Source organism: Shewanella sp. 10N.286.51.B8, from assembly GCF_041469325.1.
In the GTDB taxonomy this organism is placed as follows: Bacteria; Pseudomonadota; Gammaproteobacteria; order Enterobacterales; family Shewanellaceae; genus Shewanella.
Genome location: NZ_JBFRKG010000040.1, coordinates 1 through 46,601, shown reverse-complemented (window position 1 = coordinate 46,601; position 46,601 = coordinate 1). Strand labels below are relative to the sequence as shown.

Sequence of the window (46,601 nt, the reverse complement as noted above, 5' to 3'; positions counted from 1 at the left end):
CAAAATAAGTTACAGTCTCGAATCAATCAGCAAATTATAGATATAAAAAAACCGTCAATTGACGGTTTTTTTAGTTTTACATACTGTAATGAGGGCTAATTATAGACCGGCATCAGCACGTAAGATTTCAGCTTTATCAGTCGCTTCCCATGGGAATTCGTTACGGCCGAAGTGACCATAAGCAGCAGTTTGTTGGTAAATTGGGCGAGCCAAATCCAACATCGCTGTTAGGCCGTAAGGGCGCAGTTCGAAGTGTTGACGAACTAACTTAATTAATACGTCTTCTGATACTTTACCGGTACCAAATGTTTCGATGCTAATTGAGGTAGGCTCTGCTACACCGATTGCATAAGAAACTTGGATTTCACAACGATCTGCAAGCCCTGCAGCGACGATGTTCTTCGCTACATAACGTGCAGCGTATGCAGCACTACGGTCAACTTTTGATGGGTCTTTACCTGAGAAAGCACCACCACCATGACGCGCCATGCCGCCATAGGTATCAACGATGATTTTACGACCGGTTAAACCACAGTCACCTACAGGGCCACCAATAACAAAACGGCCAGTTGGGTTGATGAAGTACTTAGTATCTTTGTTTAACCACTGTGATGGTAAAACTGGCTTAATGATGGTTTCCATTACGCCTTCGATTAAGTCTTCCTGACTAACATCTTCACGATGTTGAGTTGATAGAACGATTGCATCGATACCAACAATTTTACCTTCATCATAAGCAAAGGTAACTTGGCTTTTTGCATCTGGGCGAAGCCAAGGTAAGGTGCCATCTTTACGTACTTCAGATTGACGTTTCACAAGTTTGTGAGCGTAAGTAATAGGAGCAGGCATTAATACGTCAGTTTCGTTGCTGGCATAACCAAACATTAAACCTTGGTCACCAGCGCCTTGTTCTGCAGGATCACTGCGGTCAACACCTTGGTTGATATCAGGAGACTGCTTACCAATGGCATTTAAAATGGCGCAAGAATCAGCATCAAAACCCATATCAGAATGGGTGTAACCAATTTCACGCACTGTTTTACGCGTGATTTCTTCGATATCAACCCATGCAGAAGTTGTGACTTCACCACCGACTAATACCATGCCTGTTTTTACGTAAGTTTCACAAGCAACACGCGCTTTAGGGTCTTGCTCTAAAATTGCGTCTAATACTGCATCAGAAATCTGATCAGCGATTTTATCTGGATGACCTTCTGAGACCGACTCAGAGGTGAACAAGTGGTTTGCCATAATGGGAAATCTCGTCTTTTTGAATTTGAACGTGTAGAGGTATCTACATCTAGACGTCTATTTTAGTCGAATTTAAAAATGATAACACCCCCCAATACGATAATAAGTCAAAAATTGTGCAATGCCGCAAATAATTAAATTCAACCTAAAAGCTTGTTTAGGAATTAGTTGTGCTTATCTTTATGATTGTATTAGTTTAATGTGTTTTTTGTGGTGATATTTTTTAAGGCTGTATGCTAAATTAAACAATTTATTTAGCCAGTGGATTTGGGCTTATCAATAGAGGCTCCCTTATTGACTTACTAGAAATATGGTCATTAAGCCTTATGTAAACCAGCAAGATTCCACTTTATTGTACCTATACAGAGTTTGATAAGCCTTAAGAGAGGCTAAGCTCTGAAAAAATACTGTGGTTAACCTCGTGTCTTTATTGAATAAAATCAGACAAGTAAGTTGTATTTTAAATAATGCTGCTGTGCCTTTAGCATTTATCACTAAAAAAAGCGCTAATATCAACACAAATCGCTTGTTAAATAAATGTAAACGTAATTGTTAGCTGGTACGCTATTTTGTATACTACCAAGCTATAACTCATAATATTTATTTATATAAAGTGACTGTTTATATTTCGATACAAGTTGTAACACTGGTCAATTCCTTTATTAACAGTGGCTTAATTAATTTTGTATCAAACAACTTGTGCGTAGAATGGTTTTTATTTGATTTATATTTATGATGACTAGTGAAAATAATAATAATAACAAATTACTAGGTGAGACTTGATGGCATTACTTCAGTATCAAATAGGGCCGTGTACGTTAGATTGCAGCATAATGACCTTAAGCTGTGGTGATAAGACAATTAAGTTGTCGGCTAAAGTGTTTGAGTTGCTGAAACTGTTTATTGATAGTCCAGATCATATTGTTTCTCGCCAAACAGCAATTGATACCATCTGGGATGGTAACCAAGCTGTTGGTGAAAAAGGTTTCACTAATTCAGTATGGCTAATACGAAAATCCTTTAAAGATTTACATATTGAAGCTGATTTACTGCTGACATTACCAAAACTTGGTTACCAATTAGTGTTACCGATTTCATTAATTTCTTCAGCTAATGAGGAGACGAGTCTTTCAGATATCACTCACAAAAAGGCAGGCCGTAAACATACCGTGTTGGCAGTTTTTGTGCTCGCATTTGTGATACTACTCAGTTATTCCGCTTATCAATTTATCAAATCTTTTACAGAGCCTGAAGCCGCAGCCGCTTTGGCGTCACCAATAAAAAATAAAGTGACCAATTTTGAAGGGGTTGAAGAGCATATTGCCGTGTCCAATGATGGCAAATACCTTGCGATGCAATGGCGTAATGGTCAGCAACCGGGCAAAATTTATATTAAAGAGCTTAATAACAATGACTCGCCACTGAAATTAATTTCGTTTGTCGATAGTGAAGAAGCTTCTCCCGCTTGGTCGCCGTCCGATCAAAAACTGGCTTACGTGCGAGTTTTAGCTAGTGGTGTTTGCCAAGTAAGAGTAAGGCATTTACAGCAAAATACCGATGATCTTGTGACTGAGGGCTGCTTTTATTTGCCATTTAAACGAGTACTGAGCTGGTCAAAAAATGATGAAGATACACTTATTTTTGCGAAGCAATTAACTGATAGAGTGGCTTTGTTTTCATATTCGATGTCGACAAAGCAAAGTACACAATTAACCAAGCCCGGTAAAAACGAGGTAGACTTTTCGCCTCATCAATTGACCAATAATGATGAAATTGCGTTTATCAGAGAAAAAAGTTCATCACTTCAAATGAGCCTGCTATTAAAACGTGGTGAAAGTGATGTTGTTGATTTAATAGCGAATAGTGTCAGTATTATTGACTATGACTTTAGTTATCAAAATGACAGCTTTTATGTGAATCATATTGAAGGATCAAATTTAGTGATTTCTAAAATTGATCTGTTAGGTAATGTTCAGCATACCATTCCATTTACTGGCTTAATCAGTAGCGTCACTTATTCCGATGTGACCGAGACGCTATTTATTAGCGAGCACATTTCAAAAGAGTATATTGCACAACTGAGCTATCAAAACCAAAAAGTACTGCGAAAAATCTCCTCATCTTCACGAGACATGTATGCCCGTTATTCAAAAAAGACTGGTGATATTTTATTTTTGTCAAATCGTTCAAAATTGTGGTCCACCTGGAAAAATAACCAAGTCACTAGTAAAAACCTGACTAAAAGCATGGGGAATGCAGGGGTCGTGGGGGTATCGCCTACCAGTGAGATGTTTGCCGTCACCATCAACCGTAATGATAAACAAACCTTATATTTAGGTAATATTCAGTCGGAACTATTTGAAAGAGTTGATATTGGCGATCTTGCAGCCGAAAACATCAGTTGGTCTAAAGATGGCAAGGCTATCTATTTTAAAGGCACTGAAAATGAGAGTAGTGGCATTTATCGTTATTCACTTGATGATAAATTACAGCCAATTAAGTTTGGCCAAGGGAATTATGCTGTTGAAGGTGAGTCCCCAGATATACTGTATATGTCGAAGTTTAATTTAAATGGTATTTGGCGTTTTGATGCCAATACTAATGAAGTTAGCCAGATTACCGATCGTTTAGCTAAATATGATTTTGGCTCATTTTACTATGAAGATGGCTTTGTATATTTCGTCGAACGCACAGTAAAACAAGACCTGATCCAACGAATCAACGCTGCTGGCGAGATACAAACTGTGATGTCATTTCCAGCGAATACAGTGCGCAAGTTTTTTGGTTTATCAAGCGCTGATGAACAGTCTTTATTGTTAACATTAAAGGTTGCTAACGAGGCCGATGTTGTTGGTTATCGCCTCTAACTAGTGTTGTTAGTGTTATGTTTGCGTAGTTAACTGTCTGTATTTAAACAAAAAAGATAATTAAAAGATATAAGCTAGACAAGCGCAGATATAAATATGAGTATTAAATGAATCTGAGGTTGTTGTGACAATGTTCCTTGCACGTTATTAATTGGTTAGAGCCTGAAAAAGGCCGAATAACAAAAAATAACGTGAAGGAATGGAAATGAAATTTAATAAATGCACGCTCGCATTATGCGTCTCAACCGCCATTCTGTCGGGTGCTCTACATGCGAATGCTCAGACCGAATCAGTATCAGCATATGGTAGCGCTCAGCAGCAAGAACGCGCGACCTATACTCTATATTTAACAAATGCCGCAGCTATCGAGCGCCAAGGTGATAAACGCGATTACACGCAACGCCTTGCTGAAGTTAGCAAATTACAAGATCAAGTATTCAACCAAATTAAAGCCATTGATCCGCAGGCAATATTAACAGCGCGTTCAGGGTTAGTTGCGAATATAATCAATGTTGAACTGCAAAGCGGCTCAGTTGCTCAAGTTAAGGCGCTTGATGCAGTGCAACGTATTTTCAGTGCCAGCAATACTAGCAGCGTTAAGCAAACTGAAGCGATTCAGTCTGTTCAGCAAAATGCTACGGTAATGGCCGATGAAGAAGTCGCCTTACTGACTCCATATACTGGCAATGAATCGGCTGGTGCTGGTGTTAGCGTTGCAATCATTTCTACCGGTATTGATTACACTTTACCAATATTTGGTGGTTCAGGTGTTTATGGCGAAAATAATGACCCTGAAACGCCTCCACCGGCTGGCAGTTATTTAGAAGCCTTAGAAAATGGCGCTATTGAATATAGCGGCTTCCCTACAGCGGTAGTTGCAGGTGGTTGGGATTTTTCAAGCGAAAACTACGGTAATGACGCTAACCCAATCGATCAAAACCTAAGCTATGAGTCTTGGGATGGCTGGGTATACCCTACAGGCATGGGGACTGAGCTTGCGAGTATCGTGCATCAACTTGCACCTGGTGCATCACTTCATGCTTATAAAGTCTATAACGTATCGGGCGCAAGTTGGGACCCTACTTATATTACGGCGTCAGGACCTTCATTAGATAAACTTGTTCAAGCCTTTGAGCATGCTCTTGACCCTAACCAAGATGGTGATATTAGTGACCGTATCGATATTGCATTACTAGAGGCTTCTGGCGCGGGTGCATTTTTTGATATCGATGGTAATGCCTCGGTAAGTTTAGTGCAATTGATGATTGAACGTGTATCAGCTCAAGGTATGACTGTCGTCACTCATGCTGGAGATTTAGCTGAGTACTCACTTTATGGTGACGCTGAAGCTAAACACCGTAACTGGATTTCAGCTGAAGGTAGTGCGACTTCGGCAATTACTGTTGGTGCAGTAAACTATGCTGACGATGGTGAAACACTTGTTGTACCTGAATGGGCTGCAATGGGCCCAGTGCGTGGCTCACAAACGTTAAAGCCTGAAATTGTCACTTTCACTGACAATCAGCCAGTGGTGCATATTTCCAATGCAGATGAAACTGCAGCTAAGTACGGTATGCGCTCTGGCTCTATGGCAGGTGCTGCAAGAATTGCTGCCGCTGCTGCGGTGATTAAAAGTCAGTTCCCAGGTTTTGGTCCTGCTGAAATTAAAGCTGTTTTAGCTAACACTGCTAATATCGATAGTATTTTAGAAAGTGATGAAATTACCCCTGCTGAAATCTATTCTATTGGTCATGGTGTTGAAGATTTAGATGCTGCAATCAGCTCGCCTTTAGTGGCTTGGGAAAGCGCTTCAAATCAACCTTACGTTCAATTTGGTATGCATGAAATTGCAGATACTAAAACAGTTCATAAGAATATCACTGTTCGCAATGTCTCAGATACCGCTCAGACCTACAGCTTATCGTTTAAAATGGTCGGTGATAAAGCTGCCCATGAAGCATTAACACTTAACTTGCCTGAATCAGTGAATATCCCTGCTAATTCAAGTGTGGTTATACCTGTCTCTATGATAGTTGATGCTAATAAACTGCCACAATGGCCGTTGATGAGCACTGCGGATCATACTGACGCTAACTTAAAAGCAACTGAGCTAAATGGTTACATTAGCTTAATGTCTGAAGGTAAGCCTGAGCTTAATCTTGGTTGGATGGTAAAAGCGCGTCACAGCACCTCGATTACTAAACGCCCAAACGCGATTGAGTTTCCGACTTATCTAGGTTGGAACCCAGACACTTTCCAAACAGAATGGAATCACTTAGCTTGGGGTCGTGAATTATACCCTGATGATGAGTTTGGTAATGGCAGTTATCAAGGTTATGTGGCTTCATTCATTAATGATTCTAAGACTGAAACAACCTTTCAAGCTTATCCGTTAATTTTACAAAACCGTACCGTTAGACCTGATTTAGAAAATGTTAAAGGTCATAAAATCAAAGCTGTTGGTGGCGCTATTTTTGATGATGCCATGTGTACGGTTTCAGGTAAGAAGCTAAATATTGCCGTAAGCTTATTCGACCGCGCAGATGTGGCACTGGCTAACTTTCAAGAGCGTGGCCCACAGCTATTTGCTTATGACCTATTTTTTGAATCGGTTGTTTTAGAAAATGGTTGGAATGAGAGTTTTTCAGATGGCTACATTTGGGATGAAGCGCAGCAAGTAAACCAGCCACGTATTGCGTTAAATGCCAAAGGTCAACCAGCGACATATGTAATTGATTACAGCGTTGCTTATGACTACACCAACCCAAATGGTCGTATGAAAGAATCTACCCTACCAACGTATTTTACCAATAATGGCAAAAATATCGTTTCTCAGGTTTGTCTTGAAGACCTATATCACCACGAGCTTGATAGCGTAGAAGATTTTGACCAAAACTTTGGTTTCCATATTCAAACCGACCGCCACACAGGTAAAGAACAATACGAACCAATTGCACAATTTAACCCGATTAAAGGTGGTAATTATGCAGTTGAAGAGTCTTGTTACTTTGATTGGTTTACCGGCATGGATGTGTGTACCGATGTAGCAAATGACCGCTCTGTTCATGTTGGTTTTGCGGCAATGGGTCAAGATGCTGAAGTTGGCGAGCTAGCGTTTTCACCAACCTATACTGCTCAACCAGGTGAAGAGGTTTATATCGCTTCAGTGGGCGCATCTGATTTAGGTGGTATCGGCCAGATCCCTGCACCGAAAGATTTCATGGTTGTTAGTGTAAACGATGACTTTATGCAAATTGGCTATAACGCAATGGTAGATGATGATGGTTCTATTGTTGCAAAAGCACAGGCTAACCAAGTCTTTAGCGTTGCAGAAGGCGCTGAAATGAATACTGTTTTAGGAAAGATTGAGCTGGATACTCAGGGCTTCTTTACTTACGGTTCAACAGACTTTGAGCCGCTTGAATTGCATATCGTTAATTCAGTTACAGGTACGCCTTTTGCGATTGACCAAGAAACTCATGAGTTATACGTGGTTAATCCATCAGCGCTTGATTTTGAGAATAACCAAGAATTTGAACTTAAAATCCTTGCTCAAAAAGGCAACACAGTTGGTGAAACCGAAAGCATTAAGGTGATGGTCACGGACGTGAATGATATTGCGCCAGTAGTTGATGAAGACGTTGCCGCTGCTATGCCGACTCCTCAATTGACCTTCAAAAAAGGCGATTCAGCAAGCTTTACCATGGATATCGATGGACTGTTTATGGATGTCGAAGGTAACAGCTTAAGCTACACAGTTGAAGGTTCAGGCTTTACTGCACTGGCTATCGCTGGCACTCAAATCACGGGTGAACTTGATAGTGAAGGTAGTCATCAACTAACTGTTACGGCTTCTGACGGTGTGAATGAAGTGAGCCACACGTTAACTGTAGAGTCAACGTATGAAAAAGACAGTGGTGGTAGCTTAGGTATGTTATCTCTGCTGTTCGCAGGTCTTATCGCACTGCGTCGTCGTTTCTAACTGGCTAAACACTTGCTTGTTTAACCCTGGTAGGGAAAGCCGAATTCGGCTTTCCCTTTATAAAAAGAATAATAGGTTATCAAATGAAATTAAGTAGTAGATATTTGGTTCTTAGTGCTGTGAGTTCAGTATTGGCATTTTCTAGCCATGCTGATTCAGGCAAACCGCTTAACAGCATCAATCCTGGCCAAGAAAAAATAAAACTAGAACGTGCCGGAAAAATGCGTACTGACGGACTGTACTTTGTCCGTTTAAAAGATAGCGCGCTAGCAAGTTACGATGGCTCGGTTACAGGCTATGCCGCAACCAGCATCAAAAGTAATCAAAGTAACAAAACTACAGCGGGCGTATTAAATCTTAAATCTCAAGCCAGTGTGAGCTATAAACGCTACCTTGAGTCAAAGCAGACACAAATTACCCAAAGGTTAAGCGGTAAACTTAACCGTACTTTAAAGCCAACACAACAGTATCAAGTAGTTGCTAATGCATTTGCACTGCAGCTTGATGCCAGTGAAGTTAAAACCATCCAAAAAGATCAAGATGTATACAGTGTTGAACCTGTCGGTATGCATTATATTCAGACTTCTACAGGACCTGAATTTATCGGAGCCAAAAAAGTTTGGCAAGGTGTCAATGATATCCCTGGTACCAAAGGTGAAGGGATTATTGTCGGTATTATGGATACCGGCATTAACGCTACGCATCCCTCATTCAAAGAAGTGGGCGATGATGGCCATGTATTTGTTAATCCAAATGGCGAAAATCAATACTTTGGCGATTGTCAGCAATACCCTAAATTTTGTAACAACAAACTGATTGGTATTGTGAGCTACCCTGAACTTATCGACTATCGTGCCTCAACGGCCGATAATCTGGAAGACCCATCATATGATGACTTAGCTGATAAAGCTAAAGTGGGTTATGACTTCCACGGGCATGGCTCACATGTGGCATCTACGGCAGCAGGTAACGTCGTTAAAAACGTTAATTATTACCTTCAAGTGGAAGAAGAAGATGGCAATATCATTGCCGAAAAAAGTGCCTTTGAGTTTCCTGCGATTAGTGGCGTGGCCCCCCATGCCAATATCGTCTCTTACCAAGTGTGTGACGATGTAGGCTCTTGTTACCCTGAATTTACGATTCAAGCTCTTGAGCATGCCATTGAAAATGGCGTGCAAGTACTTAACTATTCAGTTGGCGGTTCTGCAACTGACCCTTGGGATTCTGTAAGCGCTGAGGCATTCTTAAATGCTCGTGAAGCTGGTATTCATGTGGCAACAGCAGCTGGTAACGCAGGACCTACAGCGAGCACAATTGGCTCTCCTGGTAATGCGCCTTGGGTAACAACCGTAGCAGCTTATAGCCATAACCTTAGTTTTGACGAGAAAGGTTTGACTGATTTCACCTCTGTTGGTGGCACTTCTCTGGCTGATTTATCGGGCCGTGGTGTTACCAAAGGCTTTACCGGTAAGGTGGTTCAGGCTAAAGATTATGATGAAGCCAATGCTATGTGTACTGAGCCTTTTGAAGCAGACACATTTACTAGCGATCAAATTGTTGTCTGTGAACGTGGCCTTAACGCGCGTGTACGTAAAGGTATTATTGTCAGAGACGCCGGTGCGGGTGGCATGATTTTGATTAACCTGGAAGGTGGTGCAGATACGGTAAATGATGATAACCACGTACTTCCAGCTATTCATTTAAATGATGTTGACGGTCAATTATTGACTGACTGGTTAGCAACTGGGACTGATCACCAAGCAACAATAGCTGCCAGTGTAACCAGCACTGATGATAGTTTGGGTGATATTGCCGGCGCATTTACATCTCGTGGACCAAACTTGCCATATCCGAATATTTTTGCTCCTGATATTGCTGGACCGGGTGTGGATATCTATGCTGCAAATGCAGAGGACAGAGTATTTGAAGGTGAGATTGGCCATATTCCTTATGTGTCATTCTCTGGGACATCCATGGCAAGCCCACATGTTGCTGGCGCACTTGCCTTGATCAAATCAGCTTATCCTCTATGGACGCCTGCGCAAGCGCAAATGGCTATTATGTCTACAGCTTATCAGGTGACTTACCAAGATGATGACTATGACGGTGTTAAACAGCGCTCTGATTTCTTCACTCAAGGTGCCGGTAGTATCCGTATTAATGATGCCCTAAAAGCGGGTTTATTAATGGATATCACTAAAGAAGAATATCTTGCAGCTAACCCATCGATTGACGGTAACCCAGGTGATTTGAATACAAGCTCGATGGTTAACAATGAGTGTATTTCAAATTGTACTTGGACACGTAAAGTCACAGCGACGAAAAGCAGTAACTGGACAGTGGGTTATGAGTACTTAAATGATGGGTTTACTTTTGAAGTGTCACCTTCATCATTTGCACTTAACGCTGGTGAGTCTCAAGTATTGACGATCAAGGCTATCGCTAATGCAGAGTTAGTTGATGAATGGGTGCATGGCTACATTAATCTAAAGAATTCAGCTGATGACATGAGTGATACTCACTTACAGGCCACTATTGGCTTTAAAGCGGGGCAAATCGTAGATAGCGTTTCAGCTAAGTTAAACAACCTAGATAATACAATCGAGATCAATGACATCGTTACATCTGGTAGTAATGATCTGCAAGTTAACGGCTTTGGTTTATTTAAATCACAAAGCTTTAGCGGCACAGCGATCGGTGCATCTAATGATGTTGAGCGTAACAGCCCTGCATACAATCAAGAGGTGTTATTTACCACAACGACTGTTGTTAAACCCTATACCAAACGTTTAGTGGTTGAAATCACAGATACAACTTCACCTGACATGGACTTATATGTGGGTATTGATGAGAACAATGATGGTAAAGCGGATGCAAGCGAACTGTATTACTCATTAGTGTGTATCAGTGGTGAAATTGACTCTAACGAGCAGTGTATTATTCCAACACCTACCACAGGTAATTACTGGATACTTGCGCATAACTATGAAGGCACAGTCGCTGATGAGGCTGATGACGTTACAGTGCGAGTGACTCATGTTAATTATTCTTCTCAAGCCAGTTTCGACATTGATGCGCCAAGTACTGTTGCCCAAGACGAAGAGTTTGATGTCAGCATGACAGTTAATGGCTATCTTGATGACAGTCAAACTTTAACTCCGCTAGAAGAAGGTGAGGTTTACTACGGCTTACTAGAACTGGGGACAACGTCAAATTTAGTGCGTAACATTGGTGGCACACTGATTAAAGTTGAAGGTTTGGCTCCAGTTGAAGTACCTGTTAATACCGCTCCAACAGTGGCTAATCCACTTAGCGATGTTGAAACTGAGCTTACTGACTCAGGCAGTGTTGCATTCAGTGTTGATTTAACAGATGTATTTGCTGATGCCGAAAATGACACTCTGACTTATAGCGTGTCAGGCTTAGATACATTAAGCATTGATGGCATGAGCTTATCTGGCAGCTTGACTGAAGCGGGAACATTTGAAATTAAAGTGACAGCAACGGATGGTGAGTTATCAGCATTTAGCATGTTCACACTCACGGTTGCCGCAGCGCCAGAGGTTATACCTCCGGTAATCGAAGAACCAACTAAAAGCAGTGGTGGTGCTTTGGGTTTGGGTTGGATGATGTTGCTGATGATGGCATGTATTCGCCAACGTAAACGTGTTCAGAAATAGCTTAAAAACTAACTGTAAACTCGCTGTTAATATCAGCCCGATGAATTATCAAGTCATATAATTAATCGGGTTTGTGGCAGTACTTCTTATTGTTTAATTACCTTTATAAGGCCAACAAGGATGTTGGCCTTTTTTTCCTTCCCGTTATCATTTCAGCTATTGCCTCCCCAACGCATCCAAAGTTCAACTTTTACAAAATGTTAATTATTGGTGTAAATGTGATTTAAATGTTACCGATAACATGGTATAAATCGAGCCATTAATAATATCGTCAGGTGTAAGCAGTATTGCTCGGGATAAAAAATTGCTACTTATATTTAATTATAATTTGCGTCCCATCGCTGAGTAGGGGAAAATATGTCCCCACAATTGCCCGCTAGACCTCATCATCAACAAGCAGGAGAGAGCATGTCATCTCGTAAAGAACTCGCCAACGCAATCCGTGCGTTAAGTATGGATGCCGTTCAAAAAGCAAATTCTGGACACCCAGGCGCACCAATGGGTATGGCAGATATTGCTGAAGTGTTATGGAATGATTTTTTAAAGCATAACCCAACCAATCCTAACTGGGCCGATCGCGACCGTTTCATCTTATCAAATGGTCATGGTTCAATGCTTATCTACTCTTTACTGCATTTATCGGGTTACGAACTTCCGATTGAAGAACTAAAACAGTTCCGTCAGCTGCATTCTAAAACACCGGGTCATCCAGAGTTTGGTTACACACCGGGTGTTGAAACCACAACCGGTCCTTTAGGCGCTGGTATCAGTAACGCTGTCGGTATGGCGATTGCTGAAAAAACCTTAGCAGCACAATTTAACCGTCCTGGACACGATATTGTTGATCACAACACTTACTGTTTCTTAGGTGATGGCTGTTTAATGGAAGGTATCTCCCATGAAGCTTGTTCATTAGCGGGTACTTTAGGTCTAGGTAAACTTATCGCATTCTGGGATGACAACGGTATTTCTATCGATGGTCACGTTGAAGGTTGGTTTACTGACGATACGCCTAAGCGTTTTGAATCATACGGCTGGCATGTTATTGCTGATGTTGATGGTCACGACAGTGATGCTATTCGCGCTGCAATCGAAGAAGCTAAGTCAGTAACAGACAAACCAACAATGATTTGTTGTAAAACGGTCATTGGTTTTGGTTCGCCAAACAAGTCTGGTAGCCATGACTGTCACGGCGCGCCACTTGGCGATGCTGAAATTGCAGCAGCTCGTGAGTTCCTTGGTTGGCCACATGCCCCATTTGAAATTCCTACTGATGTTTACCAAGGTTGGGATGCTAAAGAAGTTGGTATTGCTAACGAAAAAGCATGGGATGAAAAATTTGCAGCTTATAAAGCGGCAGAGCCAGCACTTGCTGCTGAATTTGAGCGCCGTGTATTAAACGGTGACTTACCAGCTGATTTTGAAGCTAAAGCTCAAGCATTTATCCAAGAGTGTCAAGATAAAGCAGAAGGCATTGCCAGTCGTAAAGCATCGCAAAATTCAATTGGTTTCTTCGGTGAAATGCTCCCTGAGTTATTAGGTGGTAGTGCTGACTTAGCGGGTTCAAACTTAACCCTTTGGTCTGGTTCAAAAGGTATTCAAGACGATCCTGCTGGTAACTACATTTACTACGGTGTACGTGAATTTGGTATGAGTGGCATCATGAATGGTGCATCATTACATGGCGGCTTTATCAATTATGGTGCAACTTTCATGATGTTCATGGAATATGCACGTAATGCGGTACGTATGTCAGCACTGATGGGCATTCAAAATATCTTTGTTTACACCCATGATTCAATTGGCCAAGGTGAAGATGGTCCTACTCACCAACCTGTTGAGCAATTAGCTAACTTACGCATGACGCCAAACATGACGGTATGGCGTCCATGTGATGCTGCTGAAACAGCAGTATCTTGGAAATCTGCAATTGAAACGCGCAAGTCGCCAACCTCATTAATCTTTAGCCGCCAAGGCCTAAAAGCACAAGCGCGAACAGCTGAGCAGTTAGCCAATGTTGCTAAAGGTGGTTACGTACTTGCTGATTGTGAAGGCACAGCAGACGTTATCTTGATTGCCACAGGTAGTGAAGTACAACTTGCATTAGACTCGGCAGCAGCATTGACTGAAAAAGGTCAAAAGGTTCGCGTAGTGTCTATGCCATCTACGAATGTATTTGATAAGCAAGATGCTGCGTATAAAGAGTCTGTATTACCTTCATCAGTACTTAAGCGTGTTGCGATTGAAGCAGCTCACGTTGATTTCTGGCATAAGTATGTTGGTTTCAATGGCGCAGTGGTTGGTATGTCGACCTTTGGTGAATCAGCGCCAGGTGGCGACTTACTTAAACACTTCGGCTTTACTGTTGAGAATGTCGTTAATACGGTTAACTCATTAGGTTAATCCCTAAGCGACTCAATTAAAGGGTAAACTTTTAGCCTTTTAATCTGTATAATGGCGGCCTGCAATCACTTGCAGGCCGTTTTTTTATCTGAATTCTGCTGAGTACTGTTAAGAGGAAGCTTAACCCTCAATGATCCGAGTTGCTATCAATGGTTATGGCCGAATAGGCCGTTCAATCTTACGTGCCTTATACGAATCGGGTAAACGTCAACAGATCCAAATTGTTGCCATTAACGAACTTGCTAAACCTGCCGCTATTAGTCATTTAACCCAATATGACACCACCCATGGCCGCTTTCAAAACAGCGTTAAATTGCATGAAGACCAATTACATATTGGTGATGATGTCATCCAACTATTTCATCAACCAGATGCCAATAAATTACCTTGGGCCGAATTAGACATCGATATAGTGTATGAGTGCAGTGGCAGCTTAATTGAAAGGCAAGCCTGTGAAGCCCACATCTATGCAGGGGCCAAACAAGTGTTAATAAGTCACCCATCTTCTGCAGATGTTGATGGCACTATCGTATTTGGGGTTAATGACCACTTACTTCAGCCGCATCATACTGTGGTGTCAAATGCATCTTGCACCACCAATTGCATCGTGCCAATCATCGATGTACTGGATAAGCACTTTGAAGTAAAAAGCGGCGCAATTACAACAATTCATTCAGCGATGAACGATCAGCAAGTGATTGATGCCTACCATGATGATTTACGTAGAACCCGCGCAGCAGGTCAGTCAATTATACCGGTTGATACTAAACTTGCCCGTGGCATCGAGCGGATTTTACCGCACATGAAAGACAAGTTTGAAGCGATCTCAGTGCGTGTTCCAACCATCAATGTGACCGCAATCGACTTATCAGTCACCGTTGATAAACTGGTTGATATTGCCAGTGTAAATCATGTGCTAGAGCATGCCGCCAGCGGTCGTTTTAATGCTATTTTGGGTTATACTGATGAACCATTAGTATCGTGTGATTTTAACCACGATCCCCGTTCCAGTATCGTCGATGGTACCCAAACACGCGTCAGCGCAGGGCATTTAGTGAAGCTATTACTGTGGTGTGACAATGAATGGGGCTTTGCTAATCGAATGCTTGATACCAGTTTAGCGATGATTTGCGCTAAAAATAACGGTAATTAATTTATATTAATTGAGCGCTTTATCTTATGAGGTAAAGCGCTCAATTGTAACAGCAGCTTTGTTTTTAAATTAAAAGGAAATATCTCCATGGCTATTATCAATATGAGTGAGTTGGATTTGACCAATAAGCGTGTGCTTATTCGTGAAGATCTTAACGTGCCAGTCAGTGACGGTGTTGTGACCAGTGATGCACGTTTACGCGCTGCTTTACCGACAATTAAGCTGGCCCTTGAAAAAGGCGCCGCAGTGATGGTGATGTCTCACCTTGGGCGCCCAACAGAAGGCGAATTCAACGCTGAATTTTCTATGCAACCAGTGGTTAACTACTTACAAGCGGCATTAGACTGCCCAGTGACTTTAGCTGCTGATTACCTTGATGGTGTTGCTGCGAACATTGGCGAAGTGGTTGTGTTTGAGAACGTGCGCTTTAATATCGGCGAAAAGAAAAACGATGAAGCATTAGCTAAAAAATTGGCTGCATTATGTGATGTATACGTAATGGACGCCTTCGGCACCGCTCATCGCGCACAAGCATCAACCCATGGCGTTGGTCTACATGCGCCTATTGCTTGTGCTGGCCCGCTACTTGCAGGTGAACTAGCTGCATTAGGTAAAGCACTTGATAATCCAGCTCGTCCAATGGTGGCCATTGTGGGTGGCTCAAAAGTATCAACTAAGCTAACGGTACTTGAAAGCTTATCAACTAAAGTTGATCAGTTAGTTGTAGGCGGTGGTATTGCTAATACTTTCGTTGCGGCAGCAGGCCATCAAGTGGGTAAATCACTCTTTGAAGCTGACTTAGTTGATGAGGCTAAGCGTTTAGTGGCCAATGCACAAAGCCGTGGCGGCGATATCCCTGTCCCTACAGATGTTGTTGTTGCCAGTGAGTTTAGCCCGACTGCAGCGGCAACCTTAAAGTCAGTGGCGGATGTTGCTGACACAGATATGATTTTTGATATCGGCCCCGATAGCGCTGAAGCATTAGCAAAAATCATTGAAGCTGCAGGCACTGTAGTATGGAATGGCCCAGTGGGCGTATTTGAATTTGATCAGTTTGGCGCAGGGACTAAGCGTATCGCTCAAGCGATTGCCGATTCAAGTGCATTTTCAATTGCGGGTGGTGGTGATACTTTAGCGGCAGTGGATAAATACGATATAGCAGACAAAGTCTCTTATATCTCAACAGGTGGCGGCGCGTTCTTGGAATTCCTTGAAGGTAAAGAGTTACCAGCCGTTGCTATGCTCGAACAACGCGGCAAATAATAAGCACTAATAGCTTAAGCGGCGAATTTAATCGCGATTATCAGAGTTATCTCGGCACAACTGAGTCAAGATGAGTCGTGGTTTATCGCGAATAACGAGTAAAAATTGTAGTACGAAACCGATAATAATTAGAAAAAAACCGCTCTTATACTTGCTAGTTTACTGTTTGAGTGCTTGCTGACATAAGTTAACAAGCACTTTTACATCGGATATTAGCAAGATGTAAGGGTATAAAAATCAATCCAAGCGATAGCGACCTAGGTGAGTAATCACCCTATTTTTGGAGTAAAAAATGGCCTTAATATCTCTACGACAAATGCTAGATCATGCTGCAGAACACGGTTACGGTGTTCCAGCATTTAACGTAAATAACTTAGAACAAATGCGTGCAATTATGCAAGCAGCTGAAGCGACTGACAGCCCTGTTATCGTGCAAGCATCTGCTGGTGCGCGTAAATATGCTCGTCCACAGTTCCTTAAGTATTTGATGGCTGCCGCACTTGAGCAGTATCCAGATATTCCAGTATGTATTCACCAAGACCATGGTACTGATCCTGATATTTGTCAGCGTTCAATCCAATTAGGTATGTCATCTGTGATGATGGACGGTTCTTTGATGGCTGACGGTAAAACGCCAGCGTCATACGAATACAATGTTGATGTAACTCGTCGCACTGTTGCTTTCGCACATGCTTGTGGTGTATCTGTTGAAGGTGAAATCGGTTGCTTAGGCAGTTTAGAAACTGGCGAAGCAGGCGAAGAAGATGGTATCGGTGCTGCTGGTATCTTAACGATGGAGCAAATGCTAACAACCCCTGAAGAAGCGGCGCGTTTTGTATCTGACACTCATGTAGATGCTTTAGCTATTGCGATTGGTACTAGCCATGGTGCTTATAAGTTCAGCCAACGTCCAACGGGTGATGTGCTGCGTATTGACCGTATTAAAGAGATCCACGCCCGTATTCCTAACACGCACTTAGTCATGCATGGTTCGTCTTCAGTACCACAAGAGTGGCTGCAGATCATTAACCAGTACGGCGGTGAAATCCCAGAAACTTACGGCGTGCCTTTAGAGGAAATCGTTGAAGGGATTAAGCATGGTGTGCGTAAAGTGAATATCGATACCGATTTACGTTTAGCATCAACAGGTGCAGTACGTAAATTCTTAGCTGAAAACCCAGCTGAATTTGATCCACGTAAATTCTTAAAAGCGTCAATGGAAGCAATGGCTGACATTTGTACCACACGTTATGAAGCGTTTGGCTGTGCTGGCATGGGTTCTAAAATTAAGCCTAAGTCACTACAAGCAATGTACAAAGCGTATCAATCTGGTGAGTTAGATCCGCAAATTAACTAACTTACTCAATAGTGCATACAAGATGTTCAATGGTTTTTTACTGCTGCTTTTTGTGTAACTAATTGATTAATAATAGTACTAAAAACCCAACCTTTCGCGTTGGGTTTTTTTATGGCTTTTTTTTCTAAAACCACTTGTATCCCTTAGGTAAATAGCGCAATATCGCCGCCCTTAAAAACGGACTTAATTTCATATTGACAATAAGCTGGGCGAAATCTCATAAATTATTGTTAAGCTTTAGAAGGAACTGACTAACCTTTTACCTATATTGAATATGACGTATGCACGCTAAACCCAATGCCCAGTTATCGCTTTTCTCCCTCACTTGGCCATTATTTTTTGACTTTGCGTTGCACTTTTTGACCGCAGCTTTAAATACATTAATGATTAGCCGAGTTTCTTATCAAGGGGTTGCCGCACTGTCAGTGGGCAACATGGTATTTGAGCTATCGATTACGCTTTTTAGCTTCGTCAGTATTGGCGCCAGTGTGGTGATCACTCAATATCTCGGTGCCAATAATAAGGCAACGGCTAGCGACGTTGTTTACTCGTCGATAGGGTTTAATTTATTAGTGGGTGTGGTTGCGGCATTAGGGGTATTTAGTGGTGCAGGATTAATTCTACATCTAATGAATTTACCTGCTGAGCTGATCCCAGATGGTAAACTTTACCTGCAAATTGTCGGTATTTGTTTAATACCTGAGGCGATGGCAATGTGTCTTGCTGCAGGGATGCGAGCCCATGGCTTTACCCAACAAGCCATGTGGGTCACTTTACTGATGAATGTGATTACCTTTTGCGGCAACTTGCTGTTACTTTACGGCTGGTTTGGTTTGCCGCAAATGGGCGTTGCAGGTGTGGCTATTAGCACGGTTGTAGGGCGCTTAGTTGGCATGACATTAATGGCTTACTTATTTGTTAAGTACACCAAAATCCAACTTAAACTGCTTGAAATTATCAAACCTAAAAAGCAGCTTCTTAATAAAGTTTTTCATATCGGACTGCCTGCAGCGGGAGAAAATATTTCTTGGATGCTGCAATTTATGGTGGTGACCGCCTTTGTGGGATTAATGGGCGATAAAGCCCTCGCCGCACAAGCTTTGTACTTCCAAATTTGTATGTTTATCTTGTTATTCGGCTTATCTATTGGCATTGGTAATGAGATTATTATTGGTCATATGATAGGCGCCAAACAATATCAAGCTGCTGAAGCACAAATGTATAAAGCACTCAAGATAGGGCTAATCGTCACCACTATAGTGGCGGCATTAGCTGCTGCTTTTGGCGAGCATTTAGTGGCCTTTTTTACCAAGGACCAAGATATCCTTACTATGGTTGGTCAGCTATTTATTCTAACTCTATTAATGGAACCTGGTCGGACATTTAATCTGGTCGTCATTAATGCCTTAAGAGCCAGTGGCGACGCTCGTTTCCCATTTTTTATCGGCCTTTTATCTATGTGGTGTATTGCTGTGCCTGGGGCATACTTTTTAGGAGTACATTTAGATTTAGGCTTAGTAGGCATTTGGTGCGCTTTGGCTGTGGACGAGTGGGTTAGGGGCTTATTGATGTTATGGCGCTGGCGCAGTGGGCGTTGGCAGCAAAAGTGCCTAGTGATGGCTTAGTGATAATTTGGCAGCGCTAAGCTGATGCAGCACAAGAGATTATAGAAAATGGTTTTTAGGGTTTTGTATTAATCGCTTTAATAGGTGAGTAGTTTTTTCATTTTCGCTATCAAAGTGTTAGAATTCGGTTCGATTTTTGGGGTGAGTTTGAAACTATTGTAATTAAAGGACTTGATGACATGAAAAAATTGCTACTTGCTGCAGCTGTAACTTTAGCTATGCCGTTTGCTGCCCATGCTGGTGCAGACTTTGTTGAAGGTGATAAAACCTTCGCTGGTGAGGCTGAATTAGGCGCAACACTAACAACGGGTAATACCGATACTTCTTCAGTTAAAGCGCGTTTAGGTTTGAAACAAGAATTAGGCAATTGGGAGAATGCATACCTGCTAGAAGGTTTGTATAAAGAAGATTCTGGTGAAAATACTGCTAAACGTTACTATGCCGGTGTTCAAGGCAACTATCAGTTCGACGAAAAAAGCTATATGTATATCACCGCAAACTATGAAGCCGATCCTTTTACTGGTTTTGATTACAAAATGATTGCTTCAGCGGGTTATGGTTACAAGTTTATTGATAATGAAAGAGCTTTTTTGAGTGCAGAAATCGGTCCAGGTTATATCTATAAGCAATTAGATGATGAGCAATCATTGGCATTAGGTTATGACACTGAGGACAGTGTTGTTGCTCATGGTATGATGAACTTTACCTATAAAATTACCGATAGCTCAACTTTTAGCCAACTGTTTGTTGCCGATTACGGTGACAACTTAGAAGGCCGCTCTGAAACTGCGCTAACGGCTAATATCATTGGTGCATTGGCAATGAAGTTTGCTGTTATTGTGCGTTATAACGATGCACCACTTGAAGATAAAAAGAGTACTGATACTGAAACCAATATGACTTTGTTGTATGCATTCTAATTAGTTTTTGGGGCAAGCGCCCTTAAAAAAATCGTCATATCAGAAACCGAGCTATGCTCGGTTTTTTTTTGCTTAATAATACAGCTTTATTGATACAAAATTAGCGCAAAAAAAAGCTCGCCAACTATTGAAAATGATTTTTATGTTCGCTAGGGGTGGTGGGTGGTGTTACTAAGTATCGGTTGATGTTGATCTGTGTTGGTTTCGGTGTGACTTTGGTGCAACTTGGTTAACAGTTGTATGCTTTTGCGGGCCGTTGGAGTTGATTTATGTCGAAATTTCGCGGCGTAGTTCACGAATTTTAATCTTGTCTGACTATCAGTTGTGTGGATCACAAATAACTATTTACTGCTCCGCTATAATCTAATGATATATAGAGCAATATGAGATGGACTAGGCATGCAAATTGGGTGTTGTTGGTTTGATGATAAGCAAAAAGTGCTTAGCAACCAATCCAAAGCTACCACATGGCAGCTCAATAATAACGAATTCTGGGTGTTGAGCTTATTAGCAAAACATCGCGGACAAGTTGTGCCTATCGAAAGCCTCTCTTTCCCCACTGATGGCCAGCATCAGCAGCAAATTTCAGAAGAAGATTTACAACAAATAATTGTGTTGTTTCAGGATTATTTAGGCGCTTCTCATAGCAGGCTAATAGAGTTAATCCCCAATCAGGGTGTCATTCTTTATACTAAAGTCGTTTCTGGTAAGAATAGCCTATTTGATTCACCTAATAAGGTGATTTCTTATGGTCAGTATATTGTGATTATTTTGCTAACGTTAATCGCACTATTTTTTGTTCATTCACACCTTAATAATCAAGAATCGGTGAAGCCGGATGCTAGCCGAGAGTTTTTAACTCAACAAGGCAATGTTTCTAACCTGTATTTATATGCCTCTAAAGCCAGTGAAATCGATTTAGATTTAAGCAGTATTGCAGACCGTATCTCTAATCAGTTAAGAAATTGCCCCATCATGCCTTGGGATGCTATTTCCGCCACTTTGGCTGAAGATAATAAAGCCGTCAGCATCGTAATGAAAAAACGCCTACCCGATCGCTGGCGTTTTTATAATATCAAGGTTTTGAGGGATCAAGCCCAGCATAGCTTTGTAACGCCTGCGTGGCTAAAAAAGGTAAATATTTGTGGTTAAAGCAGTAACAGATTTTTTGTTAACTAGAATTGGTCGTGTTGTTTTTACTGTCGGTTTCATCGTAGTCTCTTGTATTTCGGTGTTAATGTTAGAGCAGTTTGCTGATACAAGAGATATATGGGCCTTTGATTGCCAGAGTGATTTATATGAATTTAGCGCTGACAAAGAGCATACAATCGAGCTTGATCATGGACCACTATTTTTAGCATTAACAGTTAAAAATAAGCAAATTCAGTTGAATTATTACAATGCCAAAGGTTCAAAAAACCATGAATATGCAACATTCGATGGCGATTTGACTGAACTAGAGGTTGGTGACATGACCTATAAATTAGATTTAGTGTTAACCGATGCTCAGTTTAACCAAAATAATTCCTATTTGAGAAAGTACCTCGCCAAAGAGCTTAAAACCACAGCGGCTCAGTTGCAAACTCAAACACAGCTGCATATAGCTGTTCAAGTCTTAGAAATGGATATTGATAATAAATATATCTTAATGAAATTTAAGCCCTACAATATGCTTTGGGCATGCCGTTTACATGAATAATGGTATAGTTTTAGTTATTTACGCCTCCTTTATCTGCTGAAATTCGTTATAGTTAAGGCAAGGCAAACTCTGAGATAAAATACTTCCATAGTGGCTAAAGTCAAAGTAAAGAAAGAAGAATCATTATCGATTAAATTCAGCCATCAAATGGAGGCTGGGCAGCAGCGCAGCTTTGATTTATATTTTTACTTACCCACAGAAATGGGGGTTGGCGAAAAAACCCTAGACGAAGAAGAGTATTACCACAGCGCAATGCTTGGGCGGCGGTCTTATTACTCTCAAGGGTTACACCTACCATTAGTACAAAACCGTTTTGCCAGTATTAATAAACGCACTAAAGAAGAGTTCCGTTTATACCTCAACTTATTTGCCTATCAATTTGCCGTAGCCATTGAGACTGATGCAAAAGAATTGCGTCTTATCACTGACCCTGACGACTTTTATCCCGCATTAACTGAATTAGGTGAGTCGGTCACTCAGTTACTTAAAAAGTTTCGCCGTAACGAGCCCAGCGATGAAAAGCTCAAATCCTACTTCAATAATGCTGACAATTACCTGTCCTGGTTTTGTGAACAACAACTGTTAAAAACCTTAGCTTATCGGCCGCGTAGTGCTGAATATAGTGATGTTAAAGATCAACTGGTGGCGTTATGCCGCGCTGAGCATCATTACCGTGAAGAGGAAAGAAAGTATAACTCATCCGGCACCAAGCAAGATGCTAATCGTATTTCAAATAAGATGCTGTTATTAAGGCGCTTAATACAACAAGGTGTGGTATTAAAGGAGGAGCTAAAACCTTTAGGCATAGGCTTGAAAAAGTTCGTGACGGGATTAGCTACGGGGTTAGTGATGATGGTGGTATCAGCACTGATCATTAAGGCCCAAGGGGTGTTTAGCGGCTTAACCATGAGTTTGGTGGTTACCTTAGCGGTGATATACGGTTTTCGTGAAATTTTTAAAGAAGATGTACGGGTTGCGATGTGGCGTTATATTCAGCGAGGACGTCCACGCTGGAGTCAGATTTTAAGGGATACCACCACCCAAGCCGTGATTGCTAAGCAGTTCGTATGGTTGGATTTTATCCGCACCCAGGATATTCCCGCTGCAGTCGCTGAGATAATGAAACAGCGGCATAGGCAAAATAAAGTCGATGCCGTGGTGCTGCATTACCGTATTGCTTCAAAGGTGACCAACAAAGAATTTGAAGCTGGCTACTCCAAAATCCAAGAGCAAGTAAACTTTAGCTTGGTGCCATTTGCCCGTCACTTAGAGCGTGGTAAGGCAAAAATCTATAGTGAACAAGATGGCAAAGTCAGTAACGAATCAGTAGAAAGGCGCTATCAAGTCAACCTTGTTGCAGTGCTAAAAGATGGCAAAGGCCCACTTGAATATGCCCGTTACAAAGTTATTATGAGCCGCTCTAGTATCATTGAAATTACTCAAAGCAAACTGCCAGGTGGGCTGTTAGAAATTGGCGAATAAGTTGCTTATTCGCCAATTAGACTTTAGCTGTAGTGATGATATAAGGCTGGCTATGATTAGCGAGCCTTACGGGTAAAGGCTTGGCAAATATTTTGGTTACCGGTTTGCTTTGCACGCCTTAATGCTACCTCTGCATTACTGAGATAATGTTCAAAAGACTGCTGCTCTAGATACCCAGAAATACCGATATTAATCCCTTCATTTAATTCATTTTGCTCCAATCTATCCATAATGCTCATGGCGTATTTGTGTGCTTGAACGGAATCACTTAGTGGCAGCAATATCACCAAAGAGCCTAGACGCCAATGGGCGATTTGAAAGCCTGTGGGTAAATCGATGAGTAACTGCATTTCAATGTCTTTTTGGCGTTGCTCTAAATGGTCTATATCACTGATGTGACTTATGAGCCCCTCAGGGTTAATGTCCATGATCAATAAGCAGGTTTGTTCACGGCTAGACTCTGTTAGGGTATTAAAATGTAGTTCTAATTCTGAAAGCTGCAATACCATTGAACTCAGTGGCGTTTGTTGATTAGGTAATTGTTTTAGCGCTGTTTGCGGCAATAGATTTTCAAAAGTACAGATAAAATACTCGTGTTCACCGTCGACAGAATGCTCCGAGCGAATATTGGCTTTTAAGCTAGTTGCAAAAGGGGTTTCACTGCTGGCGATTACTTGGCCCTTCCATTTCCCTTGCAAGCTGATGCGGCTATTGATATCGGCCCATTGTTTGGTGATGTCTTTACCTAACAGGCTTAAGATATTGACATTGCTGTCAGCAGCGAGGGCCATTAAGTTTTTAAATTTAAGGTTATATTTGAGTAATTGACCGCTGGAATCCGTTAATGCCGTGGCTACAGCGCTCTCAGATAATAACTGGTAACGGTATGCTTGATGCTTTGCTTGGGTAAGTTCGGTGATGTTTTCAAAGGTCACCAGCCAGTATTGCTCACTGTGTTTATTTTTATAGCTGGGCTGACAACATAGTGAAATAGTGCAGTTGTCATTATTTAAATTGACCACCTGCTTCCAAGTGACATTGTCACGCATGGCTTCAGTGAGCTGTTTATATTGCTCATCTTCTAATGACAATACGCGCTGTAAACTGCGCTCAAACAGTGATTTAATACTGGTTGATAGGGTATTAGCTGCTTGTAAATTGGCTTTGATGATGCGACCGCTAGTATTCACTATTAAGCAATTTTGATTACTGTTAAATAATACGCTGGCTAAATTAATACTATTGCTATTGGCGGTGCTTTCTAAATAGAAGCGATGCTTTAACACCAATAAACTGGAGGCTAACGCGGTAATGATCAAAGAGAAGCAAATTAACATATAGCGCCAGTGATCAAACTTTGCAGCGATATCCTCATGGCGAATATAAGACAGTAGATAGTATTCTCTTACCTCTGCATCTTGAGGTGCTACTTCAACCTTTAAAAACACAAAAGTGCCACTGTCAGTATGAAATTGACCAAAATGGGTGTTGGCCATGTGTTGCCATAATTCTGGGTATGACTGAATAATACTGCTGCCCAATGTATTAGGTAGTCTTTTCATGGGAAACTGCTGATTACCGCCCGCATAGAGCACGCCTTTAGAGCCAATAAGCAGTAATGGCGAGTTATGGTTAAAAAATGCCGGTTTGATGGATTCGAGTATTTCAGAAACCGAGTTGTAGGTCACTAAGTAACCGCGAATACTTTGGTCGTTATTTTCAATCCATGCCAACTGGTAAACATAAGGGGTTAACTTGCCATTTATTGGCACAAATTGAATATTGGAGTAGTAAGTGTCATTGCCTCCCATTGTATTGGAAGCTTCTAGAATAAATTCAGGGATAGTGACGTTACTAAAAGCATCTGTTGAGCTTATGCGTGGATTACCTTGGGGATCAAACAGGGTTAAACCTAATAACTCAGGAATATTGTTAAGCAATATGTCCCAGTTTTCTTCTAGCTTATGACGTTGCGCCTCAGATGGATTGGCTAAATATTGTTTCACAAGCTCTGCTTTCGCGAAAGCTTGGGTGCGAAATTGAAGGAAGTTAATTTTATCCGATGCGAGGGTGCCTACTGTTTGTATTTCACTATAACGCTTATCTGCCCAATCTTCTTGTAGGCGCCTTTCGCCTAACTTAAGCAGTAGCACAGTCAAAATGACAATACTTAACAGCATAACCAATAATTGACTAGACAGCGCTAATACATGTTGTCGCGCCCATTGAATATCTTGGGTGGAGATTAAAACAGACTTTGAGACGTTTTTATTAGTATATCTCTTAAACATTCACTTACTTATTTTTAACAGTCCCGGTAAGTGAATGTTAGCACGAATGCCCCATAAGGTTGACCTTAGAGACTGAGTTTTTCAGTAATTTTTTGTTCAAAGGTAAAAGTTACCATAAGGGCAAGTGGAGCCAATAATAAAGCTTAATCCAGAAGCCTCTTGGTTTAGTTAGCCAACAATATCCAGTTGACGACATTTAAAGGTTGCGCCTCGTTGCTCAACTAATATTTTACAACGGGCAATATCAACCCCTTCAAGGCCATTGATTGCCGACACCTGTACATCACTTATAAAAGTGGGCGCCATTTCGATAAAGCTGAGTACAGCAGCAAATGCGTGTTTCAATTTGGGCTGACAATGCTGAATATACAGGGCTTCAGTATCGGCATTGAGCGATATTGACAAGCTATCAATACAAGATGCTAACTCAGGTAATATATTGCGCCGATGGAAAAGGTTAGCTAAGCCATCGGTATTTAAACGCACTTTCGCACCTGATTTTTTAAGCTGCGTAGCGACCACTAATAAGGTCTCAAGGTTTAAGGTTGGCTCGCCATAACCGCAAAAAACATACTCATCAAAGTCAGCAGCATTGCCTAATAAAGGAATAATATCGTCAGGCTTCACTTGCCTATCAAGAGATAATTCATATTGATGAACTTGTTTTGAGCCATTATGTTTGGGGCAAAACTGGCATCTTAAGGTGCAGCGACCAGTAATATTAAGGTAGCGACTGCCGCGAATATCATAGACTAAGGTGTTGGCTGCGGTATCATTTGTCGCCGTTGCTGTGGTATTCGTTTTTGACATTGTGGTTTCAGGCTTCATCTGAATATCATTATTGCAGTGTGATTAAATGATATTAACCTAAGCCAATATTGATATCTGTTTGTGAGTTCGCATTATTGGCTAAAGCGCCAATTTCATGAGCTTTAGGCATAAAAAAGGGAGCTAAGCTCCCTTGTTAATGTACTTGGACTAGGCGCTAATAATAAGCTTCATCGTCTTCTTTTTTCGGCTGCCACCACCAGTTAAATATCCGCCGCGTTAACTGCTTCACATCATCTAAAATGATGTACAGCACAGGCACTAAAATCAGCGTTACTACAGTGGAAAACAAAATACCAAAGGCTAATGATGTTGCCATCGGAATGACGATTTTAGCTTGCAGGCTTTTTTCTAACAAAATAGGTACTAAGCCAACAAAGGTCGTCATTGAGGTTAAGATTATTGCTCTGAAGCGATAACAGCCCGAGTCGATGGCTGACTCCATTAACGAGAAGCCTTTGCGGCGGGCGCGGTTAACAAAGTCCACCAAAATCAGTGAGTCATTGACCACAACCCCAGCCAAGGCAACAATGCCACAAAGGCTTAATACACTCATGGATATCCCAAGAATGAAGTGACCCACCAAAGCGCCAATCATGCCAAATGGGATCACCGACATAATGATTAATGGCTGGCTATATGACTTTAATGGAATCGCCATCAAAGCATATATGGTAAACATGGCAAAAAAGAACCCTTGCAAAAGGCCCAGCATGGCATCTTGTTCATCTTGACTGCCACCATCTAATGCGGCGTTGACCTCTTTGTAGCGCTCAGTCAATTGCGGTATAAATTCTTCTTGGATTTCACCAACCACTTTTGATGGCTCAACGGTGTTTTTGTTCACATTAGCGCTAATGGTAATCGCTCGGCGACCATCAACACGAGTAATTGATGCAAAGGATTCACCTAGCTCAATATCTGCCACCGTTGAAAAAGGCACAGCAACACCTTGTGGGGTACGAATTAACATGTTTTCAAGGTGACCAATGGTGCGGCGCTGCTCTAATGGGTAGCGCACCATCACTTTGATCTCTTCTTTGTTACGAAGAATTCGCTGGGCTTCATAACCATAAAAGCCATAACGCACCTGACGGGCTAGATCTGACAGGGTTAACCCTAGTGCTTCGGCTTCTGGGCGAATGTTGAGTCTGATCTCTTGGCTACCAGATGAAAAGTTATCCGAGATATCGAACACACCTTCATAGGTGGCAAGTTTAGCTTTTAACTCTTTTGAGGCTTGGGCTAGTTGCTCTAAGTTACTTGAGGTTAATCTAAACGAAATATCGCCGCCGGCATCATTGGTACTGGCAGAAATATTAAGCTTTTTCACTGATAATAATTCAGGTAGCTGTTTACGCCACTCTTCAGCTATTGTGACACCGTCAATTTCACGATCTTCACCTTTTGACAGCTCAGCAAAGATAAACCCAGAGCTACTGGAATTTATCGCGATAAAGCTGTGCTTTAACACGTCAGAGCCAGTATCTTCGACAAACTTTTCATTCATGGCGTACAGCGCTTCTTCAACTTGCTGTACCACATATAAGGTATTGAGCTCGGAGCTGCCTTCTTCCATCTCAAGGTTGACTTGAATAAAGTCCGACGGAATATCAGGGAAAAATACCCAACGAACTTTGCCACTGGCAACCAGTGCGATAGATAAAATCAGTACCCCGACAAACACCGCCACAACGTTGTAGCGATTTTTAATACAAGTACCTAAAAAGTTGCGATAATTGTTGTGAATAAAGTATTGCAGCTTCTCATTAATCCACAGTTTAAATTTTGAGAATATGTTAGTTGGCGGGCGCTTTTTCTTCACTTTCATATGAGCTAAATGCGCCGGTAAAATCAATTTTGATTCGATAAGTGAAAACGCTAACGCTAGGATCACCACCATACCGATGGACTTCCAAATTATCCCCATAGGTCCTGACACCATGATCATCGGTATAAAGGCGGCAATTGTGGTGAGTACGCCGAAGGTTGCGGGCATGGCGACCTTTTGCACCCCTTTAATGACATTCTCTAAGGAGTGACCGTTGTTTTCTACTTCTGTGTAGGCACTTTCGCCGATGACAATGGCGTCATCCACCACGATCCCCAACACCAGAATAAAGGCGAATAGGGTTAACATGTTGATTGACATGTTAAAGGGCTCTAATGGCATCAATAATAAAGTGCCAAGAAAACACACGGGTAAGCCGACCATAACCCAAAATGCCAGTTTCAAGTCGAGAAACAAGGCTAAGATCATAAACACCAATAATGCACCATAAAACATGTTTGATAACATCATGTTTAAGCGGCCTTCAAGGTAATGGGTTAAATCTCCCCAGGTATCTAGCTCGACATTGGCGGGTAGGGTGGTTTTCTTATCGGCGATATAGCTTTTAACTTGCTCTGAAATCGTCAGCGCGTTTTGATCGTCAATGCTGGTGATTTCAATAATCGCGGCAGGTTTACCATTAAAGCGGGTGTATTCAATGCGCTCTTCGAAACCATCTTTAATGGTGGCAACATCGGGTAGCATGATACGGCTGCCATCTGGGCGGGTGGAAACCACAATGTTGGCAAAGTCGGCTCCAGTATAGGCCTGGCCTTTAGTGCGCAGCAAGATATCACCATCTTGGGCTCTAATTGAGCCACCGGGTAAATCTATCGAAGAGTTTTGTACCGCTTGTGCGACTTGAGTGAAGGTTATTTCATATTCACGCAGCTTATCTTCTGATAACTCAATGCCTATTTCATAATCTAGCACGCCATTAACTTGGGCACGTGTGACAGCAGGTAAATCGGTAATATCATCACGGATGCTTTTAGCCATTTCTTTCATCTCATGGAGACTTAAGTCGCCATAGACAGAGACCCAGATGACATTGTTTTCAGGTTTTATTTGGAAAATATTCGGCTTTTCTATGTTGTCAGGAAAGGTTGAAATCGCATCGATACGCAGCTTAGCCTCATCTAAAACTTGCTGAACATCATAACCGTCTTCAACCTCAATGGTGACTGTTCCTACGCTATCACTGGCAACTGAGGTGACCTTGGTAATACCATTAATATCTTGAATGGCCTCTTCGATTTTAATATTAATCCCTTCCTCAATCTCTTGAGGTGCAGCGCCAGGGTAGGCTACTGAGATCGTCAGCAAATTAAGTTCAAAGCTAGGGAAAACTTCCTTATTAATTAATTTGGCGCTGAATAAACCACCAATGAGCAGGGCTGCCATAAGTAAGTTAGCGGCAACACTATTGCGAGCAAACCAAGCAATAATGCCTTTGTTGTAATCGATATCGTTATCGGAGGCTGAGTTTGAATTAGTGTTATCCATTACAGATCACCTGCTATGGTTATTTCATCACTGTTTTCTGCTGGCGCTTCTAGTTCCTCATCTGGCGCGTCAGCTTCTTCACCTAACAATTTCACTTTCTGGCCTGAGGTCATATTATTGATATCGGTGATCGATACGCGCTCACCACTTTTCAGGCTACCCTTAATATAGACATGTTCAATATCGGTGCGCACGATATTAACTGGGCGTATTTCAATGGTATTGTCGTCTTTAACAATGGCAACTTGATTGTCTCTTACCACATAGCGGGGTAGCTTCACTATGCCATCGACAGTGCGACCAGTGATAACGGCAGTCACAAAGCTGCCATATTTAAGTGGGAGTTCATTTTCGCCGCGCTGCTGTCTTAGGTAAGGATCTTTAACTTCTGCGACTAAGTAAACCATACGGTTTTGCTCATCAATGACGTTTTCACTGCGGACAATATTACCTTGCCAAGTAAATGAATTACCCGCCAAAGAAGCGCTTAAAGTGACTGAGGTATCAGGGTTATCCACCGACTCTAAGTAAGCTAAATCATTGTTGCTCAGTGGTAAGCGAACTTCAGCAATGCTGATATCGTATAGCTCACCTAAATTTGTCCCTAAAGAGACATATTGGCCTAAATCGACGTTACGCGCTTTAATGAGGCCATCAAATGGGGCTCTTATCACTGTGCGCTCTAAATTTCGCTGAGCACGGGCAAGTGCGGCTTTAGCGTATTTGACATTGGCTTGTTCTTTTTTCAGTTGCGGTATACGCAGGCCTAATTCTGGCGGTAGGCCATCATCAAAATCTTTAAATTCAATTTTAGCGACTTCACCACGGGCGACTTCTTCATTAAGCGCTGCATAGGCTTGGGCAAGGCTAGCTTCTGCTTGGATAAAATCAGCTTCATAATCTGAAGGTTCAATTTGTGCTAAAGCTTGACCTTGTTTGACTATACCGCCGGCGACAAAACTTGGATCTAGGCTAACTAAACGGCCTTGTACTTCGGTGACTAACTGGGTTTTGTATTTAGGGCTGACAACACCATACGAAGGCAGATTTAACGAGACTGTTTGTAGCTCGACGTCAATGACATCAACAATAGCAATTTTAGCTTGTTCTTGTTTTTGCTCAGGAGCTTCTTTGGTACTTATCAGCACAAAAGCTAAGCCTGCGAAAATGATCAGGATAAATAAAGGCGATAGGATTCTTAAGATTCGTTTCATTGGTAACTGTATCCATACAAAATATTACATCAGAGAGTAACTCTATTTTTTTCATGACTTTTAGAGTCTTATACCCGCTAAATTAGCAGAGTTCGTCAGCGAGCTAAAGCGATAGATGTAAATTAAATGTTTCATAAGATTTTTTCATCTTTATTTAGGGTTTTACACTATAAAACTGATTTTTAGATAAAAAAAAGCCCTGAAGCATTATATTGATTCAGGGCTTAAACAGTTTTTTAATCGCGAGAGAAAGGCTTACTTTTTCTTTTTCGCTTTTGCTTTTTTAGATTTTTTCTTCGCAGCGATTTTCACTTTGTCTTTTTTCTTGCCAGGCACTTTCGCTTCTTTGTGCGTTGGTCGTAAACCGTCGATGTAACGACGTTTTAGTGGCTGCTCAATATAGCGCTCAATTTTATTAACGATGCGCATATCATGGGCTTCAATTAATGAAATTGCCGTGCCTTTCGCGCCTGCGCGTGCAGTACGTCCAATACGGTGAACATAGGCGTCGGCTGAGCGAGGCATATCAAAGTTAATCACGTGGGTGATACCTTCAATATCAATACCACGGGCTGCAACATCGGTTGCCAGCAAGATATTGACTTCGCCTTTACTGAATTTACTTAAGGCTTGGAAGCGCTTTTTCTGCTCCATATCACCACGTAAGAAAGCGCAAGGAATTCCGGCTTTAAGCAGCTGGCCTTCAAGGCTTGCTACAATTTCACGGGTTTTTACGAATACGATAGTGCGCTTAACTGACTCTTGCTGAAGAATGTTGCATAGCAAGGCAAATTTATGGGCTTGATTATCGGCAAGGTGAGCCCATTGGTGAATTTTGGCTTTTTCACTGCGAGGTGAGTCAACGTCAATCGTGACCGGGTCATTCAATAGCACTTGCGCGAAGCGCGATACACCGCTGCCTTCAAGGGTGGCAGAAAATAACATATTCTGCTTACGGCCTTGGGCCTCAATGGCGATAGTTTCTACCACTGACGAGAATCCCATATCTAACATACGGTCAGCTTCATCAATGATCAGGATTTCAACTTCTGTTGCTTCAAACTGGCCTTTATCAAGATATTCAACTAGGCGACCGGGAGTGGCAATCAATAAATCGACATTGTCTTCAAGTTGTTCTTCTTGGGGGCCGTATGGCACACCACCGGTGATAATACCAATATCGAGATCTAAATCGGTGGCAAGGTGGCAAGCGTAACGATGAATTTGGCTAGCAAGCTCACGTGTTGGGGTTAGGACTAACACACGGGCTTGACCATTGAATCGTCTTGGGAAATCAATCAAGTGTTGTAATGCCGGCAGCAAAAAGCTGGCCGTTTTACCGGTACCTGTTGGCGCTTTAGCTAAAATATCCCGTTGTTCCATCGCCATTGGCAATGTTTGTTGTTGAACTGTGGTCGGGCTCAAATGTCCCATGGCCTTTAATGAATCTAAAAGCATTGGATCTAGGTCAAAATCTTCAAATAGCATGCGCTGTAGGTCTCACTGATTGATAGCCGAGCATTATAACCTAAGAAGCGCAACTCAGCGAGAGCGATATCTATACAAAGCTTAAAGTTTTAGATAGAACTCACGGCAAAGGGCGATCATTTGCTGACTATATTGACCGCTGGGATCGCTTATCACCAAACTTGAGTGCTCGGTGCTTTCAATCTTTGCTTGATGCTTAAGCTCAAGCAGTAATCGTCTTGGTGGCTTTTTGCTAACCGTTGAAACGCTGACGCGCTTAGATATGGCCAAAGAGGTTTGTGTTAATGCGCCGGTAAAGCGCGTTTCACTTTCAATTGGAAGAATCAAGCTCGCCGCGCCATGTGGCGCCAATAATAACTCAATATGTTTCAGTAACTCGCTAAAGCTTAAGCTATCGGTATGTCTCGCGGTTGCTCGCTGCTGCAGCTTTGATTGCGGCCCATTATCAAAGTAGGGCGGGTTACAAATGATGCTATCAAATAATGGGCTTAGCTTAGCTTTATACTGAACTAAGTGCTGGGCACTAAAGTCTTGTATTGCCCCATGGTGTAACTCAATCATCTCAGCCCAAGGGCAATTGGCGATATTGTGTAAACAATCTTGAGCGGCTAAATCATCGAGCTCAACAGCGACAATTTTAATCGCTTTGCTTGATAACCCTACTGCTGTTTTTGCCAATTGCTCAGCTCGCTGAGCAGCCATGAGGGTTAATAGTCCACTACCTGCACCGATATCCAAAATCGTTCGGCTATGTTCGATATTAGCCCAAGCGCCTAACATCACCCCATCTGTACTGACGGGCATACCGCAGCGGCTATCATCAATATGAAATTGTTTGAAACTAAAAGGCATAGGACTATAGATTGAGAAATGGCCGATTATGGTAACTGTTTTTGCAATTTTTCCCAAACGGATAGTAGGTTGATTTATTGTTGCTAATATACTGACAGCTTCGGTGCTTGTGTTGTTATTGTAGCGCTAATGTTTGGCTGTTTTTAAGCTTGTTTTCAGATGATGGTTGTTTTTGCTTTATGCGGGTTTTGCGCTTGTGTATCTAAGTGCTATTTGCTATTAGTTCCTACCCGTTTGAGCACATTATTGCGGTTTAAATGGGAAAAATGAAATCAGCTTCACAAATCGGCATAGCTATTACGAAAATACGCTGAATTTATCAGCAATATGGCAGTGATTTTAGTGAGCTTAAGTGTAATTTAAAGTTTACAGGTTTGTCGGGAGGTTAGATTAGCGATAGCTAATTGGTGACTATTCCCTTAAGTTTGTAAAAAAACAAAACAACAAGATGGGGCAATGTGTGCAAAACAATAATATGAGTATTGGCGATACGATAGGCTTAGGCTTTATGACGTTCGCATTTTTCTTAGGTGCTGGTAACCTAATTTTTCCACCGTTTGCAGGTATGTTAGCTGGTGAGAACATGACACTAGCAATGTTAGGCTTTCTTATTACTGCCGTGGGTTTACCCCTTGCTGGACTTATTGCGATTGCAAAAGCAAATGGTAAGGTCATGGCGATGTTACCGGCATTTGCGGCAACTGCTTTAGCGATTTCTATCTATATTATTATCGGCCCAGCCTTTGCTGCTCCGCGTACAGGCTTGGTGGCTTTTGAAATTGGTGCTCGTCCATTTTTAGATAATGCCGATGCAATCATCCAACTTGGTGCACTGTCACTTAATAAAGCACAATTGTTTTATACCATTGGCTTTTTTGCCATTGCGATGTTGTTGTCGTTATTCCCAGGTAAATTATTAGACAGCGTTGGTAAAGTATTAACCCCTATTCTTATTTTCCTATTAGTCGGTTTAGCATTATCTGTGATCATTACCCCTAGCGCTGCAATTCAAGCTGCAAGCGGTGATTACATTAATAGTCCACTTTCTAAAGGTATTTTAGAGGGGTACAACACTATGGATACGCTAGCATCATTGATTTTCGGTATGTTAATCATTGATATTTTGCGTAAAAAAGGCATCACTGATTCAAAAGCGCAAACTCGCTATTTAGTACGCGCTGCTATCATTGCTGCATCGGGTTTAGCTTTTGTTTATGTGTCATTATTCTATTTAGGCGCTACCGCTGGTGATATTGCTTTGGGCGCTGAAAATGGTGGCCAAATTCTAACAAACTATGTGACTCATGAGTTTGGCACTATGGGGACTATCTTATTAGCAACGGTAGTGAGCATTGCCTGTTTAACAACTGCAGTTGGGTTAATTACCGCCTGTTCAGAGTTTTTCAATGAGCTATTGCCTAAGATCTCATACAAAGCGTTTGTGATTTTCTTCAGTTTGGTTTGTGCCACGGTTGCCAATGTGGGCTTAACGCAGTTAATTAACATCAGTATTCCTGTGTTAATGACTATTTACCCAGTGGCAATTGCATTGGTAGCGATTACTTTCTTAACTGAGCGTTTCCCTCGTCCTGAGTTTTCACATCGTTTAGTGTTATCTGTTGCTTTGTTCTTTGGTATTTTTGATGGTCTTCAAGTTGCTGGCGTGGATACAAGTTTCCTAAGCTTTATGCCACTTCATGCTGAAGGCATGGCATGGTTATTACCAGTAGGGCTTGCGATTGTTGCTTGTTTATTTGTTCCAGCCAAAGATCAAGCTTTAGCTGCAAGCTAGGTAACCTTTGTCAAACTAAGCTAACTTTAGTTACACTAACGGCGTTATTTCATCTTGAAATAACGCCGTTTTTTTAGGAATTCATGTGACAGATAAGTATCAAGCCGATCCCATTATCGATGCATTTTTAGATGACCTTTGGTCTACGAAAGGACTTAGTGACAATACACTGGCTTCCTATCGTACTGATCTACGCCATTTTGAACGTTTTGTGCTAACGAAAAAACGCCAGTTGATTAATGTCGATCAGTTGCTGATCCGCGATTACTTAGCCTTTCGAGTGGAACAAAATTTTGCAAAAAGCAGTACTGCGCGGTTATTGAGTAGCTTGCGGCGTTTGTATGGTTATTTGTTGGTTAATGAGCAGATAGCTGTTGATCCCACCGCGCTGGTTGAGTCCCCTCAATTAGTTAGGCAATTACCCGAGGCACTCAGTGAAGCCCAAATAAACAGCTTACTGGATGAGCCCAATGTTGATGATCCGCTAGAGTGCCGAGATAAAGCCATGTTGGAGTTACTTTATGCCACTGGGCTGCGGGTAACCGAACTGGTTAGCTTAACCCTTGAGCAAATAAGCTTACGCCAAGGCTTAGTGAGAATTGTCGGTAAGGGCGGTAAAGAGCGCTTAGTTCCCTTAGGTGAGTTAGCGGTGACAGAAGTAGATCAATACCTTGTTGCGGCAAGAGCTGAGCTACTGGGTAATAAGCAAAGTGATGTACTGTTTCCATCAAAGCGCGGTCAAATGATGACAAGGCAGACCTTTTGGCACCGAATTAAGCTATATGCGTTACGGGCAGGAATACACAGCCATTTGTCGCCCCACACTTTGCGCCATGCTTTTGCGACCCATTTATTAAATCACGGCGCAGACTTACGGGTAGTGCAGTTGCTACTGGGCCACAGTGATTTATCGACTACGCAAATTTACACCCATGTAGCTAAAGCGAGGCTGCAACAGTTGCATAGTGAGCACCATCCAAGAGGTTAGTGCAAAATGAATGTTTATTATTGCTTACACAAAATGAGCGCTGTGTAGTTGCTTTCATGAAATATTGTCTGTAACTTTTGCGCTGATGAGCGGGTCTATATAGTGAGTAGACTAATACAGATTGACCAAATAGGATTTTAAATGAAGTTAACCAAAGCATTCTCTTTAGCGATAACGCTTGCAGTAGCCCCGTTATTACATGCCGCTTCTGCCTCTGATATCCCTAATGAAGCAGAACTCAAAAAACAAGTTTCAGATACCTTAGGTGTGAATGTTTTGAGCATTGAGGCATCGCCAATTGATGGTCTTTATCAAGCGCTTACTGACCGTGGTCTGCTATATGTGTCTCCAGATGGCAGTAAGTTACTTCACGGTAATATGTATGATTTACAAAAGGGCATGAAAAACTTAACCGAGGCAGCACTAGCAGGCCCTCGCATTGATATGCTAAAACCTTTTGAAAAGGATATGTTGGTTTATAAAGCCAAAAATGAAAAACATGTGGTGACTATTTTTACCGATGTTGATTGTGGCTATTGTCGTAAGTTGCATCAGCAAATGGATGGCTATAACGATTTAGGAATTACCGTAAGATATTTAGCTTATCCTCGTGCGGGTATTCCGTCAGCGAATGCCGATGAAATGGAAGCTGTGTGGTGTGCTAAAGATCCACTGCAAGCGATGACCGATGCCAAAACTGGTCGTAATGTAAAAGCGGCAAAATGTGATGCTAATATCGAAGGTCAATACCGCTTAGGTGGCTCATTTGGTATTAACGGTACCCCAGCAATTGTGTTAGAAAATGGCGTATTAGTACCAGGCTATCAACCGCCTGAAGCATTATTAAATACCATTAAAACCAATCTTTAATCTACAGTGAGTTAACGGATTTAGCCGCTAAAGCGCGTTAAAAGACGTTAATTTATAACAAAAGGTGAGCCCAAAGCTCGCCTTTTTTGTTATGGTAAATTCAGTTTCAATGATTCATTCCCACTTCATAATTCGATATTTTCTTAAGGTGTTTTTGTGGCCCATAAAATTGTTCGCCGACCTCTAGTAGACGATAGTCATTTACCAGCTAGTATTCCTGCTATTTTAAAGCAATTGTATGCCCGTCGAGGCGTCGACCTTTTGGGCTGTGATCTGAGTCTTTCAAAGCTATTACGCCCAGATTCTATGATGGGCTTGGCTGAAGCTGCGCGTATTATTGCCGATGCTATTATGGCGAAAAAGTCCATTTTGATTGTGGGCGACTTTGACGCAGATGGCGCTACCTCAACCAGTGTGTGTTTGTTGGCATTACGGATGATGGGTGCTCAGCATGTGGATTATCTTATTCCTAATCGATTTGATTATGGCTATGGCTTAAGCCCAGAAATTGTAGCTGTGGCGCAGTCAAAAGGCGCTGAGGTATTAATTACCGTAGATAATGGTATTTCATCCATAGAAGGCGTAGCAGCGGCTAAAGCGCTGGGGATGACCGTAGTGGTGACAGATCACCATCTACCGGGTAAATCATTGCCCATAGCCGATGCCATTGTTAATCCAAATCAAGCTGGCTGTGAGTTTGCCAGTAAATCTATTGCAGGTGTGGGCGTGGCATTTTATTTGATGTCTGTACTGCGCAGTGAATTACGCGCCCGCGATTGGTATCAGCTTAATCAATTAGCCGAGCCGAACTTAGGCAGTTTATTGGACATTGTTGCACTGGGGACTGTGGCTGATGTGGTTTCCCTTGATAGTAATAACCGCATTTTAGTGCAAGCTGGCTTACAAAGAGTACGTAGTGGTCGCTGCCGTGTTGGGATCACAGCTCTGCTTGAAGTCGCTAAGCGAAACCCGCAGCGCATTGTCGCATCAGATTTTGGTTTTGCAGTAGGCCCAAGACTTAATGCCGCAGGACGCTTAGATGAAATGGCCTTAGGGGTCGAAACCCTACTTTGTGAAGATATGATGCTCGCCAGACGCATGGCAGGTGAGCTTGATGGTCTGAATGCTGAGCGCCGCGAATTAGAAACCGGTATGCAGCAAGAAGCCCTAAAAAGCTTACAAAAACTCAGCTTGGATGAAACTAAATTACCTTGGGGATTAGCCATTTTTCAAGAAGATTGGCATCAGGGCGTGATTGGTATTTTAGCATCACGCATTAAAGATAAATATCATCGCCCCGTGATTGCTTTTGCCGATGCGGGTAACGGTGAGATTAAAGGCTCCGCTCGCTCGATTAAGGGCTTACACATGCGTGACTTATTGGAGCTAATTAATAGCCGTCACCCTGGGATGATCCTTAAGTTTGGCGGACATGCGATGGCAGCAGGACTATCCCTAAAAGCTGATGCCTTTAGCGAGTTTGAACAAGCCTATGACAAAGCGGTGCGCGAGATATTAAAACCTGAGCAGCTTACCGGTGAGATTTTATCTGATGGTGAATTGCCAGTCGCGCTGATGAACCTCGATACTGCCTATTTGTTAAGAGATGCAGGCCCATGGGGGCAAGCATTTGAAGAGCCATTATTTGATGGTTATTTCAGTGTCATTCAACAGCGCATTGTCGGTGAAAAGCACCTAAAGCTGGTGTTAGAGTCTCAGTGTGGCGCTGTAATGATGGATGCGATTGCATTTAATGTTGATTTAACCACTTGGCCTGATGCAAGCATAAAACATGCTCGTGTGGCTTATAAACTGGATGTGAATGAGTTTAGAGGTAATCAAACCGTACAAATGCTGGTGGATTACATTGAGCCAGCTTAATGGGTATTGTCTGTGAGGTTAACTTAAGCCAAGGGTGACTTTGTGTTAGTTAGCTGCGGCGCTAATAAGTTGCGCTTTAATGAGCTGGTATTACTCAGGTGTGCTTGCTCAAGAGGCTAGTACAAGGAGCTAGTAAATGAGTCAGAGTACTGACTCAAAGTCGTTAAGGCGCTTTATTGATGCAATGGTTACCACATGAATGATAAATGACAGAAACAAAAAAGCCTCGCATTGCGAGGCTTTTTTGTTATTTGGTCGCGTTAGCCACCAAATCTAAATATGGTGCCCGAACCCGGAATCGAACCAGGGACACGAGGATTTTCAATCCTCTGCTCTACCGACTGAGCTATTCGGGCGACGGGATGCAATTTAAGGTTTTAAGCCGTTTGAGTCAACCGTTTTTTTAGCATTTAAGCTGAAAATGTGTCAACTGCATATCTTTTGTACCTTTTGTGATGTTTTATTCTACATGGCGTATAAATAAAAAATGCCTTCAAATTGAAGGCATTCTAGCGTAGTTAAGCAGTAAGGCTAAACATTAGTTACTGACTAACTCATTATTCGGGAAATTCGCCGCCATCACGGTTACCACGTTTTGCTTTAGCTGCTCTTGACCTAATTCTTCGTAAGCCTGAGCCATGATTTCAAGGGCATGTTCAGTTGATGGTGTTCCTGGGAATTGCTCCATCACAGTTTGTGCTCTTACCGCTGCAGCGCTCCAAGCGCCCATTTTAATATAATACTCAGCTACTTTGATTGAGTATTTTGCTAAACGGTTTTTTAGGTATTGCATACGATGTTGTGCATCTGCTGCATACTTACTATCTGGGTAGCTTTTGATTAAACGATCAAAATCTTTAAAAGCATCTTGGGCATTTTTAGGATCGCGATCGGTGCGGTCAATATTCATCATATCGTGAAAAAGATAATTATCAGCCTGCATATTAGTCAAACCACGCATATAATAGACATAATCAATATCTGGATGGGTTGGGTTTAAGCGTAAAAAGCGGTCAATGTTAGCAATACCTGATGCGACATCATCCATCTTATAATAGGCAAAAATCATGTCCAATTGGACTTGAGTTTTGTGGGGGCCGAACGGGTAACGCGAGTCTAACGCTTCTAGGGTTCTAACGGCTTTTGAGTAGTTCCCAAGTTCCATTGAGGTTCGTGCCTGAGCATAAAGTGCTTCTGGCGACTTGTTACTGACAACTTCTTCTTCAAAACCTTTAGAGGTGCTACAAGCCGTTAAAGTCAATGAAAACAATACTAGGGCGGCGCCTTTGGCAAAATTATGCATATGTAAATTCAATTCTTTTATAAGTTATTGTTAAGAATTTTTCCATTTCACTGTAAAATAGAAAACAATCCGATTGTAACAGATAGTTCATTCACTTTGGACCCCAAAAAAGGGGTACGGTTCCTATGACACAAGAGATTAATCTAAAAAGCGAAATCACAGCAAGTCAAACGGGTCTAAGATTAGACCAAGCTTTGGCTGAATTGTTCCCTGATTATTCCCGTACACGCATCAAAGAATGGATTTTATCTGGTGCAGTTTCAGTTGATGATACTGTCGTCGATATACCTCGTGAGAAGGTACTAGAGTCGCAGTTAATTGCTGTAGAAGCAACGCTTGAAGAAGAAGTTAAAGATAAAGCGCAGAAAATCCCACTAGATATCGTCTACGAAGATGACCATATTTTAGTGGTAAACAAGCAAGCGGGCTTGGTTGTGCATCCTGGTGCAGGTAATGCTGATGGCACATTATTAAATGCGTTATTACATCATTGTCCTGAAATCGAACATGTACCACGTGCTGGTATTGTGCATCGTTTAGATAAAGACACCACAGGTTTAATGGTGGTGGCTAAAACGGTTGAAGCACAAACTCACCTTGTTGCGGCGCTTCAAGCCCGTGATATCGTGCGTGAATACGAAGCAATTGTTATTGGTACTATGACAGCTGGTGGCACGGTTGATGAACCTATTGAACGCCATGAAACTCGTCGTACTCAAATGGCAGTGATTATGGGGGGCCGTCCTTCAGTCACTCATTATCGCGTTGCTGAAAAATTTAGAGCCCATACTCGTTTAAGACTGCGTCTTGAAACAGGTCGTACTCACCAAATTCGTGTTCATATGGCTTATATTGGCCACGTGCTAGTTGGTGATCCTGTTTATGGTGGTCGTCCACGTCCGCCTAAAAAAGCAAGCAAAGCGTTTTTTGAACTTTTAAAAGGCTTTGAGCGTCAGGCGTTACATGCGGTGCGTTTGGAGCTTGCACATCCGTTTACCCAAGAAATTATGACTTGGCATGCTCCTATCCCTGAGGATATGAAGATGCTAACCAAAGCATTGCGCGAAGACACAGAACTAAATCCAATAGAATACCTATAGGTGTTAGTCTTGCGTAAGCGATGGCATAAGGATTGATTGTGTTTAAAGCCAGTTGGCCATTACCTGATAATGTTGCTATCGCCATGACAAATCGTCATGGCGGTGTCAGCAAACCACCTTATGACAGCCTGAATTTAGGCTTGCATGTGGGGGATGTTGTAGCAGATGTCATGGCCAATCGGGCTTTATTACAAACAGCGCATTCAATCCAGTCGCCACTTGTTTGGCTTGAGCAAGTGCATGGCACTGACATCATTGATTGCTCTAGACTGACGACAGCTGATATTGCATCTCCTCTCATTGGCGATGGTAGTTATACCAACTCCCCCAATACTGCACTGGCGATTATGACCGCAGATTGCCTTCCTGTATTACTATGTAATAATGCGGGCACTGAAGTTGCTGCAGTCCATGCCGGCTGGCGTGGCTTATGTGATGGCATAATTGAAGCCGCAGTTAGCAAATTTTCCTCTCCAACGACTGAACTCATCGCTTATTTAGGTCCTGCAATTGGCCCTGGTGCGTTTGAAGTTGGCGCAGAAGTACTTCAATATTTTACCGAAAAGCATCCTCAAGCGACTGACTACTTTAAACCGCAAGCTGAAAAGTATTTAGCAGATTTAGCGGGCTTAGCTCAAATGAGGCTGGCGTTATTAGGTATTCCCCAAATATATTGCGCTAATCGCTGCACTTTTAGCGATAGTGATTACTTTTCTTATCGCCGCGAACAACAAACTGGCCGCATGGCGTCGCTTATCTGGCTTAAGTCCTAATCTGTTTTTTAGATTTGATCTACATCATTTAACCTAACGGTTTATTTTTAAATTCGCCTCATTAGATTGAAAAATCCATAAACACCCCCATATTTTACTTATCAAAAACATTCCCGTTTTTAAATTAATTGTTTAGGAGGCCGTATGAGACTCGATCGTATGACCAATAAGTTTCAAATCGCCATTTCAGATGCACAGTCACTGGCGTTAGGACGAGATCATCAGTTTATTGAACCTATTCATTTGATGATGGCTTTGTTAAATCAAGATTCAGGTTCAATTCACCCATTACTGACCCAAGCGGGCATTAATGTCAGTGCGCTGCGTTCGTCAATTAGCCAAGAGCTGGAACGAGTATCGCAAGTGCAAGGCACCGGTGGTGATGTTCAGTTGTCACAAACCCTGATCCGCTTGCTGAACTTATGCGATAAATTAGCCCAAAAGCGAAAAGACAAATACATTTCGTCAGAGTTGTTTGTATTAGCGGCGTTAGAAGGCAATGACCCGTTAGCTAAAAGCCTTAAAGCGGCGGGTGCCACCAAAGAAGTCTTGGAGTCGACCATAGATCAAATCCGTGGCGGACAAAATGTCGATGATCCCAATGCCGAAGATCAACGCCAAGCGCTAAAGAAATTTACCGTCGATCTTACTGAGCGAGCAGAGCAAGGTAAATTAGATCCGGTTATTGGCCGCGACGAAGAAATTCGCCGTACCATCCAAGTACTGCAGCGCCGTAGTAAAAACAATCCAGTATTGATTGGTGAGCCCGGTGTGGGTAAAACTGCCATCGTTGAAGGCTTAGCTCAACGGATTGTCAATGGCGAAGTACCTGAAGGCATTAAAAACAAACGGGTACTTTCCCTTGATATGGGCTCGTTAATTGCGGGCGCAAAATATCGCGGTGAATTTGAAGAGCGCCTCAAAGCAGTATTAAGTGAGTTAGCCCAAGAAGAAGGCCAAGTCATCCTGTTTATCGATGAGCTGCACACTATGGTTGGTGCAGGTAAAGGCGAAGGGGCGATGGATGCAGGTAATATGCTTAAACCCGCTCTTGCTCGAGGCGATTTACATTGTGTTGGCGCTACCACGCTTGATGAATACCGTCAGTATATTGAAAAGGATGCCGCACTTGAGCGTCGTTTCCAAAAAGTGCTGGTTGATGAGCCAAGTGTGATAGATACCATTGCGATATTACGGGGTTTAAAAGAACGCTATGAGCTGCATCACCATGTGGAAATTACCGATCCTGCTATTGTAGCCGCAGCCACTATGTCACACCGCTATGTCTCTGACAGAAAGTTACCTGATAAAGCTATCGATTTGATTGATGAAGCAGCCTCAAGTATCCGTATGCAAATTGACTCAAAGCCAGAGTCATTAGATAGGTTAGAGCGTCGCGCAATTCAACTTAAGCTAGAAGAACAAGCACTAGCGAAAGAAGAAGATGAAGCCAGTCGCAAACGTCTGAGTGATTTACAGGCTGAGCTTGCTCAAGTTGAAATTAAAGCCAACGAGCTAAACGAAATTTGGCGCACTGAAAAAGCCGCATTGGCTGGCACTCAACATATTAAAGCCGATTTAGAACAATCGCGCATGGATATGGACGTGGCGAGAAGGGCAGGCGATTTAACGCGAATGTCTGAACTGCAATATGGCCGTATTCCTGAACTTGAAAAGCAATTAGATTTAGCTTCTCAGGCTGAAATGCAAGACATGACCTTATTACGCAATAAAGTCACCGATATTGAAATTGCAGAAGTGTTGTCAAAAGCCACCGGTATACCAGTGAGTAAAATGCTCGAAGGTGAGCGTGACAAGTTATTGCAAATGGAAGACGCACTACATCAAAGAGTGATTGGTCAAAATGAAGCGATAGAAGCGGTATCAAATGCGATTCGTAGAAGCCGCGCAGGTCTAGCTGATCCAAACCGCCCTATAGGTTCTTTCCTCTTTTTAGGCCCAACTGGTGTGGGTAAAACCGAACTATGTAAATCATTAGCGACATTCCTATTTGATACTGAATCCTCCATGGTGCGTATCGATATGTCAGAGTTTATGGAAAAGCATACCGTGTCACGGCTGGTGGGTGCGCCTCCTGGTTATGTCGGCTATGAAGAGGGCGGTTACTTAACAGAAGCCGTTCGTCGTAAGCCTTATTCTGTCATCTTGCTCGATGAAGTTGAAAAAGCCCATCCTGATGTATTCAATATCTTACTGCAAGTATTGGACGATGGTAGATTAACTGACGGCCAAGGCCGAACGGTCGACTTTAGAAATACCGTTATTATCATGACCTCAAATTTAGGCTCTGACATTATCCAGCAAGGTTTTGAAACCCAAAACTATGCTCAGATGAAGGCATCGGTAATGGAAGTCGTTACCCAAAGCTTTAGGCCTGAGTTTTTAAACCGTATCGATGAAACTGTGGTGTTCCATCCACTATCAGCTGAACATATTGCCTATATCGCAGAAATCCAGTTAGAGAACTTAAAAGCGCGCTTAGCAGAAAAAGACTTTAGCTTAACGATCTCTAAAGCTGCACTGGCATTAATTGCTGAAGCAGGATTTGATCCTATATATGGAGCAAGACCACTCAAGCGTGCCTTGCAGCAGGAAGTTGAAAACCCATTAGCTAATCACTTACTAAAAGGTGATTTACTACCAGGTAAAGCAATCAACGTAGATGTGAAAGATGGTTTGCTAACATTTAGCCAATAATCTACTTCGTCATTAATCAACTTAGTGCATGGCTAATCAATTGAGTGAAGCAATTAAAGGGGCATAGTAGTTAACTATGCCCCTTTTGTGTTTTTGGCGAGGTGAGACTGATCAATAGAAACTATCCAAAATAAATAACCCTTTTGACGAATTCGTAAACCCAGTGTCGGCAAGCTATCTTGCGAGTATCAAATTTATAAACTAGCTTGAAAGTAGACTATTTAACTCAACCACTGTGATTTTAGTCAAAAGGATATAGCATGAATAAATTAGTTGTAATAAGTAGCGCACTCATAGCAATAGCCCTAACAGGCTGTAGCTCTGCCCCCCAAACCAATGGCGAAATCCCAGTTATTAAGGTTGGTAATGTTGATTACGACAGTATTTATCATTATGGCTATAACCGTGGCTGTCAAAGTGCACTATTGCAAAGCACATCAAGTGAATCACTCGACGGAATGAAAGATAAAACCTTAAATGGGATAAATGCATTTGAAAAAGGTTGGCGCTCAGGTACCCAAACCTGTAATGGTGGCGAGTTTAAATCAATGTACACTGTTGGCAATTAATCATGCCCAATCGACAAAACTTATAGCAAAAGGGGCCAATAGGCCCCTTAATATCACAATGTCATGCTATTGCTTAATATTGTAGCTAATACAATATTACTGGCAAAACAGTTTTATTCTTTCTTCATTGGTTTCAATTTGAGCAAGTCTCTCTTCTTCGGTTACCTGTACGGCTTCACCGGTGGTGGGATCTTTGCGGTGTAATCGTTGATAAGTATTTAATACATTTAGGCTGTGTTTAGCGCTTTCACAAATAGACGCTGCTTGTTCAGCATCTCTAGCCTTAATGGTTTCGGCATTCTTTTCTGCATCCGATGGTTTATTTGCACTTGATGATGCATTAGCAATAACAGGTAAGTAACCCACTTGTGCAGGCTCAATGTCTTCACTATAGAGTTTTTCAGAATTAACTTCATTCGGTGGCTGTTGACTATAATGCTTTACCCCTTTCTCATCGACCCAAGAATAAATCACGGTAGCATTGGCAACTTGTATCAAACTACAACAGCCTATTAAACACAATAAACGTAAACTAAGCATATATATTCCTAAATGGTGTATACCAACTTTCCTTATTAAAAATAAAATAGGCGATTTGAACCTTAAAACCAATAGTTATTATCGAGTTTATTGAAGACTTAGTTCCAATACTTGAGCTATTGAAGGTAAACAAGCAGCCTAGAATTGGCAGTCAACAACAAAATAGGGTGGTTTTAGGTGATAAAAACCACGAATTGTTTAGCTTTTGCGCATTCAGTTTGTGTTGCAGATAAAAAATGCCAAAAGCCCTTGCGCTAAATCTTAACTTGCCTATAATGCGCATCCACTGACACGGCGACAGGCCAATAGCCTCAAGGTGTTAGCGTTAATTAAGCTGCTTTTAAAGCGTCATAATTAACCGGTTGAAAAGCATTT

General features: G+C 42.0%; 29 protein-coding genes and 1 tRNA gene. 20 read left to right on the top strand and 10 right to left on the bottom strand.

Translation table 11 applies throughout. From position 1 onward, the window contains the following. Positions 1–99: 99 nt before the first annotated feature. On the bottom strand, positions 100–1,251 hold the full coding sequence (gene metK, locus AB4160_RS15325; RefSeq protein WP_102439707.1) for a methionine adenosyltransferase: 1,152 nt from the start codon (positions 1,249–1,251) through the stop codon (positions 100–102). 782 nt (positions 1,252–2,033) lie between these two features. On the opposite strand from metK, the gene AB4160_RS15320 reads away from it, so the two are divergent. From AB4160_RS15320 to AB4160_RS15265, 12 genes are all read left to right on the top strand, one after another. Further along, positions 2,034–4,118, top strand: a complete 2,085-nt coding sequence (locus AB4160_RS15320; protein ID WP_372005393.1) for a winged helix-turn-helix domain-containing protein — start codon at positions 2,034–2,036, stop codon at positions 4,116–4,118. Between the two features lie 205 nt (positions 4,119–4,323). Beyond that, a complete protein-coding gene (locus AB4160_RS15315; protein ID WP_372005390.1) occupies positions 4,324–8,100 on the top strand; it encodes a S8 family serine peptidase in 3,777 nt (1,258 codons plus the stop codon). 83 nt (positions 8,101–8,183) lie between these two features. Further along, a complete protein-coding gene (locus tag AB4160_RS15310) occupies positions 8,184–11,780 on the top strand; it encodes a S8 family serine peptidase (protein WP_372005387.1) in 3,597 nt (1,198 codons plus the stop codon). A 408-nt stretch (positions 11,781–12,188) separates the two neighbouring features. Beyond that, positions 12,189–14,183 (top strand): transketolase, encoded by a 1,995-nt coding sequence (gene tkt / locus AB4160_RS15305; protein ID WP_372005399.1) that lies wholly within the window; start codon positions 12,189–12,191, stop codon positions 14,181–14,183. Positions 14,184–14,313: 130 nt separating this feature from the next. Further along, positions 14,314–15,336 (top strand): erythrose-4-phosphate dehydrogenase, encoded by a 1,023-nt coding sequence (gene epd / locus AB4160_RS15300; RefSeq protein WP_372005384.1) that lies wholly within the window; start codon positions 14,314–14,316, stop codon positions 15,334–15,336. An 87-nt stretch (positions 15,337–15,423) separates the two neighbouring features. Beyond that, positions 15,424–16,599: a phosphoglycerate kinase gene (locus AB4160_RS15295; RefSeq protein ID WP_102476933.1), complete on the top strand. Its 1,176-nt coding sequence runs from the start codon at positions 15,424–15,426 to the stop codon at positions 16,597–16,599. Positions 16,600–16,891: 292 nt separating this feature from the next. Then, positions 16,892–17,956, top strand: a complete 1,065-nt coding sequence (fba, locus tag AB4160_RS15290; RefSeq protein WP_102476934.1) for a class II fructose-bisphosphate aldolase — start codon at positions 16,892–16,894, stop codon at positions 17,954–17,956. 281 nt (positions 17,957–18,237) lie between these two features. Further along, positions 18,238–19,581: an MATE family efflux transporter gene (locus tag AB4160_RS15285; protein WP_102531937.1), complete on the top strand. Its 1,344-nt coding sequence runs from the start codon at positions 18,238–18,240 to the stop codon at positions 19,579–19,581. Positions 19,582–19,760: 179 nt separating this feature from the next. Continuing rightward, positions 19,761–20,501, top strand: a complete 741-nt coding sequence (locus AB4160_RS15280; protein ID WP_102439698.1) for a DUF481 domain-containing protein — start codon at positions 19,761–19,763, stop codon at positions 20,499–20,501. A 399-nt stretch (positions 20,502–20,900) separates the two neighbouring features. After that, positions 20,901–21,653 carry a hypothetical protein gene (locus tag AB4160_RS15275; RefSeq protein WP_102439697.1) on the top strand — a complete coding sequence of 251 codons (753 nt, stop codon included), beginning with the start codon at positions 20,901–20,903 and terminating at the stop codon, positions 21,651–21,653. A 16-nt stretch (positions 21,654–21,669) separates the two neighbouring features. Continuing rightward, positions 21,670–22,200: a hypothetical protein gene (locus AB4160_RS15270; RefSeq protein WP_372005380.1), complete on the top strand. Its 531-nt coding sequence runs from the start codon at positions 21,670–21,672 to the stop codon at positions 22,198–22,200. A 90-nt stretch (positions 22,201–22,290) separates the two neighbouring features. After that, positions 22,291–23,682, top strand: coding sequence for a hypothetical protein (locus AB4160_RS15265; RefSeq protein ID WP_102439695.1), 1,392 nt, complete (start codon positions 22,291–22,293; stop codon positions 23,680–23,682). Positions 23,683–23,738: 56 nt separating this feature from the next. On the opposite strand, the gene AB4160_RS15260 is transcribed toward AB4160_RS15265, so the two are convergent. The 6 genes from AB4160_RS15260 to AB4160_RS15235 all read right to left on the bottom strand — a co-directional run bounded on the left by AB4160_RS15260 (position 23,739) and on the right by AB4160_RS15235 (position 33,692). Further along, positions 23,739–25,973 carry a PAS domain-containing protein gene (locus AB4160_RS15260; RefSeq protein ID WP_372005377.1) on the bottom strand — a complete coding sequence of 745 codons (2,235 nt, stop codon included), beginning with the start codon at positions 25,971–25,973 and terminating at the stop codon, positions 23,739–23,741. Positions 25,974–26,141: 168 nt separating this feature from the next. Next, on the bottom strand, positions 26,142–26,783 hold the full coding sequence (locus AB4160_RS15255) for a TatD family nuclease-associated radical SAM protein (RefSeq protein WP_241904103.1): 642 nt from the start codon (positions 26,781–26,783) through the stop codon (positions 26,142–26,144). Between the two features lie 175 nt (positions 26,784–26,958). Beyond that, positions 26,959–30,099 carry an efflux RND transporter permease subunit gene (locus AB4160_RS15250; protein ID WP_372005396.1) on the bottom strand — a complete coding sequence of 1,047 codons (3,141 nt, stop codon included), beginning with the start codon at positions 30,097–30,099 and terminating at the stop codon, positions 26,959–26,961. Between the two features lie 38 nt (positions 30,100–30,137). After that, positions 30,138–31,352 (bottom strand): efflux RND transporter periplasmic adaptor subunit, encoded by a 1,215-nt coding sequence (locus AB4160_RS15245; RefSeq protein ID WP_303412067.1) that lies wholly within the window; start codon positions 31,350–31,352, stop codon positions 30,138–30,140. A 255-nt stretch (positions 31,353–31,607) separates the two neighbouring features. Further along, positions 31,608–32,840, bottom strand: a complete 1,233-nt coding sequence (srmB, locus tag AB4160_RS15240; protein ID WP_102476937.1) for an ATP-dependent RNA helicase SrmB — start codon at positions 32,838–32,840, stop codon at positions 31,608–31,610. 81 nt (positions 32,841–32,921) lie between these two features. After that, positions 32,922–33,692 carry a tRNA1(Val) (adenine(37)-N6)-methyltransferase gene (locus AB4160_RS15235; protein ID WP_372005373.1) on the bottom strand — a complete coding sequence of 257 codons (771 nt, stop codon included), beginning with the start codon at positions 33,690–33,692 and terminating at the stop codon, positions 32,922–32,924. Between the two features lie 448 nt (positions 33,693–34,140). On the opposite strand from AB4160_RS15235, the gene brnQ reads away from it, so the two are divergent. From brnQ to recJ, 4 genes are all read left to right on the top strand, one after another. After that, on the top strand, positions 34,141–35,484 hold the full coding sequence (brnQ, locus tag AB4160_RS15230) for a branched-chain amino acid transport system II carrier protein (RefSeq protein ID WP_198589256.1): 1,344 nt from the start codon (positions 34,141–34,143) through the stop codon (positions 35,482–35,484). Between the two features lie 85 nt (positions 35,485–35,569). Then, entirely contained in the window at positions 35,570–36,472 is a 903-nt protein-coding gene (gene xerD, locus AB4160_RS15225; protein WP_102439689.1) for a site-specific tyrosine recombinase XerD, read from the top strand. 141 nt (positions 36,473–36,613) lie between these two features. Then, positions 36,614–37,342: a bifunctional protein-disulfide isomerase/oxidoreductase DsbC gene (gene dsbC / locus AB4160_RS15220; protein ID WP_102439688.1), complete on the top strand. Its 729-nt coding sequence runs from the start codon at positions 36,614–36,616 to the stop codon at positions 37,340–37,342. A gap of 156 nt (positions 37,343–37,498) precedes the next feature. Continuing rightward, complete coding sequence (recJ, locus tag AB4160_RS15215; RefSeq protein WP_102476940.1) at positions 37,499–39,223, top strand: single-stranded-DNA-specific exonuclease RecJ; 1,725 nt, start codon at positions 37,499–37,501, stop codon at positions 39,221–39,223. 280 nt (positions 39,224–39,503) lie between these two features. Here recJ and AB4160_RS15210 read toward each other — a convergent pair. Both AB4160_RS15210 and AB4160_RS15205 read right to left on the bottom strand, forming a co-directional pair. Further along, positions 39,504–39,579 (bottom strand) — tRNA-Phe (locus AB4160_RS15210). Between the two features lie 182 nt (positions 39,580–39,761). Further along, positions 39,762–40,526, bottom strand: coding sequence for an outer membrane protein assembly factor BamD (locus AB4160_RS15205; RefSeq protein WP_102439686.1), 765 nt, complete (start codon positions 40,524–40,526; stop codon positions 39,762–39,764). A gap of 125 nt (positions 40,527–40,651) precedes the next feature. Here AB4160_RS15205 and rluD point away from each other — a divergent pair, with 125 nt between their 5' ends. From rluD to AB4160_RS15185, 4 genes are all read left to right on the top strand, one after another. Then, complete coding sequence (rluD, locus tag AB4160_RS15200) at positions 40,652–41,626, top strand: 23S rRNA pseudouridine(1911/1915/1917) synthase RluD (RefSeq protein WP_076540848.1); 975 nt, start codon at positions 40,652–40,654, stop codon at positions 41,624–41,626. Between the two features lie 38 nt (positions 41,627–41,664). Then, positions 41,665–42,399 (top strand): peptidoglycan editing factor PgeF, encoded by a 735-nt coding sequence (gene pgeF, locus AB4160_RS15195; protein WP_102439685.1) that lies wholly within the window; start codon positions 41,665–41,667, stop codon positions 42,397–42,399. A gap of 144 nt (positions 42,400–42,543) precedes the next feature. Then, positions 42,544–45,117, top strand: a complete 2,574-nt coding sequence (gene clpB, locus AB4160_RS15190; RefSeq protein ID WP_102519101.1) for an ATP-dependent chaperone ClpB — start codon at positions 42,544–42,546, stop codon at positions 45,115–45,117. Positions 45,118–45,377: 260 nt separating this feature from the next. After that, positions 45,378–45,686, top strand: a complete 309-nt coding sequence (locus tag AB4160_RS15185) for a hypothetical protein (RefSeq protein ID WP_102439683.1) — start codon at positions 45,378–45,380, stop codon at positions 45,684–45,686. A gap of 96 nt (positions 45,687–45,782) precedes the next feature. Here the strand turns inward: AB4160_RS15185 and AB4160_RS15180 are convergent, their stop codons facing one another. Continuing rightward, positions 45,783–46,226 carry a DUF4124 domain-containing protein gene (locus AB4160_RS15180; RefSeq protein ID WP_102439682.1) on the bottom strand — a complete coding sequence of 148 codons (444 nt, stop codon included), beginning with the start codon at positions 46,224–46,226 and terminating at the stop codon, positions 45,783–45,785. Between the last annotated feature and the right edge of the window lie 375 nt (positions 46,227–46,601).

Bases quoted from the DNA above. Each gene is read 5' to 3' on its own strand.
- metK (WP_102439707.1), bottom strand. From the start codon at position 1,251: ATGGCAAACCACTTGTTCACCTCTGAGTCGGTCTCAGAAGGTCATCCA.
- AB4160_RS15320 (WP_372005393.1), top strand. From the start codon at position 2,034: ATGGCATTACTTCAGTATCAAATAGGGCCGTGTACGTTAGATTGCAGC.
- AB4160_RS15315 (WP_372005390.1), top strand. From the start codon at position 4,324: ATGAAATTTAATAAATGCACGCTCGCATTATGCGTCTCAACCGCCATT.
- AB4160_RS15310 (WP_372005387.1), top strand. From the start codon at position 8,184: ATGAAATTAAGTAGTAGATATTTGGTTCTTAGTGCTGTGAGTTCAGTA.
- tkt (WP_372005399.1), top strand. From the start codon at position 12,189: ATGTCATCTCGTAAAGAACTCGCCAACGCAATCCGTGCGTTAAGTATG.
- epd (WP_372005384.1), top strand. From the start codon at position 14,314: ATGATCCGAGTTGCTATCAATGGTTATGGCCGAATAGGCCGTTCAATC.
- AB4160_RS15295 (WP_102476933.1), top strand. From the start codon at position 15,424: ATGGCTATTATCAATATGAGTGAGTTGGATTTGACCAATAAGCGTGTG.
- fba (WP_102476934.1), top strand. From the start codon at position 16,892: ATGGCCTTAATATCTCTACGACAAATGCTAGATCATGCTGCAGAACAC.
- AB4160_RS15285 (WP_102531937.1), top strand. From the start codon at position 18,238: ATGCACGCTAAACCCAATGCCCAGTTATCGCTTTTCTCCCTCACTTGG.
- AB4160_RS15280 (WP_102439698.1), top strand. From the start codon at position 19,761: ATGAAAAAATTGCTACTTGCTGCAGCTGTAACTTTAGCTATGCCGTTT.
- AB4160_RS15275 (WP_102439697.1), top strand. From the start codon at position 20,901: ATGCAAATTGGGTGTTGTTGGTTTGATGATAAGCAAAAAGTGCTTAGC.
- AB4160_RS15260 (WP_372005377.1), bottom strand. From the start codon at position 25,973: ATGTTTAAGAGATATACTAATAAAAACGTCTCAAAGTCTGTTTTAATC.
- AB4160_RS15255 (WP_241904103.1), bottom strand. From the start codon at position 26,783: ATGTCAAAAACGAATACCACAGCAACGGCGACAAATGATACCGCAGCC.
- AB4160_RS15245 (WP_303412067.1), bottom strand. From the start codon at position 31,352: ATGAAACGAATCTTAAGAATCCTATCGCCTTTATTTATCCTGATCATT.
- srmB (WP_102476937.1), bottom strand. From the start codon at position 32,840: ATGCTATTTGAAGATTTTGACCTAGATCCAATGCTTTTAGATTCATTA.
- AB4160_RS15235 (WP_372005373.1), bottom strand. From the start codon at position 33,692: ATGCCTTTTAGTTTCAAACAATTTCATATTGATGATAGCCGCTGCGGT.
- brnQ (WP_198589256.1), top strand. From the start codon at position 34,141: ATGGGGCAATGTGTGCAAAACAATAATATGAGTATTGGCGATACGATA.
- dsbC (WP_102439688.1), top strand. From the start codon at position 36,614: ATGAAGTTAACCAAAGCATTCTCTTTAGCGATAACGCTTGCAGTAGCC.
- AB4160_RS15205 (WP_102439686.1), bottom strand. From the start codon at position 40,526: ATGCATAATTTTGCCAAAGGCGCCGCCCTAGTATTGTTTTCATTGACT.
- rluD (WP_076540848.1), top strand. From the start codon at position 40,652: ATGACACAAGAGATTAATCTAAAAAGCGAAATCACAGCAAGTCAAACG.
- clpB (WP_102519101.1), top strand. From the start codon at position 42,544: ATGAGACTCGATCGTATGACCAATAAGTTTCAAATCGCCATTTCAGAT.
- AB4160_RS15185 (WP_102439683.1), top strand. From the start codon at position 45,378: ATGAATAAATTAGTTGTAATAAGTAGCGCACTCATAGCAATAGCCCTA.
- AB4160_RS15180 (WP_102439682.1), bottom strand. From the start codon at position 46,226: ATGCTTAGTTTACGTTTATTGTGTTTAATAGGCTGTTGTAGTTTGATA.